At 43.9% G+C, this 44,510-nt stretch carries 42 protein-coding genes, 2 tRNA genes and 3 pseudogenes; 7 read left to right on the forward strand and 40 right to left on the reverse strand.

Annotated elements, in window-relative coordinates; all coding sequences use genetic code 11:
* A pseudogene (locus tag CP947_RS09315) lies at window positions 1-201 on the reverse strand (IS1634 family transposase); the annotation flags it as partial.
* 48 nt (window positions 202-249) lie between these two features.
* Window positions 250-1,344, reverse strand: coding sequence for a chymotrypsin family serine protease (locus tag CP947_RS09320; RefSeq protein ID WP_096712929.1), 1,095 nt, complete (start codon window positions 1,342-1,344; stop codon window positions 250-252).
* A 616-nt stretch (window positions 1,345-1,960) separates the two neighbouring features.
* On the opposite strand from CP947_RS09320, the gene CP947_RS09325 reads away from it, so the two are divergent.
* Window positions 1,961-2,362: a hypothetical protein gene (locus tag CP947_RS09325; protein ID WP_096712930.1), complete on the forward strand. Its 402-nt coding sequence runs from the start codon at window positions 1,961-1,963 to the stop codon at window positions 2,360-2,362.
* A 20-nt stretch (window positions 2,363-2,382) separates the two neighbouring features.
* Here the strand turns inward: CP947_RS09325 and CP947_RS09330 are convergent.
* The 25 genes from CP947_RS09330 to mtaA form a co-directional block, all read right to left on the reverse strand.
* A tRNA-Arg gene (locus CP947_RS09330) sits at window positions 2,383-2,454 on the reverse strand.
* A gap of 116 nt (window positions 2,455-2,570) precedes the next feature.
* On the reverse strand, window positions 2,571-2,771 hold the full coding sequence (locus CP947_RS09335; RefSeq protein WP_096712931.1) for a helix-turn-helix domain-containing protein: 201 nt from the start codon (window positions 2,769-2,771) through the stop codon (window positions 2,571-2,573).
* Window positions 2,772-2,886: 115 nt separating this feature from the next.
* Entirely contained in the window at window positions 2,887-3,198 is a 312-nt protein-coding gene (gene rpsJ, locus CP947_RS09340; RefSeq protein WP_096712932.1) for a 30S ribosomal protein S10, read from the reverse strand.
* A 35-nt stretch (window positions 3,199-3,233) separates the two neighbouring features.
* Window positions 3,234-4,502, reverse strand: a complete 1,269-nt coding sequence (tuf, locus tag CP947_RS09345; protein ID WP_096712933.1) for a translation elongation factor EF-1 subunit alpha — start codon at window positions 4,500-4,502, stop codon at window positions 3,234-3,236.
* Between the two features lie 112 nt (window positions 4,503-4,614).
* On the reverse strand, window positions 4,615-6,807 hold the full coding sequence (locus CP947_RS09350) for an elongation factor EF-2 (RefSeq protein ID WP_096712934.1): 2,193 nt from the start codon (window positions 6,805-6,807) through the stop codon (window positions 4,615-4,617).
* A 37-nt stretch (window positions 6,808-6,844) separates the two neighbouring features.
* Window positions 6,845-7,405: a 30S ribosomal protein S7 gene (locus tag CP947_RS09355; RefSeq protein WP_373420710.1), complete on the reverse strand. Its 561-nt coding sequence runs from the start codon at window positions 7,403-7,405 to the stop codon at window positions 6,845-6,847.
* A 5-nt stretch (window positions 7,406-7,410) separates the two neighbouring features.
* Window positions 7,411-7,839 (reverse strand): 30S ribosomal protein S12, encoded by a 429-nt coding sequence (locus CP947_RS09360; protein ID WP_072359284.1) that lies wholly within the window; start codon window positions 7,837-7,839, stop codon window positions 7,411-7,413.
* A gap of 42 nt (window positions 7,840-7,881) precedes the next feature.
* On the reverse strand, window positions 7,882-8,307 hold the full coding sequence (locus tag CP947_RS09365; RefSeq protein ID WP_096712936.1) for a NusA-like transcription termination signal-binding factor: 426 nt from the start codon (window positions 8,305-8,307) through the stop codon (window positions 7,882-7,884).
* A gap of 19 nt (window positions 8,308-8,326) precedes the next feature.
* A complete protein-coding gene (locus CP947_RS09370) occupies window positions 8,327-8,614 on the reverse strand; it encodes a 50S ribosomal protein L30e (RefSeq protein WP_096712937.1) in 288 nt (95 codons plus the stop codon).
* 74 nt (window positions 8,615-8,688) lie between these two features.
* On the reverse strand, window positions 8,689-9,846 hold the full coding sequence (rpoA2, locus tag CP947_RS09375; protein WP_096712938.1) for a DNA-directed RNA polymerase subunit A'': 1,158 nt from the start codon (window positions 9,844-9,846) through the stop codon (window positions 8,689-8,691).
* Entirely contained in the window at window positions 9,847-12,492 is a 2,646-nt protein-coding gene (locus tag CP947_RS09380) for a DNA-directed RNA polymerase subunit A' (protein WP_096712967.1), read from the reverse strand.
* Window positions 12,493-12,503: 11 nt separating this feature from the next.
* Entirely contained in the window at window positions 12,504-14,318 is a 1,815-nt protein-coding gene (gene rpoB / locus CP947_RS09385; protein WP_096712968.1) for a DNA-directed RNA polymerase subunit B, read from the reverse strand.
* Window positions 14,311-15,951, reverse strand: a complete 1,641-nt coding sequence (locus CP947_RS09390) for a DNA-directed RNA polymerase subunit B'' (protein ID WP_096712939.1) — start codon at window positions 15,949-15,951, stop codon at window positions 14,311-14,313. The genes rpoB and CP947_RS09390 overlap by 8 nt, the downstream gene beginning before the upstream one ends.
* Window positions 15,952-16,079: 128 nt before the next feature.
* A complete protein-coding gene (locus tag CP947_RS09395) occupies window positions 16,080-16,316 on the reverse strand; it encodes a DNA-directed RNA polymerase subunit H (RefSeq protein ID WP_072359276.1) in 237 nt (78 codons plus the stop codon).
* A 48-nt stretch (window positions 16,317-16,364) separates the two neighbouring features.
* A tRNA-Lys gene (locus CP947_RS09400) sits at window positions 16,365-16,441 on the reverse strand.
* A 219-nt stretch (window positions 16,442-16,660) separates the two neighbouring features.
* Window positions 16,661-17,896, reverse strand: coding sequence for an adenosylhomocysteinase (locus CP947_RS09405; protein ID WP_096712940.1), 1,236 nt, complete (start codon window positions 17,894-17,896; stop codon window positions 16,661-16,663).
* A gap of 364 nt (window positions 17,897-18,260) precedes the next feature.
* Window positions 18,261-19,196 carry a carbohydrate kinase family protein gene (locus CP947_RS09410; RefSeq protein WP_096712941.1) on the reverse strand — a complete coding sequence of 312 codons (936 nt, stop codon included), beginning with the start codon at window positions 19,194-19,196 and terminating at the stop codon, window positions 18,261-18,263.
* 79 nt (window positions 19,197-19,275) lie between these two features.
* Window positions 19,276-20,112, reverse strand: a complete 837-nt coding sequence (locus tag CP947_RS09415; RefSeq protein WP_096712942.1) for a class I SAM-dependent methyltransferase — start codon at window positions 20,110-20,112, stop codon at window positions 19,276-19,278.
* Between the two features lie 24 nt (window positions 20,113-20,136).
* Window positions 20,137-20,928, reverse strand: coding sequence for a glycine/sarcosine N-methyltransferase (locus CP947_RS09420; protein WP_096712943.1), 792 nt, complete (start codon window positions 20,926-20,928; stop codon window positions 20,137-20,139).
* A gap of 160 nt (window positions 20,929-21,088) precedes the next feature.
* Complete coding sequence (ahcY, locus tag CP947_RS09425) at window positions 21,089-22,495, reverse strand: adenosylhomocysteinase (RefSeq protein ID WP_096712944.1); 1,407 nt, start codon at window positions 22,493-22,495, stop codon at window positions 21,089-21,091.
* 21 nt (window positions 22,496-22,516) lie between these two features.
* Entirely contained in the window at window positions 22,517-23,716 is a 1,200-nt protein-coding gene (gene metK, locus CP947_RS09430) for a methionine adenosyltransferase (protein WP_096712945.1), read from the reverse strand.
* Between the two features lie 547 nt (window positions 23,717-24,263).
* The gene (locus tag CP947_RS09435) at window positions 24,264-25,598 is read right to left on the reverse strand and encodes an amidohydrolase family protein (RefSeq protein ID WP_096712946.1); all 1,335 of its coding nucleotides are present in this window, start codon (window positions 25,596-25,598) and stop codon (window positions 24,264-24,266) included.
* Between the two features lie 15 nt (window positions 25,599-25,613).
* Complete coding sequence (locus CP947_RS09440; protein ID WP_096712947.1) at window positions 25,614-26,246, reverse strand: HD domain-containing protein; 633 nt, start codon at window positions 26,244-26,246, stop codon at window positions 25,614-25,616.
* 12 nt (window positions 26,247-26,258) lie between these two features.
* A complete protein-coding gene (locus CP947_RS09445; protein ID WP_096712948.1) occupies window positions 26,259-27,002 on the reverse strand; it encodes a 4-phosphopantoate--beta-alanine ligase in 744 nt (247 codons plus the stop codon).
* 83 nt (window positions 27,003-27,085) lie between these two features.
* The gene (gene mtaA / locus CP947_RS09450) at window positions 27,086-28,126 is read right to left on the reverse strand and encodes a methylcobamide:CoM methyltransferase MtaA (protein WP_096712949.1); all 1,041 of its coding nucleotides are present in this window, start codon (window positions 28,124-28,126) and stop codon (window positions 27,086-27,088) included.
* Window positions 28,127-28,325: 199 nt separating this feature from the next.
* Here mtaA and CP947_RS09455 point away from each other — a divergent pair, with 199 nt between their 5' ends.
* A complete protein-coding gene (locus tag CP947_RS09455; protein WP_096712950.1) occupies window positions 28,326-29,177 on the forward strand; it encodes a DMT family transporter in 852 nt (283 codons plus the stop codon).
* Between the two features lie 27 nt (window positions 29,178-29,204).
* Here CP947_RS09455 and CP947_RS09460 read toward each other — a convergent pair whose 3' ends face one another.
* Both CP947_RS09460 and coaBC read right to left on the reverse strand, forming a co-directional pair.
* Complete coding sequence (locus CP947_RS09460) at window positions 29,205-30,080, reverse strand: pantoate kinase (RefSeq protein ID WP_096712951.1); 876 nt, start codon at window positions 30,078-30,080, stop codon at window positions 29,205-29,207.
* 8 nt (window positions 30,081-30,088) lie between these two features.
* A complete protein-coding gene (coaBC, locus tag CP947_RS09465) occupies window positions 30,089-31,297 on the reverse strand; it encodes a bifunctional phosphopantothenoylcysteine decarboxylase/phosphopantothenate--cysteine ligase CoaBC (RefSeq protein WP_096712952.1) in 1,209 nt (402 codons plus the stop codon).
* A gap of 118 nt (window positions 31,298-31,415) precedes the next feature.
* Here coaBC and CP947_RS11130 point away from each other — a divergent pair.
* Window positions 31,416-31,973: pseudogene (locus CP947_RS11130) on the forward strand (DUF7109 family protein).
* A 34-nt stretch (window positions 31,974-32,007) separates the two neighbouring features.
* Window positions 32,008-32,799 (forward strand): 23S rRNA (uridine(2552)-2'-O)-methyltransferase, encoded by a 792-nt coding sequence (locus CP947_RS09480; RefSeq protein ID WP_096712955.1) that lies wholly within the window; start codon window positions 32,008-32,010, stop codon window positions 32,797-32,799.
* 3 nt (window positions 32,800-32,802) lie between these two features.
* Here the strand turns inward: CP947_RS09480 and CP947_RS09485 are convergent, their stop codons facing one another.
* Entirely contained in the window at window positions 32,803-33,105 is a 303-nt protein-coding gene (locus tag CP947_RS09485; RefSeq protein ID WP_096712956.1) for a DUF211 domain-containing protein, read from the reverse strand.
* 133 nt (window positions 33,106-33,238) lie between these two features.
* On the opposite strand from CP947_RS09485, the gene CP947_RS09490 reads away from it, so the two are divergent.
* Together CP947_RS09490 and CP947_RS09495 are read left to right on the forward strand one after the other, a co-directional pair.
* Window positions 33,239-33,874, forward strand: a complete 636-nt coding sequence (locus CP947_RS09490; RefSeq protein ID WP_096712957.1) for a histidinol phosphate phosphatase domain-containing protein — start codon at window positions 33,239-33,241, stop codon at window positions 33,872-33,874.
* A gap of 22 nt (window positions 33,875-33,896) precedes the next feature.
* A complete protein-coding gene (locus tag CP947_RS09495; RefSeq protein WP_277749689.1) occupies window positions 33,897-34,484 on the forward strand; it encodes a cyclase family protein in 588 nt (195 codons plus the stop codon).
* Here the strand turns inward: CP947_RS09495 and CP947_RS09500 are convergent.
* The 3 genes from CP947_RS09500 to CP947_RS09510 all read right to left on the reverse strand — a co-directional run bounded on the left by CP947_RS09500 (window position 34,479) and on the right by CP947_RS09510 (window position 36,672).
* Window positions 34,479-35,033, reverse strand: a complete 555-nt coding sequence (locus tag CP947_RS09500) for an XTP/dITP diphosphatase (RefSeq protein WP_096712959.1) — start codon at window positions 35,031-35,033, stop codon at window positions 34,479-34,481. The two genes, CP947_RS09495 and CP947_RS09500, sit on opposite strands and share 6 nt — an antisense overlap.
* A 71-nt stretch (window positions 35,034-35,104) precedes the next feature.
* Window positions 35,105-35,695 (reverse strand): Kae1-associated kinase Bud32, encoded by a 591-nt coding sequence (locus tag CP947_RS09505; protein ID WP_241645985.1) that lies wholly within the window; start codon window positions 35,693-35,695, stop codon window positions 35,105-35,107.
* Entirely contained in the window at window positions 35,680-36,672 is a 993-nt protein-coding gene (locus CP947_RS09510) for a bifunctional N(6)-L-threonylcarbamoyladenine synthase/serine/threonine protein kinase (protein ID WP_096712960.1), read from the reverse strand. Before CP947_RS09510 ends, CP947_RS09505 begins: the two co-directional genes overlap by 16 nt.
* Before the next feature lie 101 nt (window positions 36,673-36,773).
* Here CP947_RS09510 and CP947_RS09515 point away from each other — a divergent pair, with 101 nt between their 5' ends.
* On the forward strand, window positions 36,774-37,022 hold the full coding sequence (locus tag CP947_RS09515; RefSeq protein ID WP_128754525.1) for a hypothetical protein: 249 nt from the start codon (window positions 36,774-36,776) through the stop codon (window positions 37,020-37,022).
* Between the two features lie 6 nt (window positions 37,023-37,028).
* Here the strand turns inward: CP947_RS09515 and CP947_RS09520 are convergent, their stop codons facing one another.
* From CP947_RS09520 to mtbB, 7 genes and pseudogenes are all read right to left on the reverse strand, one after another.
* Window positions 37,029-38,132, reverse strand: a complete 1,104-nt coding sequence (locus CP947_RS09520) for a DNA topoisomerase IV subunit A (protein ID WP_096712962.1) — start codon at window positions 38,130-38,132, stop codon at window positions 37,029-37,031.
* A complete protein-coding gene (locus CP947_RS09525; protein ID WP_096712963.1) occupies window positions 38,132-39,985 on the reverse strand; it encodes a DNA topoisomerase VI subunit B in 1,854 nt (617 codons plus the stop codon). The genes CP947_RS09520 and CP947_RS09525 overlap by 1 nt, the downstream gene beginning before the upstream one ends.
* An 89-nt stretch (window positions 39,986-40,074) precedes the next feature.
* Window positions 40,075-40,527: a nucleoside deaminase gene (locus tag CP947_RS09530; RefSeq protein ID WP_241645982.1), complete on the reverse strand. Its 453-nt coding sequence runs from the start codon at window positions 40,525-40,527 to the stop codon at window positions 40,075-40,077.
* Window positions 40,520-41,746 (reverse strand): peptidase U32 family protein, encoded by a 1,227-nt coding sequence (locus tag CP947_RS09535; RefSeq protein ID WP_096712964.1) that lies wholly within the window; start codon window positions 41,744-41,746, stop codon window positions 40,520-40,522. The genes CP947_RS09530 and CP947_RS09535 overlap by 8 nt, the downstream gene beginning before the upstream one ends.
* 44 nt (window positions 41,747-41,790) lie before the next feature.
* Window positions 41,791-41,970, reverse strand: coding sequence for a hypothetical protein (locus CP947_RS09540; protein ID WP_096712965.1), 180 nt, complete (start codon window positions 41,968-41,970; stop codon window positions 41,791-41,793).
* 205 nt (window positions 41,971-42,175) lie between these two features.
* Entirely contained in the window at window positions 42,176-43,693 is a 1,518-nt protein-coding gene (locus tag CP947_RS09545; RefSeq protein ID WP_096712966.1) for an APC family permease, read from the reverse strand.
* Between the two features lie 79 nt (window positions 43,694-43,772).
* Window positions 43,773-44,510: pseudogene (gene mtbB, locus CP947_RS09550) on the reverse strand ([dimethylamine--corrinoid protein] Co-methyltransferase); the annotation flags it as partial.

The following is a 44,510-nucleotide window of genomic DNA, read 5'->3' on the forward strand; positions in this document are numbered from 1 at the left end:
TATGCTGAAATTATCCGTCAGTTTGTAACTTACAAGAGCTTTGAGCAGGTTGTTGATGTCAATTCCATTCTTTTTGTGTTTACCAAAAACTGAAGGAAGATCTAGAATTTCGTAAAGTTGGTTTACAGCCAGGACGGTTCCGATAGGAAAGCATATATTCTTGTTAGGAATAATCTCATACGTTCTTAGTTTTGATTGCATTTTTACCGAATACAGCAAAGCTAAGAACACTATTATTACTTTTGACTGTCAAAGTCGGGTTCCATATGCAGAGATGATGCCTACAACCTTGTTGCGACCATAGTATGTGTAGTATACTGGTCCACCACTGTCTCCCTGTTGACATTCATTATCCATAACTTTAACTTTGTCCATGTAATGTCCAAGAATAGTTACTCCAGTTAAAACTGCCTCATAGTCACCAAGTTCTACACCGCTCACACAACCTGATCTTTGCAAGTACATGGATGTTATACCACCTGAGTAATATCCATCTACATCAATAGTGTAGCCTCCTCCTACGTGAATCTTTCCAACCACATTATCGTAAGGAACGAATGCAACATCGGAGTCACTTCCAATAAGGGAAGAAGTTCCTGACTCGTTACCAACTCCTGGAAGAGGCTGGTATGTCTGTATTCCTGAAGACCAGAAACTAACATGTCCAGCGGTGACGTATCCTTTCTGGTTGTCAGAGTCTCTTTCTGCAGCAAATCCAACGGTTCCAACCTGTCCAATAGTTCCATTGGTTGTTGTCATTGCAATACCTCCTATAATAGGGCGGTATTTTAAAGAATATGAAGGCAAAGCTGGCCAGTCGCCAGTGGCAGGTTTTATTTGTTCATCAAGTGTAAAAATGATTGGTACATCTTTTATGCCTACTTTTCCTGCATTGTTTCGAATGATTTTTGTTATTCCCGCAATGTCTTCTTCTTTTATGTTAGGATAATCCTTGTAAAGCATTACAGTAACATATCCATCAGCATCTGTACCATAGGCAATCAGTGGACCGTTTGGATAGAAATAATCAGAGAGTTCTTTATTTTTGTTTATGTTGGTTCTAATCTGATCTAGATTGTTTACCCATTCATACACTTCTGGACCAGTTTTCAATTCAGGAATTTTTCCATAAGCTCTGAATCTATGATCAACATTTTCGGTTGCTTCTAAATCTACAGCTTTTATTGCTGGTATATCATGAAGAAGAGCATTTAATTCTGGATGTTTTCCATTTTCTGAGATGTCGTCTGGGGCACTGGATGCTCCTGCAAGTGGAACAAGCAGCATGCTCGCAACTACCATCATCAATAGTAGTTTTTTCAGTTCAATTTTTTGTACTAACATTTTGTTTCCTTTGTTTCTTTACTCCAAAAACCTTGTCAAGTAAAGCTTAAATATTTACAAAGCTTGTCAAAAAGGCCTTTGGGCACATGGAGTTCAGTTGATATTTCGAAGTTGATCTGAACTCCATCTTTCAAAGGAAATGAGGTTATAATATATATCATTTTGTAAAAATTTCTCGATATAATTATTATTTTATATTTAAATAACTTCTATTTTAGTTTTTATGATTATATTCTAGATTTTGTGAATGCGTGTTTTTAGTATGTTCTTTTTGTGAATTAAACAATGGCACTTTTGCTCTAGACTAAAGTTCAACTAGTATAAACATGGCACTCCAAAGCGAGTAATACCTTTGTATCGACGAATCATTAAATTATTATTGTGAACTAATTTTGGTTTTTAGTAACTATTATTTATATTAGATAATTGTAAATAAGATATACTCAGCATTTATAATATGAACAACTAAAGTAAAAAGGCGGATTTGTCACCCAGAAGCCAAATAGGGTTTCAAACAGTAAGATTTATGTGCTTTTCCCTGATTGAGTTAAGAAATACTTATACTGCATAAAATACAAACCTCACATAAAGAAAAAAAAGAGAACGAGGTAACAATATGGAAGAAATTGACCTTTATCTGAATAAAATCAATGATTGCACAATAACACCTTCTGATATAGACCTGATTATTAAAATGCTCAATGAGGATACCAAGAAGGGAAGAATCAAAGCCACAAAGGAAGATATTCAATGGTTTGAAATATACAAGTTTGGTCTGGAAGAACTCGAACTTGAAAAAAGTGGCGAATCTAAGATGCAGGTGGGGGACTGGAGAAATAACCTCAATTACAGCAAGGCCAGGTTCTTTGTGGATGAAATGGATGAATTGGGCCTGATTGAAAACGTCTCATGGCATACTCAGGGAGTAGTCATATTTGACATCAAGAATACAGATGTCTACAGGATTCATCTCTTTAAGAAAATAAAGAATGCCCTGTGTGAACTGTACGGCCTGTAAAAACAGGCATCTCTTTTTTAAGGACCTGCCGGGAATCGAACCCGGGTTCTAAGCTCCGGAGGCTAAAGTGATATCCTCTACACTACAGGCCCACCAGATTTGCTTTTATTGAGTAAAGATGGATATATAGTTTATCCTGACAAAGAAGTGAGATTTCTGGTCGGACAGTACAAGTACAAATGGCCTTCACTTATGCTTGGGAAAGCAATCATTCCTCAGACACAGAGTAATAACACCTTTTAGGGGAACATACAAGTCCTTTTTTCTTAAGTTTGGTTATTGTCTTGCTGACCACTTTCTTATCAATATCTGTAGCTTCGGCAACTTCACCGGATCGCATAGGTTTTCCGCTTTCTTTTAATGCACTATAGACCTTACCTTCGGTTTCATCCTCTATTTCTTCTGACATATAGATCACTCAGGATAAGAAGTAAATTTAATAAATATAATTAACGGTGTGAAAATGTGCAGGAATAGAGAATTAGCAATTAATTAAAAACAAAAGAAAGAGAGGGAAATTTCCCTCAATTCTGAAGAACGATTTCAATATTGATGTCCTTAGGCACCTGAATGCGCATTAGCTGTCTGAGAGCACGCTCATCTGCAGCTATGTCGATCAGGCGTTTGTGCACACGCATTTCCCAGTGATCCCAGGAAGCGGTTCCGTCACCACTTGGGCTTTTGCGTGCTGGTACCACCATTTTTTTGGTGGGCAGCGGGACAGGCCCGGCTATACTTACACCTGTGCGTTCAGCGATGGATTTTACCTGATCGCAGACACCGTCCAGGTTTACCGGATCTATTCCCGACAGTCTTATTCTTGCTTTCTGTGCCATTATTCATTCCCCCTAAAAAGGGTAAAATTGAGTGTTTACTTTTTCTCTTTAACACTCATGCACATACCGGCAGCGATGGTCATACCCATATCACGGATAGCGAACCTTCCGAGCTGTGGGATTTCCTTGACAGGTTCAATGACCATTGGCCTTGTTGGCTTGACTGTTATGATTGCTGCGTCACCAGCCTTAATGAAGGTTGGATTTTCTTCTTTGACCTGACCGGATTTTGGATCCAGTTTCTTGTCAATGGACATCAGTGTACAGGCAGTCTGGGTCGTGTGGCAGTGGAATACAGGTGTGTAACCGATTGTGATTGCGGATGGATGTTGCAGAACAACAACCTGACCTGTGAATTCATCAGCGACTGTTGGTGGATTCTTGGATTCACCACAGACATCCCCACGCCTGACATCGGCTTTACCGACACCCCTGACGTTCCATCCGATATTGTCACCGGGTCTGGCTTCGTTTGCTTCTTCGTGGTGCATCTCAATAGACTTTACTTCACCGCTTGCTCCACTTGGCATGAATGTGACCATCTGGCCTTTCTTCATTACACCGGTTTCTACACGACCTACAGGTACTGTACCGATACCGGAAATTGTGTATGCATCCTGTACAGGTACACGGAGAGGCAGATCGTCTGGAGCTTCTGGAAGTTTCAGACTGTTCAGGCACTCGAGGATAGTTGGACCATTGTACCATGGAGTATTGGAACTGTTCTTAGATACATTGTCACCTTCAAAGGCAGAGGTTGGAATGAATGGGACATCTGCAGCCTTGAAACCAACCATACCCAGAAGTTCGGATACGTCCTTTTTGACCTGGTTGTACTTGTCCTCACTGTAGTCAGTTGCATCCATCTTATTGACAGCGATAATGAGCTGGTTGATACCGAGGGTCCTGGAAAGGAAAACGTGTTCCTTTGTCTGTGCCATTACACCGTCTGTTGCTGCTACCACAAGGACTGCGGCATCTGCCTGGGATGCACCGGTGATCATGTTCTTAACGAAGTCACGGTGACCTGGACAATCCACGATTGTAAAGTAGTACTTGTCGGTGTCAAACCTCTTGTGGGCGATATCAATAGTGATACCCCTCTCACGTTCTTCTTTGAGAGAGTCCATTACCCATGCGAAGGCAAAGGATTCTTTTCCTTTCTCTTTTGCTTCTTCCCTGAATTTGTCGATAACGTGCTGTGGGATAGCACCGGTTTCGTACATGAGCCTACCGACAAGGGTGGACTTTCCGTGGTCGATGTGACCGATAACTGCTAAGTTCATATGTGGTTTGTCTGCCATATATCGATTCTCCTTCTAATTTGATGTTATTATAGGGTTTTTTGTCTGTAATAGTCGTTAATAGGTTTAAATCTTTCTAACGACATTAGAAAGTAAGAAGGGGATTCCCTCCTCACATACTAAGGAAATCTTCAGGCTGCGGGACGCCTGCCTTGAGACCTTTCCTTTCTCTTATCTCATTAACTATCTCTGTAACCATATTGGCAGGCAGAGACTCAAATCCTGCAAATTCAGTACTCCACATGGCACGTCCTTCGGTTGCAGAACGTATGTCACCTGCAAATCCAAAAAGTTCTGATACCGGAGCCTTGGATTCGATCACTGTAGTGTCACCTTCAGATGTCATGTTCAATATGATTCCGCGACGACCCTGTATTTCTTTGGTTGCGCCGCCCATCTGTTCCTGTGGCACCTGGATAAATACTTTCTGGTACGGTTCGAAGAGAACATCTCCTGCCAGAAGCATTGCCGCCTGGATAGCCTGTCTTGATGCAGGAATTACCTGTGCAGGACCACGGTGGACAGCATCTTCGTGGAGCTTGGCATCCATGAGTTTGACTTTTACACCCATGCATGGTTCCCTGGCAAGAGGACCTTCTTTCATAACCTCTGTGAAACCTTCAAGAATTAATTCCATTGTTTCGTTCAGGTACTGAATACCCTTGGTCATGTCAAGGAAGATATTGCTTTCATAAATATCTACAAGGCCTTTGGCCTCTTCCTTGCTCATACCGGCATTCATAAGCAGTTCCCTTCTTTCAAGTTCAGGCATCCTCATGTTGATTTCGCCGTCCTTGATAAGCTTGATGATTTCAGGGTCAAGTGGCTCAATCTCGATATAGAACCTGTTATGCCTGTTAGGGGACTTTCCTTCAACAGGACCTGCATGAGATTTTACAGATTCACGGTAAACAACGATTGGAGGGGTGGTAGTGATTTCTACACCCTTATCACGTTCAATCCTGTGACCTATGACTTCAAGGTGTAACTCACCCATTCCTGCAAGAAGATGCTCACCGGTTTCTTCGTCAAGTTTTATTTGAAGAGTTGGATCCTCTTTAGCTACCTGACGCAAGACCTCTACCAATTTTGGAAGATCCTTCATATGTTTGGCTTCAACAGCCACTGTTACTACAGGTTCACTTGCATGCTGGATGCTTTCAAATGGCACCATATCTTCCAGGGTGGTGACAGTAGAACCTACAATAGCATCCTTGAGACCCGTCACAGCGGCAATATTGCCTGCAGGAATCTTTTCCACTTCCAGCCTTTCAGGACCCATAAACACACCGACCTGCTGAATCCTGTTTTTGGCGGTTGTTCCTGAAACGTTAACCTCCATACCTCTGGTTAAAGAGCCACTGAAGAGTCTTCCTGTAGCAACTTCACCTGCATGCGGGTCCATTGCAATATCGGTAACCATGAAAGCAAGATCTCCATTTGCATCGGCGTCTTTCATAGCCTTGCCTATTTCAGAGGTTTTATCGCCATGCCAGATGGCACCGACACGCCCTTCCTGTGCCTCGATCGGACTTGGAAGGTGCCTGATTACCATATCGTTGACTGCTTCATGGAGAGGACATTTTTCAGCAAGTGTCTTCATATCTTCATTGCGGCAGTATTCATAAACGTCATTGAAACTTACACCGGTCTTCTGCATCATTGGAACACTGATTGCCCAGTTATAAAGAGCTGAACCGAATGCAACAGTACCGCCTGCAGCATCGATTTTCCAGCCGGCCTTATAACGTTCCTCATTCATACCTTTGATGAGTTTGTTAACAAGATCAATAAGCTTCCCGAGACGCATCTGCATTTCCTGTCCGCCTTCCTGAAGTTCATTGATCAGACGATCAACTTTGTTAATGAAAAGTACAGGTCTTACGTGTTCCTTAAGTGCCTGTCTCAGAACAGTCTCAGTCTGTGGCATTGTGCCTTCAACAGCATCTATTACAACAACAGCACCATCCACTGCACGCATGGCACGTGTAACATCGCCACCGAAGTCAACGTGACCGGGGGTGTCTATGAGGTTAATGAGGTATTCATTGTTATCATATTCGTGCACCATTGAAACGTTAGCTGAATCAATGGTAATACCTCTTTCCTGTTCTTCCTCATCAGAGTCCATGAAAAGTTGCCTTCCGGCAAGGTCCTGAGAAATCATCCCTGCACCTGCCAGAAGATTATCTGATAAAGTGGTTTTACCATGATCGATGTGTGCTACAATACCGATATTTCGGATCATATCGGGATTACTCATAAGCGCTTTTACACGCTCTACCATTTTTTTCCTTCGTCCCATAACTACAACCTACGCAGTAATTCACTATAATACAAGATTAACGTGCAGCCTTTGCAACCCTTTCTTTTGCATCTTTCCTGTTCACAGAGAAGCACTTTGCATCCCCGTTTGATGCTGCGATAAGTTCTGTCGCAAGACAGCTGGCAAATGAACGTTTGGATTTGAAAGATGTCTGCTTGGTACCCATAGCAATATACCTCAGTGCAGAATCAACTCTTCTCTGAGGTGCGGTATCCACCGCTTTTGGTACAGAGATTCCACCGTATTTAAGGCGTACTACCTCTTCCCTTGGACCAGTATGGGAAATTGCCTCAACAAGTACCTGAACAGGATTTTTGTCCGTTTTGGAATGGATAATATCAAAAGCTTCCTTTACAGCAGTCATTGTGCACTGCTTCTTACCTGTATTCTCCTCTCCACGCATCAGATTGGTAATAAGTCTTTCAACAATTGAAAGATCGGACTTATTGAACTGCTGTCTTGCGTGCCTGCCGCCTGTATTGGGAATTGCAATTGGATCGACATTCACATACCTTCTGAGACCGGGGTCGGCCACTTCAACCTCAGTCATATCCCATTTACCGAATAATTTATTCATAAGAATTATCTCCTTGGCTTCTCCTTTTTGCCGATGACCATCTCGTTCAAACTGACGTTATTAACAGCTGTGACCTTAAAGCGCACACCGGGAATATCACCCTTTGCACCACCCATGCGTCCACCAATTCTTTCCACTGTTATTTCGTCATGTTCATCAATGAAATTGATGGCACCGTCCCCGGGACAGAAAGCAGTTGCCTGCCTACCGTTCTTGATCAATTGAATCCTTACACATTTCCTGATAGCAGAGTTGGGCTGTTTGGCTTCAATACCTACCTTTTCCAGCACAATACCGCGCCCCTGAGGAGCTCCTGATAAAGGATCAGACTTTACATTCAGTCCAAGGGTTCGCCTGCTGTAGCGAGTATCTTTCCACCTTGCATTTTTACGTGCCGCTTTAAGTTTATGAGCTGCATATTTTCCATTTGTCATTTAGTATCCTCCAATAGATGAGTTAAATATTTGAAACCCGGATTATTGTAATATTAAATCTTCGATATCATGATGACGGTTTACAATCCGTTTTATCTTATCAATATTTCGACCGCTTTTCCCGATGGCCAGACCTTTATTCATACTGGAAACCTCAACATAGGCAACCTTTTTATCGTTCTTATCGCTGATTTCTACAGATTCTGTAGGAATTGTGCCAAATACGTTCTTGATGAAGGTTACCGGATCATCGGAATACTCTATTAAATCCACCTGCTTGTCGACTGCTTTTTTGAAGCGGTTAATATTATCTCCATGCTTCCCGATTGCAGCACCCATATCGCCATTGTTGACCACGCAGATAATTCGATCATCGTCTATAAGACAATCCTTAATGGATGCCCCGGTCATACTTTCAAACAGGGCTATATATCTGATAGCATCTGTTGAAAGTTTGATATCACTCAAAAATAAAACACCCTCTATTTTAAACTAATCCTATAATATCAGATTCACCAGCATCAACGATTGCCATGGTGGTGATAGTGTACGGTTTACCACAAACAGTGCCAAGATCCATACTTGAACCTGCGTATTTCAGTACTGGTAAATCTGTTTCCTCGATTTTTTCCCTGATGTATGCCGGGCAGTTTGCAGAAACTACTACCATTTTTGCATCTCCGTTTGTAGCTACATCAATGGTCCTGTTTGCCCCGACCACAACATTTCCTGTCCTAATGACTTTAAGCAATGCCTTATCAACATTAATATCCATATAGATCAACCCTTTTGAATTTAAGATTGGTACTTTAATACCTGATTCCTTATATCTAGTTTCTGGTTACAGTTTCATCCCTGTAGAGGATTTCTGGAAACGAGATGAACATCTCCTGTTCCGAGTTTGATTGGCTGGCCGACAATAATATTCTCAGTAACACCACTCAATTCATCAACCTCTCCACGCAAACCTGCATCAAGCAAATGATTTACGGTTACTTCGAAAGCCGCACGTGCAAACACACTGGCTTTTTCACCGGATATTCCATGACGACCTATCTGTTTTACTTCACCGTCACAGGACATTATATCCGCCACCAACATAATATGCCTCACATCAACTTCAAGACCCTGTTCACGCAGGGTATCTGTAGCCTCTTTGATTATTGCATTTCTTGCAGCTTCGATACCAAAGACCTCATAGATCTCCCCAATGTTATTGGTGCTTGTCCTTGTGGGATCTATACCATCAATTTCAAGGACTTTCTTGAGTTCGGAACCTTCTGTATAGAGCCTGTATTCACCATCCTCTTTTCTGACAACTACTCTCTTGATGCCATCAATACCCTTCAATGTAATGGTATTGATCTTCTTTGCAAGCTGTAATAGCTCACGATAGGAGGGTTCTTTCAGTTTTATAAGAAGCTGGTTGGAAACTTCACTGGCCTGAACAACGGAAACACCAAGACCATGCTCAAGTTTTTCCATTACCGATTCAATACCTACTTCCCTTTTATTCATGGCCTTTTCATTCAAATCAATAACAAGCTGCATGTTAGAAAGATCAGTAGTGACATCGGCAAGGTGCTCAACATGCGTAGCTTCAATCATCCAGGCAATCTTGTTTGCAAACTCCCTGTCTTCGAGATACTCATTGTCAAGATGGACGGTCATCATTGGTGTACTGGGACGTTTACGTGCATCAACAATCTCAATCAACCTGGGCAAACCCAGTGTAACATTGATCTCAGCCACACCAGCATAGTGGAAAGTACGCATTGTCATCTGTGTACCTGGCTCACCGATCGACTGTGCAGAAATAACACCTACAGCTTCACAGGGTTCCACGCAGGATTTATCATAAGTTTCCAGGAGTTTTTCAATAATTTCCTCCATCTGCTTCTTATTTACACTCGCCTTAACCGAATCACTAATAAGAGTCTGCTTTACATCACTGGGAAGAGGTAAGTCTTTGACCATACCTTCAATTGTTGCTTCCTGAAGTACCATTTATTTCACCTCCTTACCAGTAACAGAACTTACTATGTTATGTACCGTATCCTTACTGTTGTAATCGCTCTTGGTAGAATCTATACCATCCTCTCCGTACTTGAATTGTACAATAACACCACGTGTCTCACGTACGGATCGATCATATTGTACTTCGAGGTCCTGAAGAGCGTTTACAAGACGACGCTGAAGATAACCGGACTGGGATGTACGCACCGCAGTATCAACAAGACCTTCCCTACCTCCCACTGCATGGAAGAAGTATTCCGTAGGGTTTAAGCCACTCTTATAGCTGGACTTTACGAAACCATGTGCATCAGCACCAAGGTCACCTCTATCAAAGTGTGGCAGTGTACGTCCTTCATAGCCTCTCCTGATACGCTCACCACGCACAGCCTGCTGACCCACACAGGCTGCCATCTGTGTCAGGTTCAGCATAGAACCACGTGCACCGGATTTTGCCATGATCACAGCAGAATTTTCCAGTCCCAGATGGTTTCCTGCAATGGTACCTGCATGGTCCCTCGCCTTACCCAGAGACTGCATGATCTTAAGCTCGATGGTTTCAGCGAGAGTTCGGCCCGGGAGGGGTTCAAGTTCTTTTGCTTCATAAGCTTGAATAAGTTCTGCAACTTCGTTTTCAGCCCGTTCAAGTTCCTCATCGATATTCAGTCTTGCTTCACGAGGAATGTCCTCATCACTGATACCAAAACTAAGGCCGGTACGCATCACACCACGAATCGCAAGCCGAGTCATATCGTCCACAAACTGAGCAGCCTCGGTTGAACCATATCTTTTCACAATGGAGTCAAGTATCTTGCCCTTAAAGGCACCGATTGCTTTCTCATCGATTGTTCCGGCCACCAGTTCACCATTTTCAACCACCACATAAGAATCATACTCACAATCCCTGCCCTTGCATACATCACACTTGAAACATACATTGGCTTTAAATTCAAGATTGAGATCATTTGGAAGAATCTGGCTGAAAATCTGTTTACCTGTCCAGAAAGGATCTCCTGCATCATTATAACCTGCAGGCTCCGGAAGCTCACGTACTTCTGATTTACGTAAAAGTTCCAGAGCATCGTTCTTACTGATCATCTTTTCATTACGCGTCAGCAGGAACATACCTGAAATATGGTCATGAATACCACCTATGATAGGACCGCCAAAACGAGGAGACAGGATGTTTTCCTGAACCTGCATCAAAATGCTTGCTTCCGCGCGGGATTCTTCCGTCTGCAGAACGTGCATATTCATTTCATCGCCGTCAAAGTCCGCATTGTAAGGAGGACAGACAGATGGATTAAGTTTGAACGTCTTATTTGGCAAAACCTTGACCTTATGTGCCATTATACTCATTTTGTGAAGAGAAGGCTGCCTGTTAAAGAGAACAATGTCCCCATCCTGCATCTGCCTTTCAACTGTCCAGCCAGGTTCGAGTTTTTCAGCAAGTTCTTCTTTGTTGGCTTCGGTGATCTTGAGTCTGCGACCATCTTCACGGAATACATAATTAGCACCGGGATGAGTTTCTCCCCCTCTTGCAACATATGCACGCATCATTTCAAGGTTTCTGGAGATAACCCTTACAGGAATTGTCATTTGCCTGGCAATTGCGTAGGGTACACCCACCTCATTGATACTAAGGTTGGGATCCGGAGACACAACCGTACGTGCAGAGAAATTCACACGTTTACCGGAAAGACTTCCCCTGAAACGACCTTCCTTTCCTTTAAGACGCTGTGTAAGAGTCTTTAGGGGACGACCAGACCTGTGTCTTGCCGGAGGAACGCCTGAAACTTCGTTGTCAAAGAACGTAGTAAGGTGATACTGCAACAGTTCCCAGAGATCCTCGATTATAAGTTGTGGTGCACCTGCATCACGATTTTCCTGAAAACGCTGGTTTATACGAATAATATCCACAAGTTTGTGAGTTAGATCATCTTCACTACGCTGACCTGATTCCAGAGTAATAGAAGGACGAACTGTTACAGGAGGAACTGCGAGCACTGTAAGAACCATCCATTCAGGTCTTGCAGAAACAGGATCCATACCCATGACCTTTAGGTCATCATCCGGGATATGTTCAAGACGATCACGGATTTCAGTCGGTGTCAACTTGTAATCATTCTCTATGTAATCCGAGGGTTTTTCGAATTTTATCTCAAGTTGCTCTTCACCACAATATGGGCAAATCTTGGTCTTTCGTGCTTCTTTGAATACATTATTAATCAGATCATCAGGCAGATGACTCATTACATCCAGTTTGGCAAACTGATTAAGATAGGCCTTCTTCTGTTTGTCCTCAAGAAGAAGATGGCTGCAGTTACGACAGGTTGAACGTAGTATTTTTCTTATTACCTTATTAAATCCTACGTGTAGTACCGGTGCCACAAGTTCAATATGACCGAAGTGGCCCGGACATTCACCGGCCCTGCCTCCACAGGTCTTACACCTCAAACCCGGATCTATAACACCCAGTCTAAGGTCCATTAAACCCATGTCAATTGGATAACCATCGTCGTCATATGTGTCAGCAGTAATAATAGAAGTAACACTCATTTTACGGATTTCCCGTGGAGACAGGAGACCGAATCTGATTGCACCAATTCTCTGGGGAATAGAGGGTATAGTATTATCCATTGATATCACCATCACACAGCATCATCAAGTCTGAGCCTCGGAGCTACTCCAAGGGATTTGATTTCATCCAGCAAAAGTTTGAATGCATAGCTCATTTCTACACGGTGGATGTCCGTTTCTGATCCACAGTTTGAACAGTACCTCACATTACGCCTGCGGTCAAAGGTCGCGATCATGCCACAATTACTACAGACAAGCTCTTCAACCTTATCAGATTCATCAAGCAACCTTTCCTTAAGGGTCATCGCTGCACCATGACCAATAAGTACATCCCTTTCCATCTCACCAAATCGCAGACCACCTTCACGGGCACGTCCTTCGGTTGGCTGGCGTGTGAGAACCTGAATTGGACCACGGGACCTTGCATGCATCTTGGATGCTACCATGTGGTGTAGCTTCTGATAAAGTATAACACCAACAAAGATATCGGCCTGGACCTTTTTACCGGTCACACCATCATAGAAGACCTCTTTACCTGTGTGTGAAAATCCATGCTTCTGTAAGCCTGCACGCAGGTCATCTTCCTTTTCTCCGGAAAAGGCAGTTGCATTGATACGTCTTCCTTCTACAGATCCTACCTTACCACCGATCATTTCCAGAACATGTGCAACTGTCATACGTGAAGGGATTGCATGAGGATTGATTACCAGATCCGGAACCATTCCGGATTCTGTGAAGGGCATATCGTGATATGGAACTATAAGTCCGATTACTCCTTTCTGACCGTGCCTTGAAGCAAACTTGTCACCAATCTCAGGAATCCTTTGATCCCTGACCTTTACCTTGGTGAGCCTGGTACCGTTAATGGATTCAGTAAGCAGAACAGTATCAACCACACCTTTTTCATTGGAGCGCATGGTGATTGCACTTTCCCTTCTCTGTTCTACGGTGATACCGAAATCCGTTTGTTCTTCAAGGAAACGCGGAGGACTGGTCTTACCGATCAATACTGAATTAGGCCCAACTGTGGTCTCCGGATTGACAAGCCCGTCAACATCCAGGTTCGCATAGGCTTCCGCACTACGTGCACCCCTGAATTCCGAATCGGGAATCTCAAATTTATCTTCCTGCCCACCGGGATAACGACGTTCTTCGCCCTCAAAAGTCCTGAGGAAGTGGCTCCTACCCAAGCCTCTTTCAATGGACCCTTTGTTAAAAACCAGTGCATCTTCAATATTATAACCTTCATAGGACATTACAGCCACAACGAAGTTCTGACCCGCAGGCCTTTCATCAAAGTTAATTGATTCACATGTCTGCGTACGTGTGAGTGCTTTCTGGGGGTAATGTAACACGTGTGCACGAGTATCAGGCCTGAGTTTCAGGTTGGAAGTGGACACACCAATACATTGTTTGATCATAGCCGAACCCATAGTAATCCTGGGGGATGCATTATGTTCCGGATAAGGGACCATACCTGCACAGATACCCAGAATCAGAGAGGGATCTATTTCAAGGTGTGTGTGTTTGGGAGTGATGTCACTCTCATAGAGAGCCACATATGAATTTTCTTCTTCTTCGGCATCCAGATATTCAATACGACCCTGCCTGATGAGATCTGCACTCGTCAAATCTCCGCTTTTGAGCTTATCAATATGATCTTCAGTTACAAGAGGCAAGCCATTTTCCACTACTACAAGTGCCCTTCTTGCCCTTCCTATATCGGAATTGATGATTACTTCATGAATATCCTCATAAAGAGCCACATTCACCTGTCTGGAAAGCATACCGGCCCTTCTCTGCTTGCGAATATCTTCCACAAGGTTGACAGGATCTGGATGTGTGCCTATAAATTCACCATTCAGGAATACTTTAGCATCAGTCACCAAGAATCACCCCCTCTTTACCAAGAGGGTTCTTACCACTATCATCAGTAATATCCTGATAACCAGGGGATTTTATCAAATCATCTACTGGCATTTCATATTCCTCTGCATCAATTCCTATCTCATTGGAATACTTAAGGATCTTTTCAGGCACATGAAGCTGCGCCGGTGCCACACCAAGTCCATAAAGCACATTTTTCACTTTATCGAAATCATCCACCCCTGTGGATAGTTCCACCATCTGGGCAAAATTTTTCACCAAACCACAGTTGGGACCTTCTGGTGTTTCTGAAGGACACAATCTGCCCCACTGAGTAGAGTGCAGATCACGGGCTTCAAAGTGAGGTTGTGCCCTGGAGAGAGGAGATATTACTCGCCTGAGGTGGGAAAGTGTAGAAATATAATCAGTACGATCAAGCAACTGGGATACCCCACTCCTTCCTCCAACCCAATTACCTGTTGCAAGTGGATGCTGGAGACGGTCGGTAAGGACATCTGCCCTAACCAATGTGGAAACATTCAATTCCCTGTTCCTCATATTTGCTCTTTCAAGCTGGTATTTGACATCACGTGTCAGGCGGTTGAAAGCCACCCTGAAGAGATCTTCCAGCAAGTCACCCGTTAGTTTCAGGCGCTTGTTGGAATAGTGATCCTTATCATCCGCACTACGACGGTCAAGAGCCAGTTCAAAACATGATTCGGCCATGCGACCCAGGAAATGGGCTTTTGCAATCCTGTCCTCCGGTTCATTACCTAGATGAGGAAGCAGATACCTGTCGATAACATAATTTGCCCTCTTGACCTGATACTCGCTTGCCTGGCCGGAGGCCACCTTCATACCAATCTTCTCAATCGCTTCTTCTACTGTATCTACTTCCGATTCTTCGAGGTTTTCGAACATGAACTTCATTATTTCCGGATCTGTTGAAACCGTCTTGACGACATCTTCATCTGTTTCAATACCAAGAGCCCTGAGAAGAGTGATGAAATTAATCCTTCCGGAGATGGAGGGGAAAGAAACTTCCAGCAGGGCTTTCCTGCCTCTTTCAACCACCACAAGTGCCCTGTAACCTCTGCGCTGGGAGAAAACCTTTGCAACTTCTATGCGATCCCCGTAACGCTCTCCGATTTCGGCCAGTATCTTGTTGGGTGCAAGATCCTCAAGGGTCATAACTACCCTTTCGGTACCATTAACGATAAAGTAGCCTCCTGGATCAAGCGGATCCTCGCCGTGTTCGATCATTTCCTCATCATCGATTCCAACAAGATTACAGATCTCGGATTTGATCATAACCGGTAGTTGCCCAATTTTGGCTTCCCTTGGTTCGGATTCTTCTCCACCTTTGACCACGGACATTTCGAGGAAAAGAGGAGCAGAATAAGAAAGGTTTCGAAGTCTGGCCTCATTGGGGTAGAGGTTTTCAATTGCACCATCCGCCTCCTTGACAACCGGTTTCTCAACTCTGATGCGGCCTAACTTGACGTATATATCCTCAATGTCAGTTTCGATGAGATGTTGTTCATCGATAACTTTCTGAAGACCGCTGTTTAAGAACTTGTTATATGAATCGATGTGGTGTTGTACGATTTTATCCCTTGTGAAATAGGCTTCCGACAGAAAACTGGTATCCAAAGCGATGCTAGCACCTTCTTTTAAGTTAATATAGAATATTCAGGCAAACAACGTAGCGCATGCGAATGTAAGCGTGAGAACAAAATCAATGAACGGGACATAAACCCGGCGAATATTAGTCATGCATGTCATTCAATTACATACCGATAATAGGGGGCCTCTCCTGCAGTCTGGCTTTTGCGGGTAATTTTTACTACGTCTCCCACTTCAGCACCAATTTCTTTAATAACAGGATCTTCTATCTTGATTTTAGGTAGCTGTTCCCTACCAATATTATACTCTTTAAGAACAGATTTTATTTCATCCTCATCAATAATTTCATGACGGGGAATGAATTCATGATCAAGCAGGCTGAACTTACTCAAATAATATCCTCCTAAAAAATCTGCAGGTAAATGTTTCCCATAATTTTGTGGCGGGCTCGTAGGGATTTGAACCCTAGACCGTCTGGTTAAAAGCCAGACGCTCTGCCTGACTAAGCTACGAGCCCACAATATTTGCTGCATACACCATTTATGCCACCCTTAGGCAGCGCCAATACATGAGTGGCATTGTATATAAGGTTTATTGTAAGGATGTGTTTTCAGAAAATCAAATGTCTCCAAAACATTAAAAGTGAACCGCAATTCCGGCAACAAAGGAAGCAGTAGCACACCACTACAAACAAGATATTTATATCATTATTTTCCGACTTTACAAAGTTAATTGCTCATGTTCCACATTCCCAGCCACCCATATATTCTGCCTGTTTGGGGGAATATGAGTCTATTTCGACACCAAGAGATTCCAGTTTCAGCCTGGCCACACGCACATCCAGATCATAAGGTACCGCATGCACCCCTATGTCGAGTTTATTCTCGGCAATATAACGCGCACATTGGGCCTGGTTCGCAAAACTCATATCCATCACTTCAGCCGGATGACCATCGCCTGCAGCAAGATTTACCAACCTGCCATCGGCAAGAACATTAATGTGTTTACCGCCTACCGTATATTCTTTGATATTTTTCCTGACATCCCTTACTGAAGAAGACAATGCAACAAGATCTTCCAGATTTATTTCCACATTGAAGTGCCCGGAATTGGCAAGTATTGCACCATCTTTCATCAACTCAAAATGATCCCTGTTCAGTACATCAGTGTTCCCAGTAGTCATCACAAAGATATCACCATAAAGAGCGGCTTTTTGCATAGGCATGACCCTGAAGCCATCCATTTTTGCTTCAAGAGCACGTATTGGATCCACTTCCGTCACAATGAGATTTGCACCCAGACCTGAAGCCCGCATCGCAGCACCACGACCACACCAGCCATAGCCACCAATGACAACGGTCTTACCCGCCACTAACAGGTTGGTAGTCCTCATGATCGCATCCCAGGAAGATTGCCCCGTACCATAACGGTTATCAAAAAGGAATTTGGTCATAGCGTCATTTACGGCAATTACCGGCATCCTCAGGGCTCCTTCCGCTTCCATTGCCTTGAGACGATGGATTCCTGTGGTAGTTTCCTCACACCCACCCTGTATTGAATCAAGGAGTTCGGTCCTTTCCGTATGAAGCTTAAAAATCAGGTCCGCACCGTCATCGATGGTTATATCCGGATCAATATCAAGTACTCTGTCAATAGAGCCGTAATATTCCTTGCTGGAACAATCATATTTTGCAAAACAATCGATATTATCCTTCGTATCCAGAGCCATAGCCACATCATTCTGCGTACTCAGAGGATTGCAACCGGTAATAGCAATCTCGGCGCCTCCTGCAGCAAGGGTTTCTACCAATACGGCGGTCTTTGCCTCTACATGAAGTGCCATTGCTATCCTGTGACCTTTCAGAGGTTTTTCTTCTTCGAATTCCTTCCTGATTATAGAAAGAACAGGCATATGATTCCTGGCCCACTCGATCTTTTGTTCACCAGATTCAATAAGTCCCTCATCGATCATACAATACCTCATTTGATAATGATTCTATAGAAAAACTATTTACAATTTCTAATCCCACACAAAGGAAACACCGACAATATTTGGGAAAAACAAAAACTGATGAATGAATATACTTTGTCTGTAAAATACTTAAACCTTATTAATGCAACCATAGACGTCACGACAGGTTGCAATATTGCAACCCGCACTTGTAAATTAACCAAAAATGCAAATAACCCCAAAATTCCCAAATCATTTGCATGTGTAATTGCAACATAAGCAACCCCATCAATACAAATACAAATAGCTCCAAATAAACAAAATAAGAAGAAATTATGGTGTAATAGACCAGAACTTCTTCCACCTGAAATTAGTCCGATTTTGTTTAAAAGACCGTACCGAAGGCTTCCTTGAAACGTCTCTTGAAATCTGCTAGCTTAAAGTGATGGTTCTGGGTACCCTGGTGTTCAATTTTTATAGCACCCATCAAAGATGCAATCCGTCCTGTGGTTTCCCAATCCAGGTCATTTGTTAGACCATAGAGCAAGCCAGCACGATATGCGTCCCCACAACCCGTGGGATCCTGCAAAGCAGCTGGTTTGGCAGCAGGAATCTGGATTACCTCCCCGTCTTTATAGATCAATGAACCTTCCGGACCTTTTGTAACTATAAGAGCTTTGAGCTTTGCAGATATCTCCTCCTGACTCTTGCCAGTCCTCTCTTGAATCAATTGCCACTCATAGTCGTTAACTGTCAACCAGGTAGCCTGCTCTATGAATTCCATCAATTCATCACCATCAAACATAGGCAGGCCCTGACCGGGGTCAAAGATGAAAGGTATACCCGCACTCACAAATTCCCGTGCGTGCTGAATCATACCCTCCCTGCCATCCGGTGATACAATGCCCACCGCAGGATCATTTACATCAAGTACTGAATAATTATGAGAATAGTTCATTGCCCCGGGATGGAAGGCAGTTATCTGGTTGTCATCCATATCTGTTGTAATGAAAGCCTGTGCTGTAAATGTGCCATCAACCACATTCACATGTTCCCGGTTGATACCCTTCTCATCCATCCATTTTGCATAATCCTCAAAATCTGTACCAACCGTCCCCATCGGGAGGGGATTACCACCTAGTAACTTGAGATTATAGGCTATGTTTCCCGCACAACCTCCAAACTCACGACGCAGTTCAGGTACAAGGAATGACACATTTAATATATGCACTTTATCCGGCAAAATATGATTCTTGAACTGGTCATTAAAAACCATGATATTATCAAAAGCAAAAGATCCACAAATTAAAGCTTTGTCCATTTATATGTACTCCTAAATTATGATTCTAGTTTGAATTATAGACCATCCATATGAAAATAAAAAAAGGTAATTATTCCAATTATTTTTTACGTAAGTGGAATATACCCCAGGTAAGATATCCGTTATTACCACCGTGTACCCAGTGATTGAGACCCTGTTTCATATTATTGATGTAGTTCTGACTGACTACCCTGGAGAGCTCATCTTCCTGGCTTTCAGTTTCTTTCAACACTCTTCCATAATGAGTCGGCAGCTGGGAAGCATGTTCCTCAAATTCAATTTCCTTCATACCATACTTTTTGGCAGATTCCCGATAAAAACCGGGTGAACCGAGAGATTCCAGATGGATACGGTCCAGTATTGGTTGCAAGACCCCTTCCGGACAATCGTCAGTCTGCATCGGATCAGTAAATACAAAATCTCCGCCACTTTTCAGCACACGGGCAACTTCTTTGAGAACCTGTTCACGATTACCACTATGAAGGATTGCATCCTGGGACCACACTACATCGAAAGAGAAATCGGGATAGGGAATTTCTTCAAAGCTACCATCAACAACTGTTATAAGATGGTCAAGACCCTGATCTTCATTCATTTTTCGGTCGCGTTCATTTTCTACTTCACTCAAATTAAGAGCAACTACCTGACATCCATATTTTTTGGCCAGATACCTGGCAGCTCCACCATAACCAGCTCCGATATCCAGAATCTTACTATCCTTATCCAGATTGCTTATTTTTGATGCCATCCTTTCAATTGTACGTCGACTGGCGTCAAATATTGGTTCATCTTCTGAATTATAGAGACCAACATGGATATCCTCGCCGCCCCAAATGGTAAAGTAAAAATTGTCGGCGTCATCGCTGTTGTAGTATTCCTGTGCTTTATCTACTGCGGTTTTTTGGTTTTCAGACATGTTGAATTCATCTTCCCATATTTTTTAATTTTTTTCTGCAACATGGAGGAAGAAATCAGGCTCATCCTCTTTGTAGGTCTCTTGGAAATCCCCTAAGGTGTTTATTTTCTGGAAACCAACTTCATGCAGAAGTTGCCTGGTGTAATCTTTTCTCAAGGGGAACATATTGAGATTGTAGACAGAACCATCCGAGAATTCATATTTGAAGCGGGCAAGCCCTTCATCAACATGTTCCGGATAGACTGATACAGTATCACCACAGTAATAATGGGCATGTTTACTGGAATAACCATCATCCAGTATGGCATCATAGTTACGCTGGTCAAGAAGCAATACACCATCATGTTTCAACAGCGTATAAAACTCAGCCAGAGCTTTTCTGCGGTCGTCTTCATCGAAAAGGTGTGTAAATGAATTACCCAGACATATAACAGCATCGAATTTGTCATGGATATCTTTATTCATCCATCTCCAATCAGCCTGAACGGTCCTCATCAAATACCCATGATCACGGGCATTATCAAAGGCCTTGACAAGCATTTCTGCACTGCCATCTGCACTTACGACATCAAAACCTGCCTCAAGTAAACGAACAGAGTTAAAACCGGTGCCTGTTGCCACATCGAGTACTTTCTTAACACCCCTTTCTTTCAGGATGTTTATGATAGTGTCCCCTTCGCTCTTGGCACGGCTTTCCCAATCGATGAGTTCGTCCCATTTATCAACAAATCCAGGAACATACTCTTCCTCATAATGGTCAGATTCCCTTACTTCTATTGGATTCTCTCCAAAATCCTGTTTTTCATATTGGTTCATGTAGATCCTCCTATTGTTATTTATGTAGTATATTTACAAATACAGTCGATTGTTGCTATTCGCCTGGCTCATGCATTCATGAATACAGAATGAATTAAGTGAAATAAAATAAGGACTCCCACCCTGGCAGCCCTCATCAAAACATCCATAACTTAATTATTTAGTACCGGTAGTGTTCTGGTTTGTACGGCCCTTCAACAGGGAAACCGATGTATTCAGCCTGTTCCTGTGACATCTTGGTCAATTTAGCACCCAGTTTTTCAAGGTGCAACCTTGCGACCTCTTCATCCAGCACTTTTGACAATCGATAAACACCCACTTCCTTTGGGGTCTCCCAGAGATCGATCTGTGCAAGTGTCTGGTTTGTGAAACTGTTGGACATGACAAAACTCGGGTGACCTGTTGCAAGACCCAGATTGACAAGCCTGCCTTCTGCCAGCACATATATAGAATGCCCATCCGGGAACTGGTATTCATCTACCTGTGGCTTGATGTTGACCTTTTTCACATTATCCATCTTGTTAAGTGCATCAACCTGAATCTCATTATCAAAATGGCCTATATTACAGACGATTGCCTGGTCTTTCATGTTAGACATGTGTTCGGTTGTGAGGACATCACAGTTTCCTGTTGTGGTCACGTAAATATCCCCGTAGGGTAGTGCATCCTCAACAGTCATAACAGAGTATCCTTCCATCAATGCCTGCAGTGCGCAGATTGGATCGGTTTCTGTAATAATCACTCTTGCTTTGTGATTGGCAAGTGCTGCTGCTGAGCCTTTACCGACATCACCATAGCCACAGACTACTGCGACCTTACCTGCAATCATCACATCAGTACCACGTTTAATGGCATCCACAAGAGATTCCCTGCATCCGTAAACATTATCGAATTTACTTTTGGTTACAGAGTCATTGACATTTATAGCAGGTGCAAGAAGATCTCCCTTCCTTTCCCAGTGATACAATCTGTGCACACCGGTGGTTGTTTCCTCGGACACACCCTTCCAATCAGCAACCGCTTTATGCCAGAATTGAGGATCTTCCTTCAGGGATTTTCTAAGCACTTCGTTCTGGGCTATAAGTTCCTTGTTGTCTGTAGGTTCATCAAGGATTGAAGGATCATCTTCTACTGCATACCCACGATGCATCATCAGGGTGGCATCTCCACCATCATCCACAATGAGATTGGGGCCTTTACCATCTGGCCAGGTCAATGCCTGTTTGGTGCACCACCAGTAATCATCAAGTGTTTCACCCTTCCATGCAAAAACCGGAACACCTGTTTCTGCTATTGCAGCTGCTGCTTCATCCTGGGTCGAGAAAATATTACATGACGCCCAGCGCACATCTGCACCGAGTTCAACCAGTGTTTCAATAAGTACTGCAGTTTGAACAGTCATGTGAAGACTGCCACTTATACGTGCTCCTTTAAGTGGTTTCATAGGCCCGTACTTTTCACGTGTGGCCATAAGACCCGGCATTTCCTGTTCAGCTATATCTAACTGCTTGCGACCTGCGTCAGCAAGTCCAATATCCTTAACTTTATAATCCTTATTTGTAACCATGTTTTCACCAATAATTAAAAATCATTTCACTACGTTGAGATTGAATTTTCCTTTGAGGCTATCCACCTTGTCAAGCTGTTCCCAGGGGAAAATATTCCTGCCAAAATGGCCATAAGAAGATGCCTGCCTGTATGACCACCCTTTAGGATGCAGTAAATTCAGATCTTCTATCAGGGCTGCCGGTCTGAAATCAAATATTTCACCGGATTCCAGTACATTCTGGATTTCCTGATCTTCTACTACACCTGTACCATAGGTATCAACATTGATACTGAGAGGCTTTGCGACACCAATGGCATAGGCCACCTGGATTTCACATTTATCAGCAAGACCTGCTGCAACTATGTTTTTGGCGACATATCTTGCATAGTATGCTGCTGAGCGATCAACCTTGGAAGGATCTTTACCCGAGAAAGCTCCCCCACCATGGCTGCCCACTCCTCCATAAGTATCCACAATTATCTTACGTCCGGTAAGTCCTGCATCTGCATAGGGACCTCCTAGAACGAATCCGCCTGTTGGGTTTATGTAATACTCGGTGTCTGACCTCAACATGCCGGTTGGCTCAAGGACTTCATTGATAAATCCTACCATGTCATTACGAATTGTTTCAAGTGGGATGTCGTCAGTCTGCTGTGATATAACTACAGCTGTTATGTGGTCTGGTTTTCCATTTACATATTTCACTGAAACCTGTGATTTGGCATCCGGTCTTAAGTAGGACACCCTACCTTCCTTACGGATAGAATCCAGATACCGGAGTAACCTGTGGCTAAATGCAATTGGAGCAGGCATATATTCATCTGTTTCATTGGTAGCATAACCAAACATCATACCCTGGTCCCCTGCACCCTGTTCTTCATATAACCCAGTGCCCTCGGTAACTCCCATAGAAATATCAGGGGATTGTTCGTGGATTTTTGAGATGTATTCAAAGGATTTGTCCCAGAAAAGAAGGTCCTTATGATCATACCCTATATCACGAACAACTTCACGTGCTATACTCTCTGTATCAATCTGTTCCATACCTTTACAGGTAATTTCACCTGCATTTACCACAAGGTCATGGGCTACAAGTGTTTCACATGCCACACGACTGTCAGGATCAACTTCCAGACATGCATCCAGAACTGCATCAGACACCTGATCACATATCTTATCTGGATGCCCTGCCCCGACTGCTTCTGAAGTAAATACGTGGTCATATTTGAGTTTGCTCATTTTCACACTCCTGTTTTATCTTAAAGGTCCGATTGAACGGATACACTAAGGGTCCGATTGAACGGATACACTAAGGGTCCGATTGAACGGATACGCTAAGGGTCCGATTGAACGGATACGTTATAAGGTCCGATTGAACGGATACGTTAAAGGCCCGGATGAACGGACATACATTTAGATTTGAATTCGCAATCAAATGTCAAGAATGGATAATTCCACACTGTAACATCCCTATAGCATAATATAGTGGGAAGTTCGAGGATCAATGGAAATCATTGTTTACCACGAACATAATAATTCCACCATAATTTTAATCGTAATTGATTGACATCACATACTACGCCATACTATATATGTGTTTCCAAATTGAAGGTTTTTAAATTATTTTTACAGAATATAAGAAAGCAGATATATATTTCACTTCAAAAATAATAAATAGAATCTGTTTTTATGGATCTCTAGCCAAATATTGCGAGTAGGTATTGAAAGAGAGCCACCTGATTGTAGCCACAGACGTTCAATATTAAAAGTTATATAGTGGATAAAATTACTGATCATCTGAATAATCCTGCAAACCCAGAACATCAATCAGATGCTGACTGTCAGTCTTTTTCGCAGCTTTAGAAGCTTCCACCATTATCTCATATTCATTCATACATAGAACCTGACCGTTTTCCATGAGCACTTTTCCATCCACCAACACTGTTGTGACATCACTACCAAGAGCCGAATATACAAGATGCGAATCGATATCATACAATGGAGTGAGATGCGGACGTTTCATATCCACAACAATCAAATCGGCATAGTAGCCTTCCTTGATCATACCGGCCTCAATTCCAAGTGCCTTTGCCCCGTTTACAGTGGCCATCTCAAGCACTTTCCGGGCATCAATGACAGTTAGGTCCATACTGTCAACTTTATGAAGAAGGGCGGCCATTTTCATTACCCCGAACATATCAAGATTATTGTTTGAAGCACATCCATCCGTACTCAGGGATACATTCACACCCTTTTCAAGCAGCTTTGGCACCGGTGCGATCCCTGCTGCCATTTTCATATTACTCACTGGATCATGACTCACATGAACTCCCATTTCAGCCAAAATGTCCATATCTCCCTCTGAAAGCCAGATACAATGAGCAGCAAGTACATCACTGTCAAAAAAACCAATGTCATGAAGCATGTTGACCGAACACTTGCCATACTTCTCTTTCATCTGGTTCAGTTCAGCTTCGGTTTCAAGCACATGGATATGAACTTTTACACCATCCTTGCGAGCCTGCTTACGCACATCCCGCAGGAATTGCTGAGAGCAGGTATGAGGGGCATGTGGACCATACATAGCAGATATGCGCCCATTGGCTGCACCATTGAAATCCTTTACAAAATTCCTGCCTTTTAACAGGGAAGATGCTGCCCTTTGAGGATCTCCAAAATCAATCATACCATAGGAAAGGGCTGCACGCATACCACAATCCTCAACTGCACGAGCAGCTGCCTGCTCATGAATATACATGTCAGCAAAGGTGGTTGTTCCGGATTTTATCATCTCCAGGCATGCCAGCCTAACCCCTGCATAGATTTCTTCCGGCCCCAATTTTTCTTCCACAGGCCAGATATAATCCTCAAGCCATTCTGCAAGGGGCAGATCATCGGCATAACCCCTTAAAAGTGTCATTCCTGCATGATTATGGGTATTTACCAGACCGGGCATGACCACCGAACCGCTTGCATCTATTATTTTGTCTGCCTTGCCATTATAAGAGAGCCCCACATAGACAATCCTGCCATTTTCAATGGCAACCTCCCCTTTTTTGAGATCTCCTGAATCAGGATCCATAGTAAGGACGTGACCGTTCTTGATCAAAATATCAACCATAAAACCCCTCCAATATCAATAAACTTCCTTTTTGAGCTGTTCAAGGAAAGTTTCCATAATTTTCAGCCTCTCTGTTGCAATATCCCTGGAAGTATGTGTGTTCAGACGATCCATTATCTTAAAAGGCTTCCTTTCCATATATTCTTCAAAACCTTCAAAAGGATTTTGTGCATAGGCATTCATGGAACTTTCCTTCACATTACCATTGGCATGTTTTAAGCCTCGCAAAGCCCCCATTGAAACCAGTGACCTGAAAATACCTACCGCACCCAGGGCATCAATCCTATCCGCATCCTGTAAAATTTGCCCTTCGATTGATTCGGGAACCATACCCCGGCTGAATCTGTGAGTACGTATGCAGGATACAATATGTTCAATGGTCTTTTCATCAACTTCTTTGTCAGCCAGATAAGAACCTGCGATTTCAGCACCATACAATGCATGATCACCGCCTTCCTCATGTTCGCGAACAACACCCACATCATGCAATAGGGCAGCAAGCCTCAATACATCAGGATTTCCCCCTTCCTTTTCCCCTATATACATGCAAAGGGATTCGACCCGCTCCACGTGACCCATATCATGGCTACCGGGTTCATCGGAGAGTACATCTGACACATAATCTCTTGTAATTTCAATAATATCCATAAATGATCACCTTCACTGATTCTTAAGATTCTCCATTAGTTCTCCAACAGCTTCTCTGAGAAATGTAGCGTTATCAAAATCCCCTGCAATTTCCTCAAGCTCTTCATGACTACAGTTTCCAAACTGCCGGGAATAACTGATTAGATTTACCATCGCACGGCTCACGTTGTCCACAATCGTAAGGGTGGCTGTCTTTGATGTGCGTGAAAATGGATTCAAATCGATTGCAATAACAGTTTTACCCATCTCCACCAATTTCTGGCATCTATCCCCGTCCTCCAGGGGAACAAGAACCACATCTGCACTGTAGATTCCTTCCTGGTCCACAATAGCCCGGGCATGTTCAAGATCAAGCCTGCCATCCCCTCGTACCCCAAGCACACGGGTCGCACCAAAGGATTCCAGATGAGAGATTATACGAGAAACTCTCTCCTCGGTACGGTGAAAGAGATTGACTTCAAGGGATGCTCCTGTGACAGATGCAAGCTCAACCATTTTTTCAGGGACAAGGGCCGATGTATTGCCATTTACCGAAATGACCGGTCTATCTGCCAGGAGAAGCAGTGCAGAAGCTATCTTTTCTGCAAGTAAAGCCGAAGGAACAGTCCTTTCACCAAGCAGGTAGTCAAAACATTCACCTCTGCCCTGAGCCACAAGACCCTGCATACTCGTAATACCTTTATTCACACCTTCAACAATATTTTCCCTTGCAATCAGGGAATGATAACGAGGATGTGTTCGGGGAATGCCAGTCAATTTTTTACACCTCAATAATCAGAACAAATATAAATCGACCAATTAATTGTTGCTTCAAAAGAAAAACAGGTATTTGCACCTTCTTATAACTCGGGATTTAAACCCTTATAGTACTCGTCCCTTGCTTCCACGAAGGCTTTCAGGTTCTCAAGCGAAGTATATGGTGCAAGTCCACAACCCGGGGCAAGAATATCCACACCGTCTTCAAGACACATCTTAGCCTGTCTTTTCACTTCTTCCGCAGGAGTCGAAAGGAGGATATCTACAGGCGAGACGTTGCCTATTAAACAAGCCCTGTCCCCAATTATCCTTTTGGCATATTTGGCATCCACTTTTTCTTCAATACTCAATCCTTCAAATCCGGAACAAGCCATAGGTTCAAGGATTGCAGTGGCATCTCCGCACATATGCAATATCATTGGCCCATCAGTGCCGGCACAGATTTTGCCATATTCCGGAAGAACCAGGGATTCAAAGATATCTGGAGGTAGCAAATCAGGTCCTGCTTCGGAATCCGGCATACAGATTGCATCCGCACCCCTTTCGAAAAGGGCATTTGAATATTTCACACATACTTCTACACCCATACCGAGCAGTTCACGCATAATTTCCGGCTCCGTGAGGGACCACATAAGGTAATTCTTTGCACCCACAAGAGAGATAGCAATCGCAGCAGGACCAAGCATGCCTGCAACAACAGGAATGTCTTCCCCAACCCTTTCCCGGATAATTTTCGTGGCATCCAGTATGGTGGATATGCGTTCGCTTTCCAGGAAATTATCAGGGAGATTGAATTTCCCTACATCCTCCTTATTGCTACAGGGATTGTCAAGAACAGATGGCTGTGAATCAAAAGTTCCTTCCTTTATTGTGCATCCCAGGGTCTGGGCTATGGCCGTACCGTCAAAAGGATAACGTACGGCTTCCAGACCGGCCACCTCATACCCACCTATGGCCAGTGCAGCCATTTTTTCAGCATCATAATGTGCCTCCGGCCAATGGCTGCCCGTGGCTTCCATCAGTTCAATTGTACCTGTCTGGGTAACCGAACAGACCGGTACCCTGTCAACATCCTTTCCTGCAAGGGAATCTAAAAATCTTTGTTTTAGTGTGATGCCTGTCATTAAATGCCTCCGGATACAAAATATCAAATTGCAATCCTGCAAGGAAATCCAGATATGAGATTCAGACGTGGTTATCTGCAGCTAATTTTATGAATAATCTCACCTGAAGACTACTTCAATCTATCGACTAAAGCGCAGATTTAACACCACATACACCAATCAGCCAATGTGAATCCACAAATGAACCGGAGAATCCAAAATGATCCCTGTTGAACTTATGGCAATCTTTTTTGGCCTTGCATCTGCCGTTTCCTGGGGGGCGGGGGATTTCACCGGTGGTTGTGCTTCAAGGCGCACTAACGTATATTCAGTAGTTCTGGTAACCCAGATTGTAGGAGTTGTACTTTTTCCAATACTCGCATTTGTTTTCTCAGAAAACCTGCCCCCATTAAGTAAATTGTTATGGGGATGTCTTGCAGGTTTTTTTGGAACATCCGGATTGTTAGCCCTTTATCAGGGATTGGTTGAAGGAAAAATGGGTATAGTTGCCCCGGTGGCTGCAATGATATCGGCCATTGTCCCGGTAATTTACTCTGCGTTTTATGAAGGATTTCCGGAAATCCTGCGAATTGCAGGATTCATTTTCGCTTTTATAGCAGTGTGGCTTATTGTCAGTATGGATAACGGACCAAAAGTCAAAATAAATGACCTGAAGTATCCTTTTCTAGCGGGAATGGGCTTTGGACTCTTTTTTATATCCATAGATAATTTCAGTGAAACTGCCATATTCTGGCCACTGGCCTTTGCCAGAGGAACAGCCTTATTGATGTTTGTAGGTTTTGTCATACTGACAGGATCAGTGAAAGTGAAACCCCCTTCCATTGACGTACTGCCTGTAATTGTTCTTGCAGGACTTTTCAATACCGGAGGAGGTACATTCTTTACACTGGCTTCAGAAGCAGGCAGACTGGATATTACCACAATTCTATCCTCATTAAGCCCGGGTATCACGGTATTGCTTGCATATTTTATACTAAAAGAAAAACTTGCCCCCAGACAGTGGTTAGGAGTGATATCCGCCCTTTTTGCAATAATTCTTATGTCAATATGAAAGAAAAAGATAGAATTTGCAGAGATATCAATAAGTACCTGCAATTGTACTGCTAAATACTGTTCCGAATTCACTCATCGTATCCCTGATGACAGCATCAGTACACTCCGGGCCAGCAATAGCAAAAACCGCATCTCCAAGCATAGCCTGTGAAGCAAATCCACCAACATTTTCCACAGCCTCGATAATGTCTTTTGCCCCCTTGCTCAAAAGACCCAGTTCAAAACTAAAACTGCGGGATTGGCGCATAAATTCTTCAATTGTCGGATTCTGTAGCAAGTTATTCATTGCGGTTTTGCCAGCAATATTGATCTTTCCAGTCATAGATGAATCGTCAAGGGTTGTTTTTGTAGACAATTTACCCAGAGCCACACAGTGTACACTAAAAGAGGAAGAAACGATACGATCCAGCAGGCCTCCTTTTGTAATCGGAGCCGGTCTTTTCCTGATGACAATCCCGCCGTGTGCCTGGGCTTCCACATCGCCCAGTCCACCTCCCCCTACAACTTCGGCAATATGAGCAGCTTCCACGAGTTCATTTTGAGTCAGGCCCAATGAGAAAAGATCATTTAAGCAATAGGAAGTTGCCAGTGCACCTGCACCGGAAGCACCAAAGCCACAGCCTACGGGGATATCAGCATGAGATTCTATCCTTACAGGTTCACAGGTGAGAGAGGCAACCAGATGAGAAGTTACAGGTGCTTGTTTCCTTGAACCACTCAGGAATATCTCTGTCTCTGTAATATCGGGCCCCACACCTACTTTTGCAGTGACCCCTCTGTTAAGAACTACACCACAACCCGTAGTGCCCTTCAAGGCCGGGTCATCGTTTTCATGGATTGTGAAAAAACCTGTGATATGACCAGGAGCAAAGCATGTTACACATTTTTGTTTTGGATCCATAGAAACCCTCACAACAGGATTTGCTCAAGACGGTCCATTATTACAGATGCGAGGTGACGTTTGGAACCACTATAATGAGATGCTGAAGACCCGTCCTGAAGGATATATACGGAATTATCAGAGGTGCCCATTCCCCCTGCCCCCACATCATTGGCAACAACCATGTCAAGACCGTATTCTTCAAGCATACGGGCCGCACTTCCCACAAGCTCTTTTTCATCAACACCGGTTTCAGCTTTAAAGCCCACAATCACTATGTAGGGATGATTGCCTCTTACCTGTGGCAATATCTTTTCAGTGGAATGCATTTCAAGAATAAGATTCTGGCCTGATTTTATTTTGGATCTTGATGAATCAAGTGTATAATCCGAAATCGCAGCCGAGCTTATGAATACATCGCATCCCCTGTCTATTTCTTCCATGCACCTATCCAGCATACTGGCTGCACTTTCTGCATAAACCTCATTTATACCATCCACATCCAGTTCATTCCTGTGGATTATTGTAACATCCCCGCCCCGCCGGAAGGCTTCCCTGGCCAATTCCTGACCGGTTTTGCCGGAAGCCCGGTTTGTGAGTATACGGATAGGATCAATGGCTTCGGCAGTTGCACCGGATGTCAGCACTATTTTCTTGCCTGCAAGTTTTTTCCCCATAAGTTGCCGCTCAACTGCCAGGACAATATCATCATTTGAAGCTATCTTGGCAATCCCTTCCTCTACACGGGGGCCAACTAAACTGATGTCATAACTTCCAAGCTTTTCGAGATTGGAATGCACCGCAGGATGGTCATACATGGACTGATGCATTGCAGGTACAACTATTGTGGGCATCCCGCTACCTATAGCAGTGGTTGCGAAAGTCGTTACAGGCGTATCATCAATTCCCATTGCGATTTTGCTAATAGTATTCGCCGTTGCCGGAGCTATCAATAAGAGGTCTGCCATACCCTGCATACCGCACATTCCCACATGCTCCACTCCTCCGGTTATATCCGTAATCACTTCATGACCGGTAGCATAATGTAATGCATCAGGATGGAGAATACGCGTGGCCGCTTCACTCATCACAGCATAGACATTTGCACCGTTGCGTATTAATTCACGTGCCAGTTTCACAACCCTTACGGCTGCAATACTACCAGTAACTGCCAGCACAACGGTCTTACCCTCAAGGGATTTACTTTTAGTTCCTTTGATCCATAGTGTAGAATGCATGATTTTCGCCTGTGTTATGGAAGAGTGTAAACCATCCAATTATTTAAAAATAGCCTGACAACCACTTGAACGTCACGGGCATGACATTATTAAGCCATAAAATGATACAGAAATAATCATGATTTCAATTGAAGAACTTTCCGGGATAATTGATGTACTGGGAGCAGCCACGGTACACGAGATTACCTGCACTGCCCAGGAAATCACCTATGCAAGAGATGATGAACCCCCTGCAGAGGAAGATATACTCAAGATGTGTGAAAAGGGTTGTTCCAGACATTTTCTGGAAAAGGTATCCTGTGAAGAAATAATAGGAATGGAAAACACATAGGGGGCAGAATATTTTATTCTGGGGCCAGATGCGTTTCCTGAATACCCACAGGAACTGAGTGATGCACTCGATTTGCTTGGGTTAGAAAAAAGAGAACTGGACATGGGAAAAGTAGCAACACGCTTTAAAAGAAGATTGAAGATGCGGACCACACATCTGGAGAACCTTATCAATGATGTGCAGACCCCTGCAGAACCTGAATACATACAGGATCTGGAGGAAAAATACATGGATCTTGTAAATATTTACTACGATTTTGATACATGGGTTCCTGATGCCCTCACCGAGATAGAGGAAAATATATTCTCATTGAGTGCGCGGATAGAGGAACTTAAAGAGGCATAACCTTTTATACTTATATAATGAAGGAAGCAATCCAATGGCAAGGCATAGAAGAGATACATATTACTGGCGTGCAAAAGCCGAAGGTTATCGCTCAAGGGCAGCTTACAAACTCCAGCAGATTAACAAGAAATTTAACGTTATCAGGGAAGACAGTGATGTTGTAGATCTCGGAGCCGCTCCGGGTGGGTGGCTTGAAGTCGCAAGAGAACTGACGAAAAGGAAAGTTGTCGGTGTAGACATATTGCGCATCAAGCCAATGGACAGAATAACCATTATTCGTGGCGATATTACCCGGGAAGAGACTGCAAATCAGATCAAGGAAGCAGTAGGAGAAGAAGGAGCTGATACTGTTATCTGTGACGCTGCACCCAATCTTTCCGGAAACTGGAACCTGGATCATGCACGCTCCATCGCTTTGGCCGAATCAGCACTTGAATGTGCAACCCGCATCCTTAAACCCCAGGGAAATTTTGTTGTAAAAGTATTCCAGGGAGATATGTTCAAGGAATACCTGGATAAAGTAAGAGGTGAATTTACCTATGTCCGGGCCCATTCACCAGAGGCTTCAAGGTCAGAAAGTGCCGAAATATACGTCGTAGGCAAAAAATTCCTTACCGCACCAATCAGGAGAGGGGAGGAATATGATGTTGTTATCGAAAGAATAGGATCCGGCGGCGACGGTACTGCTTTTGTGGAAGGGTTTGTAGTATTCATCTGTGACACTGAAAAAGGAGAAAAAGTGCGCATAAAGGTAAGAGATGTAAAACCCAATTTTGCTTTTGCAGATGTTATACAGAGACTTGAGAGTCCTGAAGAAGAAAAATGAGAATTACCTATCCTGGTGAGTCTCCACTTCTTCGATGATTTTTTTACCGGCTGCAATCTCATCTACGCTATGGACCACGGCACCCATATTCTCTATTTCCTGACGGATAAGTTCATAGTCAAGATCAAGCCCTTCCAGGGTGATTTTTACATTTTCGGTTTTCTGATCCATTTCATAAAGACTAAGATTGACACCATCAACTCCTTCCAAATCACCCAACACACCTGCAAGTTCAACTATGGAAGGATTATGTGGCTTCAGAACATCCAGAACCAACCTGCGAATCCCTGACTTATTATTCATCATTCATTATCTCCAACATGAAGAATTATTTAGATATCCATTCCATGCATATGATATAAAAATATGGACATCTATCACAGAAGATATTATCAATGCAAACAATAAATACTTTGTACAAAACACAACAGGAATTATCATGATAGATCTGCATACACATACAATATTCAGCGACGGAGAACTTATTCCAAGTGAGCAGGTCCGCAGGGCAAAAACCTTCGGATATGAGGCAATCGGCCTAACAGACCATGCCGATTTCACCAATGTAGAACACATCCTCAACTGTGTTACCAAGGCAAAATACCTGGAAGAGCTAATGGACATAAAGGTGCTTCCCGGAATTGAGATAACACATGTCCCCCCTGAAAAAATAGCATCCCTTGCAAAACTTGCAAGAGAACTGGGGGCCGAAATTGTTGTTGTACACGGGGAAAGTCCGGTAGAACCAGTTTTGCCCGGCACAAACCGTGCAGCTGCACAATGTCCGAATGTAGATATCCTGGCACATCCCGGATTTATCACTGAAGAAGAAGCTAAAATTGCAGCGGATAACAATGTATGCCTGGAAATTACCGCAAGAGGCGGACATAACCGCACCAATGGCCATGTTGCCAAAATCGCAAAACTCAGCGGTGCGACAATGGTAGTGGATACCGATTCTCACCATCCTTCAGACCTGATAACAACAAGTACTGCATTGAAAGTGGCAATGGGAGCAGGTCTTGAAAAGGATGAAGCAGAGCAGGTGCTGGAAAATTCAAGGATTTTTATCTGAAATGACATAGGAAATTATTGATATTACACAATCCATCGGTCCTGAAACCAGGGTTTATCCGGGGGATCCAAAAGTTACTGTCGAGAGAGTTGCTTCCATCGAATCCTGTGGATACAGTGTCTCAAAACTCGAAATGGGAAGTCACACTGCAACCCATATCGATGCTCCTGCTCACATATTTGAGAGTGGGCGCACAGTGGATGAATTGGAATTAGCCTCTCTTGTGGGCAGGGCTTATCTGATCGATCATTCCGGGAAAACCGAAATTGGAAATGATGAAATGGAAAAAACTTTTTCCTTCAAAGACAAAAGCAGTGAAATCATATTGCTGAAAACTGAATCATCAGACCAAAAATTTGCAAAGATACTCCCGGATGCTGCAGAATGGATTGTAAAAAAAGGATTCCTGACTGTGGGTATCGATTCTGAGTCGATGGATTCCGGGGAAGGACTGGATAACCACAGGATTTTGCTTGGAAAAGGAATCAATATTATTGAGAATCTGGACCTTAAAAAGGTTGAGCCGGGTTATTATGGATTTGTCTGTCTGCCACTAAAAATAAAAGGGTGTGACGGGGCACCGGCACGAGCAATACTTCTCCAATCATAAATTTGAGTCAACCCATTCCACAAACCTGTCCACAGCACGCTTTCTATGGGATACCTTATTCTTTTCCTCATCTCCCATCTCACCAAATGTCCGGGCACCATACAGAAAGATAGGATCATAGCCAAAACCACCTTCTCCTTTTTCCTCATAGGCGATGTTGCCTTCAACAGTACCGGTAAACGTCAGGGGTTCTTTACCCGGCTCACAGTAGCCAATAACGGATTTGAAATAAGCACTGCGATTTTCTTCATCCTCCATTAATTTCAGGACTTTGGGATTGCCAAGCTTATCTTCCACAAAGGCAGAATAGGGGCCAGGGAAACCATTCAGGGCATCAATGAAAAGCCCGGAATCATCAACCATCACGGGCATTCCCAGTTTTTCACAGGCCCAGCGGGCACCCTCGGCTGCGATTGGTTCCAGATCATCCTCCTGCAACTCAGGATAACCATCAGTGTTCTGGAGGACCTCAATCCCCCTCTGTCCCAGGATTGCCTTGATTTCCCTGAACTTGCCGCTGTTACCGGTAACGAATACGATTTTGCGCATGGTATCACACTATGGGCTATTAATAGATTATATATGACTGTACAAGAACAAAAATGTATGATAAAGATTACTCAGGAGTATCTTCCCCTCGATTCAATTTCAACAACCCTCTCCAGTACATCTTTCGCAGATTCAAGAGTGCGATAATAACCCCTGCAGAAGGCATCTATGAGTGCCTCATGGTTGGGATGGGAACTTTGAAGGGTCTGGAAGAGCACATGAACATCTACACCACGGGATTCGAGGTCCTCTGCACTGAAAGCAAGCCCGAAATCGATAAGCCACATCCTGCTTCCATCCCAGATGATATTCGAGGTCGTAAGGTCTCCGTGAATTATACCTGCAGCATGGAGCCTGCCCACGAGTTCCCCGAGTTTTTCACACAAATCTTCAGAGATGACATATTTTAATGGCTTACCCTCAATGTAGTCCATCTCAATGGTGGAATTATAAATATCATAGATAACAGGTGTCGCCACCCCGGCCCTGCGGGCTTGTGATATCAGACGGGCCTCTGCACGGGTGCGCTCCCTGCGTATCCGCTCATCCAATTCCCGCACACGATAGCGTTTGGGGATACGACTCTTGACCAGACGGTTATTCTTCCGAATGACCTTTGCCTCTGCACCATCCCTGACCATTTCATTTACTCCTTCAGCCATGTCACATCCACCATGTCAGGACGATAATTGGGATTTACATGAGAATCTTCGACCCCTATTGTATCGCCTGCCTTATACATAAGAAGACCAAGCCAGGCGATCATAGCACCATTATCTCCCATGAAACGTTTTTCAGGAACATAAAAAGATGCACCACGGTCATCACACATGATATCAAGCATCTCCCGCAGGCGCATGTTCGCACCGACACCACCACCAAGCAACACCTCAGTCTTACCTGTATGTGCCAGTGCCCGCTCGGTCACCTCCACAAGCATTGCAAAAGCATTCTCCTGCAGAGAATAACAAACATCCTCCAGCGTATGTTTTTGCAGGGCATCTGTGGCTGCAGTTGAAAGCCCGGAAAAAGAGAAATCCATACCCTTTACCACATAGGGCAGGTTTACGTAATTCACCGAATCCTTTGCATACCTCTCAATCTGCGGCCCACCCGGATGGGACAGGCCTGCGCTGCGGGCAAACTTATCAAGGGCATTTCCTACACCAATATCCAGAGTCTCCCCGAATACGCGGTATTTTCCTCGCCTGTAGGCCAGTACCTGGGTATTTGCACCACTTGCATAGAGAACCACAGGGTCCTTTGCAGGTGTTTTCCACCTACCAATCTCCACATGGGCTACGCAGTGGTTCACCCCCACCAGAGGAATTTCAAGGGAGAGGGAAAGAGCCCTGGCAGCAGTTGCCACGGTCCTCAAACAGGCACCCAGACCCGGACCCTGTGAAAAAGAGATTGCATCAATATCATTGGGACTTATGCTTTTATCTGCCAGTTCGTCGAAAAGATTGGACATCACCCAGGAAGCAAACCGGGCATGATGTTGAGCCGCTTCTCTAGGATGAATGCCCCCAGTTGCCGGTTTATATGTATGCGTCACCTCACAGACAACTTCATCTTCATTAACAACAGCCGCACTCAGATTCCATGCGGTGCCCTCTATGCCAAGAACCAGCGTCACTTGCAATAACTCCTTTGCGCTAATGGGAAGTGAGGAATATTAAGTTTACTGATGCAAACCCAGGTAAGTTATATATTGAGGGAAATGCAAAAAGGGATGCCATGTCAGAAGAGAAAACCGAGCAAACAAAAACAGAGGCACAGGTGTCCGTGAAAGAATGGAAGATAGGGGAAATGGGATTTCCCGACCGTCTGGCCACACCTGATGAAGGCATTAATTATGTCCCCCATAAAACAAGCGGCCTTCAGAGTGCGGCTGATATGTGGATTGACAGGGACAGGATGCTGGAAGGCCTCCATACAAAAAAGAGTGTTGACGAACTGCTGCAACGCACAAAATTCTTTGAATGATTTTCTTTAAATTATACCCATATCTGAAAGCCTGTCGGGCAGGTATGTCTTTGTGACAAAGTCCAGACCCTTGCCCGCAAAGGCCTGCTGTTCTGCCTTTTTCCCAATATCAAGCTGCAGGTTAATCTGTTCTTTCCAGTAATCGGTTTCAAATCTCGGGTCTGTAAGTTCACTGCGCAGGGCATCGACATCCTTATCGGTCAATTTATCGGTGGACAATTCATACTCCACGATATCCGAAGGCTGCACTCCGACAAACTTGGCTGCAGGAGTTGCCATGAACTCGGAAAGGTGGGCACTCTTGATGGCACCGTATGCAACTGAAGCATAGATACGATAGGACCAGGGGTCACCGTCAGTAAAAACCACAACTGGAATACCCAGCTCCTCATTCATACGCTTGATCATACGCCGGGTCGAGCGAGCGGGCTGGCCTTTGAGATGTACAAGTATAGCATCATTTAGTTCATCAAAACCATTCTCAATCAAACGGGCATACATACCACCGGTCTCAATCGCTATTATAAATTTGGCATCATGATCTATGAAATCGATATTCTCCACATTGAAAGGGATCTGATAACCACTTTCACCCACATCCTCCTGGCAATGGATATCACGGTCCCCTCGCTTGGTCTCTTCCCGCAGCTGCAGGGGACCAAAAAGTGTAGCACCGTCTTCTTCGGGACGCATGTGGAAATATTCCCTCTGGAGACTGGAAATAATCTCAAGGTCCTCAACCAGACGATCACTTTCGGGTTGTTCCTTGAACTTGGCAATATCCCAGTTCTCGGAAATATAGTATAATTCCCTCAAAGTTGAACCACGGTTATTCCCGATATGGTTCTTTAAAAGAAAATCAAGCACATGAGAGGTTTTCAATAACTGGAATGCACCTTTGACGGTCTTGGCACTTCTTTCACTCTCCCGGCCGCCATACACCCATACATCACTATTTTCATTAAATTCAATATTGTTCTTGGTTCTGCTGGGCATATTCACATAAGGAATCTTTCCATCCACAAAATGCGAATACAACTCCGATGCAAGACCCGTTAACCTTTGCTCTGCAAGCCTGTCATGCTCCTTACGGTGTTCATTCTTAGCCATTATACAACCCCTTTTATCGCTCTGGCACCTGTAACAATCTCTTCCTCAACCCCTTCAACAATAGGAGGTTCTTTTATAGAATCCAGATCCGATGGGTCAGGTAACCGGTAATTCACGGCAAAAGCCTCACCTGGCCTGAGAACAATTTTCCATATGTAATCATAATCATTGCCCATACTGACCACTTTGGGTGACGGGGTTGCCTCGACCTGGAAAGGCAACATCTCATGTAATTTGAATTCTACTTTCTTACTTCCAAAATTCTTTGTCCTGATGGATACATTGGTATTACCATCATCATATTGCCTGTCAACGAGCAGGTTGCCCATTACCCTGGCAACAACAGGATTGATATCCGGTACTTCCCTGTCAAGTGTTTCTGCCAGTTTTTCCGCCATGCGGGGCAATACCTTGTTAATAATAACTTCCTTTTCCTTGCGTTTTTTAAGGGAACCCTTCTTTTTAAGGAAGCGGTTTAGTTTCCTTCCCGCCTCTTTGAGGGCCAGTTCAACTTCCGCCTGAATCTCAGGGATATCCGCAATGGCATCCTTGGATTCAGATGTAAAAGGCACATTTGTGGATGCAACATGTATAAGCAATACCAGAGGCCCAATCGGTAGCCCTCCGCCCGGTTGGTCAATGCCGTATTGTTTCCATTTGATACCTTCCACGCCATGTGTAGTCACACAGCCTCCCTGCTGATACAGAAGAGGAACCCGATTGGCAAACCTCATTATATTGACCCTGTCATCCTTTTGCAGGTTGCCTCCGTAAGCAATCCCAACTTCCACGACAAAAGGATTACCGGAATACACTGAGGGAGTACGTGTGGTAGTTGCAATAAAGTCCACATTGAACTCTTTCTCCAGACCTTTGTAAATCAACTCTTCCCCGATAGGAGACAGACAATCCGTAGGAGGAGACATGATTTTTACTTTCTGGAAAGCTTCCAGAAGACGTTTTGCACCTTCCCTTTCAATGGTGTGCGGGTCCATATCCTCATCAAGCCCGGCAGCATTGCAGATTTCCTCTGCTGTGAGTAACCCTATCTTGGAAAAGGAATATCTCAGAAATGGAGCAAGTCTCTGCCTGCCGGTATAACGCAACATCTTCATGAGCGTACCCAGTTCAATGCCATGGGGATGCGGCAGGATCTCGCTTGCAGGTTCGGGTATTTTATCAGTGGCCCTTTCAAATATCCTCTCATCACCTTCAGGGTCAATGAGTTTTATGCGGGCATGGGGATTTACAATGGCTGTGGCCTTGAGATATTCCTCTACCGATTGGCGGCGCCCCTTTACATAGGTAGCCTCCATTTCCATCTCCACCCGGGTTCCATGGGGACGATCCCATTCGGTTATTTCATCTTTCAATATCTCGGGATCATTGGTACGGGTATTGATCATCAGTTCATAATAGTGAGCCGGGGACTGGGAGCCTATCTTTGAAATAATCCTGGTAGCATGGCCTGCTGTCAGCTGGGAATAGAGGACCGCTGCAGAGATACCGATACCCTGCTGACCCCTGCTCTGTTTGAGAGCATGAAAGCGGGAACCGTAAAGCAGTTTGGCAAAAACCCGCGGAATCTGATCTTTCACAATACCCGGACCATTGTCCTCAATAATCACAACGACCCCACTTTTACCCGAACGTTTGATATGAAGCATAATATCAGGTAGTATCCCTGATTCCTCACAGGCATCCAGAGAGTTATCCACCGCTTCCTTTATAGTAGTAATAAGACTTCGGGGGGCCGAATCAAAACCCAGTATCTGTCTGTTCTTTTCGAAAAATTCGGCTACACTTATTGACTGTTGTTTTTTTGCAAGTTCTTCCGCAATTGGTGCTGGCATTGAACCTTCATCCCCTTAAAAACAAATTTCCTGCAAAATTAAGACCACAGGAGACGCTACAATATAGTTAGCATATATTTATATATTTGTTAGTATGGCGCACTTTTCCCTATATCCTCATTCCAGAGCTCAGGATATTCCAGAATAAATTCCTTCATCAACATTTTACATTCAGATATATCCAGGTCAACCACCTCAACTCCTTTGCTACGCAGGAAATCCTGTGCTCCTTCAAAGGTTTCTGACTCCCCGGCAACCACTTTTTTAATACCAAACTGCACCACAGCACCGGCACACAGGTAGCAGGGCATAAGGGTGGAATACAACACTGTATCCGCATAACTTCCAATTCTGCCCGCATCCCTCATACAGGAAATTTCCGCATGTGCAAGTGGATCGTCGTCCTGAACCCTGAGATTATGCCCTCTTCCGATAATTTTTCCATTCTTCACAAGTACAGAGCCTATGGGGATGCCACCTTTATCGCGGCTGGCCATGGCTTCATTTATTGCTTCTTTCATGAATTGATCCATTTCACTCATTCCCGGATGTATCAGGATCTGCTATCCTGAATACCTTATCATTGGGCCTGACCCTGCCATCTACCGCAAGCCCCACATCCATACCTTTTTCAGCTGATTTAATAGTATTACCTGTCACCTGCATGGAAGATACATGCTGTTCAAGATGGGTATTTTCCCCTTCAATCAGAATCGTATCACCTATATTAAGGCCAGAATCAGTAAGCTTCACATATGCAGCACTCTGATTCTTATAATAATTTACAACCTCACCTACAAGTTCTTTGTGGGTTTGCGAAACATTCATGTCTTTTTCCACAATGAAACCTTCCCGGGAAGGAATGCCGAAATAGAAACCTGTAGAAAAACCTCTGTTATAAACAGCACAAAGCTGTTGATTCCATTCAGGTACCCTGTTGCTTTCAAATTCCCCGCTTCTGCAGGCCTCCAGAGCCTCTGAGTAACATCGGGATACAGTAGAAATGTATCTTGAGTCACGTAATCGTCCTTCAATCTTGAAGGCATCTATCCCGGCTTCCACAAGTTGGGGAATATGTTCAATCATGCACAGGTCCCTGGCACTTAGCAGGTATTTTCCACCCACCTGCACCTGTGACCCGTCATCCGCATTGAGTGTCCATTCCCATCTACACGGCTGGGTACATTGACCACAGTTACCGGATTTACCCAGAAGATATGCCGAAAGATAGCATCTACCGGAAATCGCCTGACACATAGCCCCGTGAACGAAAACCTCCAGTTCAATATCAGTATTCTGTCTGATTTGTTTTATTTGATCAAGACTTAGCTCGCGCGATAGAATAATGCGGCTTGCACCCAGAGAACCATAAAATTCTGCCGTATTTGCATTGGAAACATTGGCCTGTGTGGAAATATGTATATCAAGTCCCATAGAAGATGCCTGTAATATCACAGCAGGATCCCAGGCTACGATTGCATCCACTTTTGCTTTTTTAGCAACGTTGAGGATAGCCGATAAATCAAAAGCGTCTTCAGGATATATGACAGAATTGACAACAAGATAGGCTTTCAACCCTTTTTTTCGTACCGATTTTACAAAGCCTGAAAGATTATCCACAGTAATCGTCTTTGCGCGAGAACGCAGGCTCAGCCGATCTACGGAAAAATATACAGCATCTGCATACTGTGAACATGCATAAAGGGTACCTTCATCCCTTACACCTACTACAAGTTCAGGTACAGGGTAATTAGAATCCATGGGTAGAAAAAGATCAGTTATGATATAGAGTTTTTGTCTTTATATCAGGGATTTCGCAGGAAATTGTTATAACCGGTTGCTACAAAAACAAGAACCGTTCCCATCATGACCTCTTCCATCTGTGGAATATAAAGTTCCGAGCCGGATGTTACAAGATATAGGCCAAGTGCAACGGTGAAACTTGTGAGAAGTAGCCCGATAATCATATCCTCAATGTCTGGCATGTTTTTCGCTCTGATTCAGTTTTGGTATGAATGCAAAGTGAAAACGATATGATATGTATATGTATTTTTGCAGAAGGAATAAAATAAAAAATAGTGTATAAAAACAAACAAAAAATTAAAAGAATGGGATTTTAGACAGCTAGAAAATATAGGAGTGAGCATTTCCGGTTAGGAGAAACCCGGAAATGCTTTCGACAAATCCCACTCACTTCTTTTTACTGGAGGAGATATTTGAAACAAGGCTGACAGCACTGATTGTTTCCTTTTCCTTATATGCCTCATTCCTGGAGTAGAACCAAAGTGGCAGATAAATTGCCAGTACTATGAATCCTACCCAGGTTGAAGTCCATCCGACTTCAAGACTGTTAAGATAGACTACACCCACAAGACATAGGGGGATGTTGAATAGACCAAATAGCAATGCAATGTTCTTCCAGCCTGTTGGTGCCTTGAAAGGCCTGTCTAGTGCGGCCATTTCAGGGTTCAATTTGGCTTTTACATAGGCAAATAGACTGATACCGTTTGCACATGTGTAACCAATAGCAGATGCTGCAAGGATTGCAGTAGGTGTACCCATGGATATCAACAACAAGTTGAAAATACCGATTACTACCATTGCCACAATGGGGGTACCGGAGGAATTTAGCTTACCAAAAACTTTTGGCAGGTTTCCTTCAGTAGCCATTGAGTGCATTGCCCTGGCAGAACCAAGATAAGCAGTCTGAATGATTAGTACCATTGCCGCAATCAGCATGACAATCGCAACTATTGCACCCGCAGATCCAAAGGCAGCCTGTGCCACAGGGATCATTGGAGAGATCGGCTCGGCTATTGTGCCCTCAACACCAAGTACACCAATTACTGCTGCCTGTACAAGTACGAAAGAGAAGAAACATACTACACCACAGACAAACAGAGCTTTTGGTATGTCAGATCCCGGATTCTTGTATTCAGGGCCATAGACAGCCGCTGTTTCCCAGGCACAGGCACTCCACTGGGCCATTGCAAAGAGACCAAGAAGTATCAATATATGGTGAGCATCCCATGCCCAATCTGCCGGAAGCCACTGACTTGTAATATTAGACATTACCACATCACCGGTTGCAAAGGGTGCCAGAGTAATGACAATAAGAGGCAACAGTGAAAGGGCTGCTAATATGTAACCTGCAAGTGCACCACCCTCAAGACCACGGTAATTTACAAGGATAAGCCCACCGAATATTACTATTCCCGCAACCAGAGAAAGCTGGTATTCAGAAAATGTTTCTGCAAGTATGGGGAAGAGATTGTACGTATAACTACCGACAAGGATGGCATATATCGCAAGTACAGGATTCCATGCAAACCAGTAACTCCAGGCACTGAAACCACCTATCAATTTACTTTTATCGAATTTTCCCGTGTAATCTTTTGTTTTAAACACATTTTGTGCAAATCCGGGAAGACCCGATGCATGGGGAAAAGCTGTTGCAAGTTCACCATAGGCAAGATTTTGCATAAAGCCCTGGAATACAGAAAGACCCCAAACTATTATTGCAGCTGATGATACCCAAAGAGGGAAATATCCCAGAGAAGGCAGGATCAACAGCGGGACACCAAGTGCGATGGCAAGTCCCTGTTTCCAGTCAATAGTACGTTCCAGTTCACTGGCATCGCACACGACTTTACTACATTGTTCCGCATGATGCAGATCAACTCCTGCATCACCTTTTTCTTCGCTCATAAGAAACACCACGCTCCTTTTTATTGAAATGTATTATAGAGATAATAAATTAAAACCGGGAAACTCCCGGTCTTTTTATTTATCCAGTGATATCCCTGAATTTATCGCAGCAGTTGATATCAATATCGAGAAGTTTCTCAATATTCATCTTGGATGCGATACCTTTGGCACATCCTGGCACGGATGTAAGTACACCAATATCAAGTTCTTCACGGATATCCCTCATGACATATTCGTCACTCAGGTCAAGTGCCTGTACACCGAGTTTCTTGGCAACATAATCCTTGGCTTCATTTATGCGCATGTTCTTGGAGAACTGCATCCTGGCAACAAGGTCACCGCCTGCACGCATACCTGTAAGACCGGAGGCCATGATGTGTGAGATTGGCATACCTATCGGGTCGCCAACTCCTATCTATATACCATCGACACCGGCAATCTCGACCATTGCCTTGCTGGCACGGGTTACTGCATCGATTGGTGGAGTCTCGAACATTGGGATACCCCCGACACCCATACCCATGTCAACATGACAGGGGATGTTTGCAGTTTCAACTGCTGCTTTGGTGAAGGTTACTGCACGGGCAAGGTTCCATGCGGAAGACTTGCTTGTGTTGGTGTTACAGACCGGACCGAACACGTTTGCACCTGCTTCTTCTGCAAGGGGTGCCTGCTCGTGTGGCCATAGACCTGCAAGAGCCTTACCTTCAAACTCAAGTTCGCCGTGCATACCAAGAGTACATTCTCCGGCCATACCTGCTTCAATGTAGATGTTAGGGAATTCTTCCCGCAGTGCCTTGATAGAATAAAGGGAAGC

The organism is Methanohalophilus euhalobius (assembly GCF_900215215.1).
GTDB lineage: Archaea > Halobacteriota > Methanosarcinia > Methanosarcinales > Methanosarcinaceae > Methanohalophilus > Methanohalophilus euhalobius.

Excerpts from the sequence above, each read along its gene's own strand:
- CP947_RS09320 (WP_096712929.1), bottom strand. The coding sequence starts at position 1,344 with ATGTTAGTACAAAAAATTGAACTGAAAAAACTACTATTGATGATGGTA.
- CP947_RS09325 (WP_096712930.1), top strand. The coding sequence starts at position 1,961 with ATGGAAGAAATTGACCTTTATCTGAATAAAATCAATGATTGCACAATA.
- CP947_RS09335 (WP_096712931.1), bottom strand. The coding sequence starts at position 2,771 with ATGTCAGAAGAAATAGAGGATGAAACCGAAGGTAAGGTCTATAGTGCA.
- rpsJ (WP_096712932.1), bottom strand. The coding sequence starts at position 3,198 with ATGGCACAGAAAGCAAGAATAAGACTGTCGGGAATAGATCCGGTAAAC.
- tuf (WP_096712933.1), bottom strand. The coding sequence starts at position 4,502 with ATGGCAGACAAACCACATATGAACTTAGCAGTTATCGGTCACATCGAC.
- CP947_RS09350 (WP_096712934.1), bottom strand. The coding sequence starts at position 6,807 with ATGGGACGAAGGAAAAAAATGGTAGAGCGTGTAAAAGCGCTTATGAGT.
- CP947_RS09355 (WP_373420710.1), bottom strand. The coding sequence starts at position 7,405 with ATGAATAAATTATTCGGTAAATGGGATATGACTGAGGTTGAAGTGGCC.
- CP947_RS09360 (WP_072359284.1), bottom strand. The coding sequence starts at position 7,839 with ATGACAAATGGAAAATATGCAGCTCATAAACTTAAAGCGGCACGTAAA.
- CP947_RS09370 (WP_096712937.1), bottom strand. The coding sequence starts at position 8,614 with ATGGATATTAATGTTGATAAGGCATTGCTTAAAGTCATTAGGACAGGA.
- rpoA2 (WP_096712938.1), bottom strand. The coding sequence starts at position 9,846 with ATGGTACTTCAGGAAGCAACAATTGAAGGTATGGTCAAAGACTTACCT.
- CP947_RS09380 (WP_096712967.1), bottom strand. The coding sequence starts at position 12,492 with ATGGATAATACTATACCCTCTATTCCCCAGAGAATTGGTGCAATCAGA.
- CP947_RS09405 (WP_096712940.1), bottom strand. The coding sequence starts at position 17,896 with ATGATCGATGAGGGACTTATTGAATCTGGTGAACAAAAGATCGAGTGG.
- CP947_RS09410 (WP_096712941.1), bottom strand. The coding sequence starts at position 19,196 with ATGGACAAAGCTTTAATTTGTGGATCTTTTGCTTTTGATAATATCATG.
- CP947_RS09415 (WP_096712942.1), bottom strand. The coding sequence starts at position 20,112 with ATGTCTGAAAACCAAAAAACCGCAGTAGATAAAGCACAGGAATACTAC.
- CP947_RS09420 (WP_096712943.1), bottom strand. The coding sequence starts at position 20,928 with ATGAACCAATATGAAAAACAGGATTTTGGAGAGAATCCAATAGAAGTA.
- ahcY (WP_096712944.1), bottom strand. The coding sequence starts at position 22,495 with ATGGTTACAAATAAGGATTATAAAGTTAAGGATATTGGACTTGCTGAC.
- metK (WP_096712945.1), bottom strand. The coding sequence starts at position 23,716 with ATGAGCAAACTCAAATATGACCACGTATTTACTTCAGAAGCAGTCGGG.
- CP947_RS09435 (WP_096712946.1), bottom strand. The coding sequence starts at position 25,598 with ATGGTTGATATTTTGATCAAGAACGGTCACGTCCTTACTATGGATCCT.
- CP947_RS09440 (WP_096712947.1), bottom strand. The coding sequence starts at position 26,246 with ATGGATATTATTGAAATTACAAGAGATTATGTGTCAGATGTACTCTCC.
- mtaA (WP_096712949.1), bottom strand. The coding sequence starts at position 28,126 with ATGACAGGCATCACACTAAAACAAAGATTTTTAGATTCCCTTGCAGGA.
- CP947_RS09455 (WP_096712950.1), top strand. The coding sequence starts at position 28,326 with ATGATCCCTGTTGAACTTATGGCAATCTTTTTTGGCCTTGCATCTGCC.
- CP947_RS09460 (WP_096712951.1), bottom strand. The coding sequence starts at position 30,080 with ATGGATCCAAAACAAAAATGTGTAACATGCTTTGCTCCTGGTCATATC.
- coaBC (WP_096712952.1), bottom strand. The coding sequence starts at position 31,297 with ATGCATTCTACACTATGGATCAAAGGAACTAAAAGTAAATCCCTTGAG.
- CP947_RS09480 (WP_096712955.1), top strand. The coding sequence starts at position 32,008 with ATGGCAAGGCATAGAAGAGATACATATTACTGGCGTGCAAAAGCCGAA.
- CP947_RS09485 (WP_096712956.1), bottom strand. The coding sequence starts at position 33,105 with ATGATGAATAATAAGTCAGGGATTCGCAGGTTGGTTCTGGATGTTCTG.
- CP947_RS09490 (WP_096712957.1), top strand. The coding sequence starts at position 33,239 with ATGATAGATCTGCATACACATACAATATTCAGCGACGGAGAACTTATT.
- CP947_RS09500 (WP_096712959.1), bottom strand. The coding sequence starts at position 35,033 with ATGCGCAAAATCGTATTCGTTACCGGTAACAGCGGCAAGTTCAGGGAA.
- CP947_RS09505 (WP_241645985.1), bottom strand. The coding sequence starts at position 35,695 with ATGGCTGAAGGAGTAAATGAAATGGTCAGGGATGGTGCAGAGGCAAAG.
- CP947_RS09515 (WP_128754525.1), top strand. The coding sequence starts at position 36,774 with ATGTCAGAAGAGAAAACCGAGCAAACAAAAACAGAGGCACAGGTGTCC.
- CP947_RS09520 (WP_096712962.1), bottom strand. The coding sequence starts at position 38,132 with ATGGCTAAGAATGAACACCGTAAGGAGCATGACAGGCTTGCAGAGCAA.
- CP947_RS09525 (WP_096712963.1), bottom strand. The coding sequence starts at position 39,985 with ATGCCAGCACCAATTGCGGAAGAACTTGCAAAAAAACAACAGTCAATA.
- CP947_RS09530 (WP_241645982.1), bottom strand. The coding sequence starts at position 40,527 with ATGAGTGAAATGGATCAATTCATGAAAGAAGCAATAAATGAAGCCATG.
- CP947_RS09535 (WP_096712964.1), bottom strand. The coding sequence starts at position 41,746 with ATGGATTCTAATTACCCTGTACCTGAACTTGTAGTAGGTGTAAGGGAT.
- CP947_RS09540 (WP_096712965.1), bottom strand. The coding sequence starts at position 41,970 with ATGCCAGACATTGAGGATATGATTATCGGGCTACTTCTCACAAGTTTC.
- CP947_RS09545 (WP_096712966.1), bottom strand. The coding sequence starts at position 43,693 with ATGAGCGAAGAAAAAGGTGATGCAGGAGTTGATCTGCATCATGCGGAA.